35 protein-coding genes and 1 pseudogene (1 of these 36 running past the window's edge) are annotated in these 57,671 nt (G+C 40.7%); 19 read left to right on the forward strand and 17 right to left on the reverse strand.

Going from position 1 to position 57,671, the window contains the following annotated elements:
* Window positions 1-496: 496 nt before the first annotated feature.
* Window positions 497-1,594, forward strand: a complete 1,098-nt coding sequence (locus IM509_RS09705) for a patatin-like phospholipase family protein (RefSeq protein WP_072923420.1) — start codon at window positions 497-499, stop codon at window positions 1,592-1,594.
* A 173-nt stretch (window positions 1,595-1,767) separates the two neighbouring features.
* Here the strand turns inward: IM509_RS09705 and IM509_RS09710 are convergent, their stop codons facing one another.
* From IM509_RS09710 to IM509_RS09720, 3 genes are read right to left on the reverse strand one after another with little or no spacing between them, the layout of a single operon-like run.
* Window positions 1,768-2,286, reverse strand: a complete 519-nt coding sequence (locus tag IM509_RS09710) for a TolB family protein (RefSeq protein WP_052277710.1) — start codon at window positions 2,284-2,286, stop codon at window positions 1,768-1,770.
* Complete coding sequence (locus tag IM509_RS09715; RefSeq protein ID WP_052277709.1) at window positions 2,283-2,819, reverse strand: TolB family protein; 537 nt, start codon at window positions 2,817-2,819, stop codon at window positions 2,283-2,285. Before IM509_RS09715 ends, IM509_RS09710 begins: the two co-directional genes overlap by 4 nt.
* A gap of 12 nt (window positions 2,820-2,831) precedes the next feature.
* Window positions 2,832-3,647, reverse strand: a complete 816-nt coding sequence (locus tag IM509_RS09720; protein WP_052277708.1) for a Ycf66 family protein — start codon at window positions 3,645-3,647, stop codon at window positions 2,832-2,834.
* Between the two features lie 902 nt (window positions 3,648-4,549).
* Here IM509_RS09720 and IM509_RS09725 point away from each other — a divergent pair.
* The 8 genes and pseudogenes from IM509_RS09725 to IM509_RS09760 all read left to right on the forward strand — a co-directional run.
* Window positions 4,550-6,241, forward strand: coding sequence for an iron uptake porin (locus tag IM509_RS09725; protein WP_185237622.1), 1,692 nt, complete (start codon window positions 4,550-4,552; stop codon window positions 6,239-6,241).
* 156 nt (window positions 6,242-6,397) lie between these two features.
* Window positions 6,398-8,173 (forward strand): pyruvate kinase, encoded by a 1,776-nt coding sequence (gene pyk, locus IM509_RS09730; RefSeq protein ID WP_185237623.1) that lies wholly within the window; start codon window positions 6,398-6,400, stop codon window positions 8,171-8,173.
* A gap of 209 nt (window positions 8,174-8,382) precedes the next feature.
* Window positions 8,383-9,195, forward strand: coding sequence for a C-phycocyanin alpha-cysteine-84 phycocyanobilin lyase subunit CpcE (cpcE, locus tag IM509_RS09735; protein WP_185237621.1), 813 nt, complete (start codon window positions 8,383-8,385; stop codon window positions 9,193-9,195).
* Window positions 9,196-9,249: 54 nt separating this feature from the next.
* The gene (locus tag IM509_RS09740; protein WP_185237620.1) at window positions 9,250-9,681 is read left to right on the forward strand and encodes a DUF29 domain-containing protein; all 432 of its coding nucleotides are present in this window, start codon (window positions 9,250-9,252) and stop codon (window positions 9,679-9,681) included.
* A 141-nt stretch (window positions 9,682-9,822) separates the two neighbouring features.
* Window positions 9,823-10,446: a C-phycocyanin alpha-cysteine-84 phycocyanobilin lyase subunit CpcF gene (gene cpcF / locus IM509_RS09745; RefSeq protein WP_185237619.1), complete on the forward strand. Its 624-nt coding sequence runs from the start codon at window positions 9,823-9,825 to the stop codon at window positions 10,444-10,446.
* 63 nt (window positions 10,447-10,509) lie between these two features.
* Window positions 10,510-11,283: an ABC transporter permease gene (locus IM509_RS09750; protein ID WP_002774827.1), complete on the forward strand. Its 774-nt coding sequence runs from the start codon at window positions 10,510-10,512 to the stop codon at window positions 11,281-11,283.
* A gap of 145 nt (window positions 11,284-11,428) precedes the next feature.
* Window positions 11,429-12,322 (forward strand): ABC transporter ATP-binding protein, encoded by an 894-nt coding sequence (locus tag IM509_RS09755; protein WP_185237618.1) that lies wholly within the window; start codon window positions 11,429-11,431, stop codon window positions 12,320-12,322.
* Window positions 12,323-12,462: 140 nt separating this feature from the next.
* A pseudogene (locus IM509_RS09760) lies at window positions 12,463-12,643 on the forward strand (DUF4277 domain-containing protein); the annotation flags it as partial.
* Window positions 12,644-13,149: 506 nt separating this feature from the next.
* Here the strand turns inward: IM509_RS09760 and IM509_RS09765 are convergent.
* The 13 genes from IM509_RS09765 to IM509_RS09825 form a co-directional block, all read right to left on the reverse strand.
* On the reverse strand, window positions 13,150-13,899 hold the full coding sequence (locus IM509_RS09765) for a PEP-CTERM sorting domain-containing protein (protein WP_185237617.1): 750 nt from the start codon (window positions 13,897-13,899) through the stop codon (window positions 13,150-13,152).
* 200 nt (window positions 13,900-14,099) lie between these two features.
* Entirely contained in the window at window positions 14,100-15,377 is a 1,278-nt protein-coding gene (locus IM509_RS09770) for an NAD(P)/FAD-dependent oxidoreductase (protein ID WP_185237616.1), read from the reverse strand.
* Window positions 15,378-15,441: 64 nt separating this feature from the next.
* Complete coding sequence (locus tag IM509_RS09775; protein ID WP_185237615.1) at window positions 15,442-16,617, reverse strand: MFS transporter; 1,176 nt, start codon at window positions 16,615-16,617, stop codon at window positions 15,442-15,444.
* A gap of 35 nt (window positions 16,618-16,652) precedes the next feature.
* Window positions 16,653-18,227, reverse strand: coding sequence for a PfaD family polyunsaturated fatty acid/polyketide biosynthesis protein (locus IM509_RS09780; RefSeq protein ID WP_185237614.1), 1,575 nt, complete (start codon window positions 18,225-18,227; stop codon window positions 16,653-16,655).
* Between the two features lie 145 nt (window positions 18,228-18,372).
* A complete protein-coding gene (locus IM509_RS09785; protein WP_185237613.1) occupies window positions 18,373-23,376 on the reverse strand; it encodes a short-chain dehydrogenase in 5,004 nt (1,667 codons plus the stop codon).
* Between the two features lie 45 nt (window positions 23,377-23,421).
* Complete coding sequence (locus IM509_RS09790) at window positions 23,422-25,179, reverse strand: SDR family NAD(P)-dependent oxidoreductase (RefSeq protein WP_072923415.1); 1,758 nt, start codon at window positions 25,177-25,179, stop codon at window positions 23,422-23,424.
* Window positions 25,180-25,349: 170 nt separating this feature from the next.
* Entirely contained in the window at window positions 25,350-26,069 is a 720-nt protein-coding gene (locus IM509_RS09795; protein ID WP_052277693.1) for a Rossmann-fold NAD(P)-binding domain-containing protein, read from the reverse strand.
* A 56-nt stretch (window positions 26,070-26,125) separates the two neighbouring features.
* Window positions 26,126-29,947, reverse strand: a complete 3,822-nt coding sequence (locus IM509_RS09800; protein ID WP_185237612.1) for a type I polyketide synthase — start codon at window positions 29,945-29,947, stop codon at window positions 26,126-26,128.
* A 398-nt stretch (window positions 29,948-30,345) separates the two neighbouring features.
* Window positions 30,346-33,270, reverse strand: a complete 2,925-nt coding sequence (locus IM509_RS09805; protein WP_052277691.1) for an amino acid adenylation domain-containing protein — start codon at window positions 33,268-33,270, stop codon at window positions 30,346-30,348.
* 217 nt (window positions 33,271-33,487) lie between these two features.
* The gene (locus tag IM509_RS09810; RefSeq protein WP_185237611.1) at window positions 33,488-38,311 is read right to left on the reverse strand and encodes a type I polyketide synthase; all 4,824 of its coding nucleotides are present in this window, start codon (window positions 38,309-38,311) and stop codon (window positions 33,488-33,490) included.
* A 197-nt stretch (window positions 38,312-38,508) separates the two neighbouring features.
* Window positions 38,509-43,242 (reverse strand): type I polyketide synthase, encoded by a 4,734-nt coding sequence (locus tag IM509_RS09815; RefSeq protein WP_185237610.1) that lies wholly within the window; start codon window positions 43,240-43,242, stop codon window positions 38,509-38,511.
* A 113-nt stretch (window positions 43,243-43,355) separates the two neighbouring features.
* The gene (locus tag IM509_RS09820; protein WP_052277688.1) at window positions 43,356-45,152 is read right to left on the reverse strand and encodes an NAD(P)/FAD-dependent oxidoreductase; all 1,797 of its coding nucleotides are present in this window, start codon (window positions 45,150-45,152) and stop codon (window positions 43,356-43,358) included.
* A gap of 62 nt (window positions 45,153-45,214) precedes the next feature.
* Window positions 45,215-45,478: an acyl carrier protein gene (locus IM509_RS09825; RefSeq protein ID WP_008206984.1), complete on the reverse strand. Its 264-nt coding sequence runs from the start codon at window positions 45,476-45,478 to the stop codon at window positions 45,215-45,217.
* 284 nt (window positions 45,479-45,762) lie between these two features.
* Here IM509_RS09825 and IM509_RS09830 point away from each other — a divergent pair, with 284 nt between their 5' ends.
* A complete protein-coding gene (locus tag IM509_RS09830) occupies window positions 45,763-46,281 on the forward strand; it encodes a hypothetical protein (protein ID WP_052277687.1) in 519 nt (172 codons plus the stop codon).
* A gap of 100 nt (window positions 46,282-46,381) precedes the next feature.
* Here IM509_RS09830 and IM509_RS09835 read toward each other — a convergent pair whose 3' ends face one another.
* Window positions 46,382-47,284: a helix-turn-helix transcriptional regulator gene (locus IM509_RS09835; RefSeq protein ID WP_052278537.1), complete on the reverse strand. Its 903-nt coding sequence runs from the start codon at window positions 47,282-47,284 to the stop codon at window positions 46,382-46,384.
* Between the two features lie 1,130 nt (window positions 47,285-48,414).
* Here IM509_RS09835 and IM509_RS09840 point away from each other — a divergent pair.
* From IM509_RS09840 to IM509_RS09880, 9 genes are all read left to right on the forward strand, one after another.
* Window positions 48,415-48,699, forward strand: a complete 285-nt coding sequence (locus IM509_RS09840; RefSeq protein ID WP_185237609.1) for a transposase — start codon at window positions 48,415-48,417, stop codon at window positions 48,697-48,699.
* Window positions 48,700-48,987: 288 nt separating this feature from the next.
* Entirely contained in the window at window positions 48,988-49,962 is a 975-nt protein-coding gene (locus IM509_RS09845; RefSeq protein ID WP_185237608.1) for a PEP-CTERM sorting domain-containing protein, read from the forward strand.
* An 85-nt stretch (window positions 49,963-50,047) separates the two neighbouring features.
* Window positions 50,048-51,574: an efflux RND transporter periplasmic adaptor subunit gene (locus tag IM509_RS09850; RefSeq protein ID WP_249264929.1), complete on the forward strand. Its 1,527-nt coding sequence runs from the start codon at window positions 50,048-50,050 to the stop codon at window positions 51,572-51,574.
* Window positions 51,575-51,956: 382 nt separating this feature from the next.
* Entirely contained in the window at window positions 51,957-55,055 is a 3,099-nt protein-coding gene (locus IM509_RS09855; RefSeq protein ID WP_052277684.1) for an efflux RND transporter permease subunit, read from the forward strand.
* 826 nt (window positions 55,056-55,881) lie between these two features.
* Window positions 55,882-56,415: a hypothetical protein gene (locus IM509_RS09860; protein ID WP_012265816.1), complete on the forward strand. Its 534-nt coding sequence runs from the start codon at window positions 55,882-55,884 to the stop codon at window positions 56,413-56,415.
* Window positions 56,416-56,613: 198 nt separating this feature from the next.
* Window positions 56,614-56,829, forward strand: coding sequence for a precorrin-6A/cobalt-precorrin-6A reductase (locus IM509_RS09865; protein WP_052277683.1), 216 nt, complete (start codon window positions 56,614-56,616; stop codon window positions 56,827-56,829).
* Window positions 56,822-57,103, forward strand: coding sequence for a DUF2470 domain-containing protein (locus tag IM509_RS09870; RefSeq protein WP_052277682.1), 282 nt, complete (start codon window positions 56,822-56,824; stop codon window positions 57,101-57,103). The genes IM509_RS09865 and IM509_RS09870 overlap by 8 nt, the downstream gene beginning before the upstream one ends.
* A 54-nt stretch (window positions 57,104-57,157) precedes the next feature.
* Entirely contained in the window at window positions 57,158-57,370 is a 213-nt protein-coding gene (locus IM509_RS09875; RefSeq protein WP_052277681.1) for a hypothetical protein, read from the forward strand.
* Window positions 57,367-57,671, forward strand: the 5' portion of a protein-coding gene (locus IM509_RS09880) for an NINE protein (protein WP_045357333.1). 49 nt of this gene lie beyond the right edge of the window; 305 of the gene's 354 nt are visible here — the first part of the coding sequence; the start codon lies at window positions 57,367-57,369; its stop codon lies off the right edge, out of view. Before IM509_RS09875 ends, IM509_RS09880 begins: the two co-directional genes overlap by 4 nt.

A 57,671-nucleotide genomic window follows, 5' to 3' on the forward strand; every position in this document is an offset into this window, starting at 1 on the left:
ATCAGTTATCAGTTATCAGTTATCAGTTATCAGTTATCAGTTATCAGTTATCAGTTATCAGTTATCAGTTATCAGTTATCAGTTATCAGTTATCAGTTATCAGTTATCAGTTATCAGTTATCAGTTATCAGTTATCCGATTAATTAGCCATTGTTCTAGTTATTATCACCTTGTTCTGGCTGATGGCTTCAGCTAATTACCTAGAAAATTCCCTTGAAACCCTGTTCTTTTCTAGAAGTGATAGCAACATCTCCCGAGCCGCTCTATGAAAATCAGAAAATTTTCTATATTTTTGCATCCGATTCTAAGTTTTCAATTAACCTTAAATTAAAGCCCTAAGTAGGTGGGTGGAATTAAATATAAGATGAACGTAGGTTGGGTTGAAGCATGAAACCCAACGCCCGCATAGTTTACGCTACCGCTAACCCATCCTACAAATAATTGTGCCTCCCTACTTAGGACTTAGATAGAAGCCATTCAGGAGATAAGGATATTTATGAAAGCCAAAATCGCGATCGCTTGTCAGGGAGGCGGCAGTCAAACTGCTTTTACTGCCGGTGCATTAAAAGCATTATTTGACAATAAAGTGCAAGATTACTTTAATATTGTCAGTCTCAGTGGTACTTCTGGCGGTGCTATCTGTGCATTTTTCACCTGGTATGCTCTCAAAAAAGGTGATAGCGTCGTTTGGAAAAGAATGATTGATTTTTGGGAAGATAATAGCGCTCGAACTCCCCAAGAACAACTATTTAATGACTCAGCTATTAAAGCTCTAGAATTGGCCAGCAAAGGATTAATTCCCCAGTATAATCTCAGTCCTTCCTCTCCGATTACTAAAACCTTATTTTCTATAGCTACCTATGGTTTACGCAGTCGCTTTACCAACTTTGATCAGTTACTAAGAGCGCATATTGACTTCTCGGAATTAGCCACTTGGGGAGCTAAACCAGAACCACCAATTTTATTAATGGGGGCCTGTAATATCCTGACAGGAAAATTAAGTAAATTTAACTCGCGCCAGGAAGCAGTTAAAATTGAACATATCCTAGCTTCTGCTTGTGTTCCTAACATTTTTCCTGCTGTCACCATTGAAACTATGGCCTACTGGGATGGACTATTTTCTGATAATCCCCCCATCCGTTCTTTAATTCGCCGTGAATTTGTTGGAATCGAAAATATTCCCGATGAAATTTGGGTAATTAAAATTAATCCCACCTCCAGAGATAAGATCCCCGTGCAATCCGATGATATTGCTGATCGCCGTAATGAATTAGAAGGCAATGTTTCCCTATTTCAAGGTCTCGATCAGATTGACTTTCTCAATCAATTATTTCTCAAAGGAGCCTTTAAAGAGGAATTTTTGAGCGAGATCGGATTAACAGAACCATTAAAAATTCCTAAATCTTTCCCAGAAGATCTCGATCAGAATTATCATATTCCTATGATCGAAATGTCGGCGAAATTAGCCAATAGTCTCAACTATGAAAGTAAACTCGATCGCTCTCCTGCCAATATCCAGCGTCTGATTGCTGACGGGGAAAAACAGGGAAAACAATTTCTAGAACATCGACTAAAAGCTATGGGTTTAAGATAATTTTTGATGGCTCAAAAACGGCAAAAATAAGGATTAAATGGCATAAAATCTGTCAATAGACCATTTAATTGATTATTATGCATTCTTAATTCTCCTGACTACGGACTACTGGCTACTGGCTACTGACTCCTAACCCTAACAACAATTTTTTATTTTTATAAGAGGTCTAATGATCACTGATTTTCATTGACTAATACCCGTCCGGATAGATCGTAAATCATAATATCCCATTGCCCATTTTTTGCCGCTTCAAAAGCCACTTTAGAACCATCGGCACTGATGATCGGATTGCGTACTTCTGCGAGGAGATCGGGAGCAATTTCCCTTCTCTGTTCAGTTTGTCGATCGTACAGATAAATAGTCGTTTTTCCCTGACGACTAGCAGTAAAAACGATATAACGACCATCTTCACTAATGGAAGGACTAGAAGCGATCTGATCGAGAGAATTTAGGCCAGGTAAAGGCAGTAAACGGCGATCAATAGCATCAAAAAGATAGATAGCTTGGGAACCATTGCGATCGGAAGCAAAAACGAGATAGCGAGAGGCAAGATAGGGAGTTAATTCACTAGCAGCACTATTTAAACTTCTCCCCCCTCGATCGAAAGGAAAAGACAATAAACTGGGATAACCCGCACATCCAGTTAACAAACTAATTACAGCAACAAGACTAATAAAAAAATGACGTTTCACGGTTTGGGACTTTCAACGGGACTGCCATCGGCAATATCTAACTCGATATTCGGACCGCGATCGAGAACCTCCACATCCCATTGTCCCCGACGAGCGGACTCAAAGACAAGATAACGACCATCGGGACTAAGACGGGGATTTCGCAACCAACCGCGATAATTTTGACTCAATAACTCAGAGCGATCGGTAATGCGATCATATAAAGCGATGACGGGACGACCTTCAATAATCACCACATAAGCCAGATAACGCCCCGTTTGGCTTAAACTAGGGCTATCGGTAATTTCTTGACCCGTATATAGTCCCCCTAAGGCCTGGTATTGTTTTGTCTGCAAATCATACAGCAGTATCTGATTACTACCGCGACGATTAGACAGCAAAGCCAGCCAACGACCATCACCGCTCAGGGCAGGTTTTTCGTCATTATAGCGACTATTGAGGGTTCCTGTAGATAAACCGGGGTTATTGAGATTACAACCGCCTATAACCCCTAAAAACAAGCAGATAAACAGGAAAAAGGGAGCTTTGGTCATTGGACCTACTCCTTAATAATCAAACCTAGTCGGATGATCATTACTCGACTCCCGTTCACTATTATCCGGTCTCTGCCAATCTTCTCGATCGCTCGTATCGCTAGGATCGATCGGTTGATAATCGACGTATTCCCCTTTAAATGGCGGATCATCCTCAATTATTGGGCGAGTACGACGTTTTTGGCTAGTGCGGGGTGGTTTACTGCTCGTCTCTTCACTAGCGGGACGACGACGGGGACGGGAACTGGTTTCTTCCCAATCATCACCGCTACGGCGCTGATCATAAACATCTCGATCGCTAGTGGGGGAACTATTGCGGGGACGACGATTAGCGGTTTTGCGACTGCCGGTATCGGCCGGCCGACGGGTGCGGGTGCTGCGGGGTTCCTCCTCCTGATAACTAGAAGTGCGGGAAGATCGGGGATCATCGTAACCGCGTAAACGGGGATTATCTTCGTAACGTTCCTCCGGTTCGTAGGTGTCGAGGGGTTCCAATTCGGCCCGATATTCCCGACTCACAGGACGTTCATCCACAAAAGACGTGCCGCGGCGGGCCTGTTCCGTGGTTAAACCCCGCAATTTTACCGTCTCGAAGGCAAAAAACACCGCTGCCCCAGTCAGCAAAAATTGTCCGAATTGCAAAATCGGATCCAGTCGCCACCCTTGAAAAAGTAGAATTAAACCGCACAGTAAACCAACGGCGGCAAAAAATATATCATGATCCCTGGAAAGTTCTGGCCGCACCGAGCGCAGGAAGTATAACCCGGCTCCGGCCACTGCCAGAAAAATTCCCAAGATACTGGCCGAATTCAGCCCAAAATTGACCATCTTTATCTCCCTTCTCGGTGCTTAAATTCAAGAATCGAGTCTTTATCTATAGCGGTGAGCTATTAGCCGTCAGCTTTCAGCAGCAATCTTGCTGTTTTTAACTTCTAGAGTCGAGCTATATTCTAACCCCATCTATCATCCTCGATTCTAACTTACTCGATCGAGCCTAGTTTAAACAACTAAGTAGCTGGTTACAATTAAATTGAAGATAGATTTTGTCTTTGATCCCCCCTGCCCCCCTTGATAAGGGGGGTGCCGATAGGCGGGGGGATCTGACAGTTTTTAACACCTACCTACTTATTTTTAGGGAGGTGGGGAGATTTTATCAGTGATCAGTGAACAGTAATCAGCTACTGAAGGCAAGAGGCAACAGGCAAGAGGCAAAAGACAGAATCTGACAATTCTTCTACCCAAAAAGAAGGTTAGAAACTAAGCACATCAAAGCTTTTAGCTTAACTAATTAGGTCTTAGATTCGTCCCTCGTGAACTGAAAACTCACATCTGATCACTGATAACTGATCACTGATAACTGAAAAGGCTGAGATTTTAATAAAATCTTTAGGTTTTGCCTATTGACAGGATTGACTAAATGTGCTAGAAGGGTTTCGGGCATTTTAACCTGATTTCTTGATCACTTTTTAGCGATCGCTATCGTTGGGAAGTTAATCGCCAAAAGTCTGAAACGACCAATTTTTATCGATGCACATCATGGTTAATTTGTCAAGTGCGTAGGTTCTAATTTTAATAAGAGCAGACAGAAATTTTTCTGTCATATCATAAAATTAACTTAACCCAGCCAAGGGGGAATTAGCATAGAATATCAGTATAATTCAGGCTAAATATATAGTCTGTTTGTATTCATAGTCCATTCAATCCATAGAGTAAGGTGTGAGGATTGACCCATGTCAAAACTATTCAAGAATTTAGTCAAGGTAACTCCTTTAGTATTAGGGGCTTCCGTGGCGGCGGCTGGCAGCGCAGTGGCTCAAACTATGCCGGGGACACCTCAACTGAAAATTGATCCGGCTGCGCAACAACAACTCGATCGCATTCAACGCGCCCAAAGTAGTCAGCAGATTAATACGGGTGTCTATCAAGGTTCCATGTCCCAGGTGACTAGCGTTAACCAACTGCGGGACGTATCTCCCACCGCTTGGGCCTACGAGGCATTAAGAAGTCTTGTGGAACGTTACGGTTGTATCGTTGGTTATCCCGACCGTACCTTCCGCGGTGATCGCGCCACCACTCGTTGGGAATTTGCCGCAGGTTTAAACGCTTGTTTAAACGTCATGGAACGTTTAATTCAAGATGGCGTGGGTGTACTCAGAGAAGATATCGATAAATTAAAACGTCTTGTTCAAGAATTTGAAACCGAACTAGCGGCTTTAGGAGCTAGAGTGGATAACCTTGAACAGCGCGTTGCTTTCTTGGAAAACAATCAATTTTCCACCACCACCAAACTCAGAGGTGAGGTGATATTCAGTATCGCCGATAGCTGGGGTGGTCAAGCTTCCATTAGAAATACCGACGGTACGGTGACTGAGGGCAGCAATCAAGATGAAACTCAAACAGTATTTAATAATCGGGTTCGTCTCAACTTTGAAACCAGTTTCACCGGTAAAGATTTGTTAAGAACCCGTTTACAAGCAGGTAACTTTAACAATACCTTCAACCAAAACGGTCCGACGAGAACCAACATGACCCGTCTAGCATACGATGATGGTCGTGACAACGATGTCACCATCGATGACTTGTTCTACCGCGCTCCCATCGGTACTCCCTTCGGTAACATCACCGTTTGGGTTGGTGCTAACCAGTTAAACCTAGATGACGTTTTTATTACGGCTAACCCCTTCCTCGCCGATAGCGGTACAGGTGCTTTATCTCGCGGTCAACGCTACAATAACATCGTTTTCCGTGGTCCTTCCGGTGTTGGTGCGGCGGTCAGATTTAATATCGGGGATGTTTTCCAAGTCACAGGAACCTACCTAGCTGAGGGTGGGACTAATGGTGCCAGCAATCCTAACCCGGGTAGCGGTTTATTTAACGGTTCCTACAGTGCGGGTGCTCAGGTTGGTTTCTCCTTCATCAAATTTGCCGATATTAACTTCGTCTATGTTCGCAGTTATCAAACTGCGGCTAGTATGAGTTCTGGTTTATTCGGTAACGTCAGCAGCCCTCTGACTGAGCGTCCCTTCGGTAACGTTGCTACTGTAGCTGACCGTTTCGGTCTTCAAGCGAGCGCCCAGGTTATCCCGGGAGTCTTAAATCTAGGGGCATGGGGGGGTTATGCCAATGCCTCGGCCACTGGTGTTAATAATGCGATCGGAGACAATAACACTGGTATCTGGTCTTGGAACCTTAATCTTTCCGTCCTCGACCTCTTTGCCGAAGGTGCGGCCTTCTCTTTAGGTGGTGGTCAAGTACCCCGTTCCGATAAAGAAAGCAGCACCTCTTACATGGTAGAAGCTCAGTATAAGTTCCCAGTCACCAAAAACATCCTGATTACCCCCGGTGCCTATGCGGTCTTCAACGCTAACAACGATGGTAACTCCATTGTGGTCGGTGTCATCCGGACAACTTTCCGTTTCTAAGCTAAGTTGATTGATTAAACAATCTAAAACGGTGGGATTTGTAGATCTCACCGTTTTTTTACTTTTAACTTTTCACTGGATATAACCATTTATGAGAAGATGAGCGAAGCGTACCAAACGCTGCTATATTTACTTCGCCCATTTAGTTGCTTATCTATGCACTCTCTGTCTTTCCCCCGTCGCACTAAAATTGTGGCCACGATTGGCCCAGCCTCGCAAAATAAGGAAACATTACGTCAGATGATCAAGGCGGGGGCGACGACATTTAGATTAAACTTTTCCCATGGCGATCACGATTACCATCGTCACAGCATTAACTTGATCCGTCAGTTAGCCTTTGAACTCAATCAACCGATTGGCATCCTTCAGGATCTACAGGGACCAAAAATTCGTTTAGGTAAATTTGCCTGTGGGTCGATTACCCTGAAACCGGGGGAACATTTTATCCTTACTTCTAGGGATGTGGAATGTAATCAGGAAATCAGTTCCATTAGCTATCCCTCGCTGGCCCAAGAAGTCCCAGAAGGTTCGAGAATTCTCCTCGATGATGGTAAAGTCGAAATGCGGGTGGAATCGGTGGATCGTTTGAAAGGTGATCTTTCCTGTCGCGTAGTGGTTGGGGGTGTCTTATCCAGTAATAAAGGGGTAAATTTTCCCAACGTCTATCTGTCGGTGAAAGCTTTAACCGATAAGGACAAAAAAGATTTAATGTTCGGACTGCTGTGGGATGTGGATTGGATCGCCCTTAGTTTTGTGCGTAATCCCCAAGATATCCTCGAAATTAAAGAATTAATCGCCAGTGCGGGTAAATCTATCCCCGTAATCGCTAAAATTGAAAAACACGAAGCGATCGAGGAAATGGAGGCAATTTTATCCCTCTGTGATGGTGTTATGGTGGCTAGGGGAGATTTAGGAGTAGAATTACCCGCCGAAGACGTGCCAATCCTGCAAAAACGCCTGATTAACACCGCTAATCAGCTAGGTATCCCGATTATTACCGCCACTCAAATGCTTGACAGTATGGCCAGTAATCCTCGTCCCACCCGCGCCGAGGTTTCGGACGTGGCTAATGCGATTTTAGATGGCACTGATGCGGTCATGCTTTCCAATGAAACGGCTGTGGGTCATTATCCCATCGAAGCGGTGGCAACCATGGCCCGCATTGCCGAAAGGATCGAACGGGAACAGATCAATAGTGCCGCTCGCTCTAACAATAAACAATCGATTCCTAACGCTATTTCCTCGGCAGTTAGTCAAATTGCCGAACAATTGGGGGCAGCGGCAATTATTACCCTGACAAAAACCGGCTCTACTGCCCGTAATGTCTCCCGATTTCGCCCAAAAACCCCGATTTTAGCCGTTACTCCCCATCGAGAAGTGGCACAGCAGTTACAGCTAGTTTGGGGCGTAAAACCGATGTTATTGCTCGATTTGCCCTCCACTAGCCAAACTTTTCAAGTGGCGATGAATCTTGCCCAGGAAAATAACCTCCTAGCGGATGGTGATTTAGTGGTGATGACGGCGGGAACTCTGCAAGGGGTGGCCGGTTCCACGGATTTAATTAAAGTGGAAGTGGTAAAATCCCTTTTGGGCAAGGGTACGGGTATCGGCCAGGGTGTAGCCAGTGGCCGGGCGCGAGTGGCCCATAATGCCCGAGAAGTGGGTAGTTTTAGTAACGGGGAGATTTTAGTCGTTCCCATCACCAGCGCCGAATATGTGGATATGATGCGGAAAGCTGGCGGAATTATCACCGAAGATACCGCGATGAATAATCACGCCGCTACTATCGGTTTAAAATTGGGTATTCCTGTGATTGTCGGGGTTAAAGATGCCACGAAAATTATCCGCGAAGGGGTGATCATTAGTCTCGATGCTCAACGGGGTTTAATTTATTCTGGTATTGGCAAGGGTGCGGCAACTATGAAAAACTGAGTCAGGAGTCAGTATTTTCCGAGTTAGGAGTCAGGAGACAGGAGGCAGGAGACAGGAGACAGGAGGCAGCTTTTATTTATTACTGGACTTCCCCACACCCCACTTCCCCACTTCCCCACTTCCCCACTTCCCCACTTCCCCACTTCCCCACTTCCCCACTTCCCCACTTCCCCACTTCCCCAACACCCCACACCCATTTTCACTTGTCTATGAGCGATTCTTACTCTCCTCCCGTCGATAATCCGGCCTATACCGTTGAACAAGCGATCGCTAATATCCAGCAAAGAGAAGACCTAGGCGCGCGTTATTATGCTGCTTGGTGGTTGGGTAGATTTCGTGTTCGTCAACCGGAGGCGATTTCGGCCTTAATTGCCGCTTTAGAGGACGAAAGCGATCGCACTCCCGACGGCGGTTATCCCCTGCGACGCAATGCCGCCAGTGCTTTAGGGAAATTAGATGATCTCAGTTGTGTTCCCGCTTTGATTGCCTGTCTCGAATGCGAGGATTATTATGTGCGTGAATCGGCGGCCCAAGCATTGGAAATGCTTCAGGATCGAAGCGCGATCGCACCTTTAAAGAAACTATTAGAGGGTGGCATCGAAGTGGCTGTTTTAGTGGCGGGAAAACCCCATTTAGTCCAACCCTACGAAGCGATTATCGAAGCCTTGGGAACCCTGCAAGCGACGGAAGCGATTCCCCTCATCGAACCGTTTTTAACCCATTTCGTCGAAAAAGTGCGTTATGCGGCTGCCCGCGCCCTCTATCAACTCACGGCTAACCCCCACTATGGCGATATTCTGATTAATGCCTTGCAAGGGGAAGAATTACAGCTGCGTCGTTCTGCTTTAATGGATTTGGGCGCTACGGGTTATCTGCCGGCCGCCCCTGCGATCGCTAATACTCTGGCGGAAAATAGTCTGAAACTGGTTGCTCTCAAGGAACTTTTAGAAAACCATCTAAAAACTAATTCTAGGGGCGAAAATATCTCCGAAATTCTCACTTTAATGGATAGTTTATTGTAATTAATAATTGGTTATTTTTTATCTAAATTCAAACTCATAAAATCCAGAGGTTTTATGCTAATTCAAACCGATTATATCGGCTGGCTAAACGAGACAATCACTCTGTTAAAACAAAAAAACTTTGATAAAGTTGACTGGGAAAACTTGCTCGAGGAGATAGAAAGTTTGGGCAGACGTCAAAAACGTGAACTCCGCAACCGGTTAACCACCATCTTAGAACAATGCCTCAAACTTTGCTATACTGATTACGTTGAGGATTATCGAGGTTGGCAAGAAACTATTAGGCGCAGTCAACGGGAACTAGAAGAACTTTTGATCGATTCTCCTAGTTTAAAACCCTACTGGGATCAAGTATTTTTAGATTGCTATGCCACGGCTTTAAAAAGCTTGCGAGATAACCCCGATTATCAATCCTTTAACTTTCCGGATGATTGTCCTTTTCCCCAAGAAATTAGTCAGATTTTACAGAAAAAAGTTTGGCGATAAAATTATCTTTAAGAGTTTGTTGGTGGGGTTAGGAGATAAGAATTAGTCGTCAGGAGATTATTTTTATTTATTCTTCCCACTTCATAATTTATAATTCATAATTCATAATTCCCAACCCCTCATCCCCTCTACTAATAACCAATGCTTCCCACCGTTGAAACTTTAATTATTGCCGTCGAAAAAGCCGACTCAGCTAATGACTTACTAACCGCCGTGGAAAACCTAGCTGCCGCCAAAAGTGAGGCGGCAATACCTACCCTCACCGATGTCCTGAGATATAATAACCCCGGTGCCTCCGTCGCAGCCGTGGATGGTTTAATCGCCATCGGCAAAGCGGCGGTTCCCTATTTACTGGCCAATCTAGACGGTTATAATTATGGGGCAAGAGCTTGGGCAACCCGCGCCCTAGCGGGAATTGGCGATGTGCGAGGATTGGACTTATTACTTGAGGCGGCGGTGAGTGATTTTTCCTTTAGTGTGCGGCGAGGGGCGGCTAGAGGCTTAGGAAATATAATTTGGTCTGATTTGGAGGAAAGTCGGGTTTCTGAGGCTCAAAAAGCAGTTTTTGCGGCACTGGAGAAACTTTTGCAAGGGGATCCAGAGTGGGTGGTTAGATATGCGGCGATCGTCGGATTGGAGGGATTAGGAACTGCGGCGGCGGCATTTCGCAGGGCGATTCGGGAACTTTTAGCACAGATTGGGGAGACAGAAGCGGAAATAGTGGTAAGATTGCGTGCCGATCAAGCTCTGGAACACTTACAATAAGCCTAAGTCACAAAGTAGAAAAACTCATTTCTCTACAGGGAGAAACAATTACACTAACATTCTATGAAATATTGGCAGGAAATTTTAGCGATCGCTCAACGAATTTTAGTGGAATTAATCCGGCGCGGGCGTAGCTTAATTCTCTGGGGCATTTTCCCGATCCTTGTCCTGCTCTTAAATGGCTATATTATGGCAGAAAAAGGCAAAATTGAGCTTGCTGAGGCAATGGCTCTGGCTACTCCTCCCACCCTCGTCGGGGCGGCACTTTTCTTTAGTTGTTTGGGGGGAACCGTGGCGACGGTAGTAGCAGAAAGGGAACAACAAACGATTAAACGGTTATTTTTATCGCCTTTAAGCGGTGTTTCCTATTTTATCGGCATTTTTCTCGCCCATTGTGTGATTGCTGCCTGTCAGACAGTTTTAGTTTATTCTATTGCTAAACAGTATGGAGCCACTTTTAAAGGCTCAATTCCTCTAGAATTATTAATTATTTTTCTTAGTATCACCGCCTATGTGGGTTTAGGATTTATCCTCGGTACTCAACTGGCGAAAAGAACAGAAGATGTTAATGCTTTGGTGGGAACTTTTGGGGTTCCTTTATTAATTTTAGGCGGCGTTTTTCTTCCGACTGCTTTATTCCCCGACAATATTCTATCTCTGGCTAAATATAACCCGATCTACCACATGAATGAAGCTTTAATTGCTGTTTGGGCAAAGGGCGAAAATCTCCAAGATATTAGCTCTCATTTTCGCTTTCTCTGTCTTTTTGCTCTAGCTATGGTAGCAGGTGGTTGGCTTACCTATCGACAAATGTTAAACCTTGAACGCCGATTGTAAATCAGTGATCAGTTATCAGTTATCAGTTATCAGTGATCAGTTATCAGTTAGAAAAGGCAAGAGTATTTATTGATTTGTCTTCCCATATCTTACACTCCCTAATCCTGCTTCCTGACTTCTGACTATCCTTATTACTTTTTTAAAAATGCTGACTATTAGTAATGTCAAAAAAAATTACGGAAGACGCTTAGTATTAGATCAATTAAACTTTCATATTGAAGCGGGGGAAATTTACGGTTTACTTGGTCCAAATGGTGCGGGAAAAACCACCACTATTAACTTAATTTGTAATTTATTAAAACCCTCATCGGGAGAAATTACCTTTAATTATTTGCCAATTTCGAGAGTTACTAAAGAATTAATTGGGGTTGCCCCACAAGAAAATTTATTGTACAAATCCCTTACTTGTGAGGAAAATCTCAACTTTTTTGCTCAGATTTATGGACTCGATCGCCCCCAGCGTCGTCATCGGATTAAAAGCAGTTTATCCGCAGTAAATTTGCTCGATCGCGCCCGTAGTCCGGTGGAAACTTTAAGCGGTGGAATGCAGCGCCGGATGAATATTGCCGTGGCTATTGTTCATCAGCCAAAATTATTAATTCTCGATGAACCAACTACTGGTTTAGACATCGAATCTCGCTATGAAATTTGGGATTTAATCGGAGAATTACGGCGACAGGGAATGACAATTTTATTAACTACCCACCTCCTCGATGAAGCACAGCGTCTCTGTCAACGTATCGGCATTTTAAAACAAGGTCGTATTATTGCCGAAGGTAATTTAAATCAGCTGCGTCAGCACATTCCTGCTAAGGAAATTATTATCATGGATACCCAGGATCAAGAAGCGGCAATTAATCGAGGGAAACAATTAGGATTTACTCCCAAATTTTACGGTAAAGATTTAGCTTTTTGGTTAGATGAACATCTAGAATTAAGCGAGATTATTCAGGCATTCGATGGCATTAATATTGATTCTATCGCCCGTCAGACCGTACAGTTAGAACATATTTATATGGAAATTATGAATCAATTTTAAACCAGTTTTTGAGAATTCAGGTTGATGATCGGCATTTTTTCGGTAATTTACCTCAATTGAGTTAAATCGCCGTTTTTAACCGTCATATTCTTGGAAAACTGAGGCGAGTGGGCTGTTCGACCATGACTTAATCAACAGAAATTCAAGTTAAAAATCTAGACCATCTAGGATTAGTAGCTGGAATTATAGATGAAATAGGAATCGTTGAAATTATTAACGAACAAGTATCAATGAGTTCCAGGAGAAATTGTCACAGCTGGGCAAGTCGTGAAAGCGATTATCCTGAACGGATTGGGATTTGTCTCCCGAGCCTTGCATTTAGGGTCTGCTGAAAAAGTTTTTCGGTGGGAGTAGGGTGTGGGGTGTGGGGGATAGGGTGTAGGGTTTTACCGATTTTCAGGGGGTCAATTACCTAATTTTCAGGGAAAAAGTGCCTAAAGTTGGCTCTTCTGGTTTCTGTGTGGAAACGAGGTCTATAATGATAGTTTCTTCAGAAAAATAGTCCCAAAAGTCTTTCTCAGTAAACATTTCACGATTCCATAAGCAAAAATTATCACAGAAAGTCGAGAAGAGCCTAAATTTCCCCCCCGATCCCTCCAATGGCTGGCACTTTTTGATTTCAAAAAAGCCTAAAAATATTATCCAACAAGGTTTTTAGATTTATTCAGCCAACCCTATCTAGACATCATCTATATCTAGTTTAAAATGGTAAATTCCTCAGCAAAATGGAGAATCTTTGGCACAATTTGTAGATTCTTTGTTTGTTACTGAGGATTAGATTAAGCAAAAATTACCTCAACTGATTTTAAGTCAATAAAATTAACTACTTATTTTTTTTGATTTTGTCTAATTCCGCCAATAATACCGCCTCCTGGTAACAGAATTAGAGCTAAAATTGATGAGGGTTCAGGAGTTGAAGCAGAGACTAACATCAAAGAACGATCGGCTCTACCATCAATGAATTTTAATCCCGCTACTGACTGAGTAGCCCCTGCATTTACTAACAAGTCACTGAATTCTTGAGAAAAGAATAATTCAATTCCTTCAAGCACGAAAGTCAGAGTATTAAGATCAATATTAGGAATACCTGATGATGCAACATCAAAGACTTGCAAACCTGTATTGGCTGTATCAGTCACAAAAAAATTAAAATCTTCGTCAAAAGAATTGGAAAAATTGCCAATCGTGAATTGTGTTCCTAGTCCATTCAACTTGGTGGTATCTACCTCAAAGGTAAACGTTCCTAAAAACTCTTCTGTTCCGCCCAAGGGAACATAAAGAACAGGGTCATCATCATAGAGGAAAGTATAAGTCGTTCCTCGAACATTGGGGTCAGAATTGGGAGGCAATAAAATAGAACCAATGGAAAAGCCAGGGGCAGGCGTTGCGGTACTTTCAACATTGCTCAGTGTTAATCCAATATTTTCTAAAATAGCTAAAGTATTAGTATTTAGTTCTAGGCTTTCTTTTCCCTCAACTTCTAAATAAACTTGCGGTTCAGCTTGTACCGGAAGAACGGGATTAAGAGCGATTACAGAGGTTAATCCTAATAGAGTTACTAGATGTTTTGAGAGCATTGTCTAAGTCTCCTGTGTCAATTTTTTAGAGTTTGTAGTCAAGAATGTTTTCTCTAACCCAAAGGAGGTTTCAGAAAAGATCAGAATTTTTCAACTTCTTTTAAGGAACTAACAGTTAGCTGTAGTTAAATTTACTCAAAAGAGTCAAGAAAAATACTTGAGTATAGTTGCTGATTATTGATTCTGTATTTTGCAAAACATTATCCTTTTCTCAAAAGTTCAACTAATTCAACTGCACAACCGATGCCACTTTCATGAAAGCCATAGGAATCAATGCCTCGTTTTTTGATGTGAAAATAAGTCCCTGAGAAGTAAATAGGGCCGGTTTCATTGAGTTGATAAATTTGTTTTTGCGCTTCTAGAGTATTCATGTCATAAGCTGGATGTCGATACTTAAGAATGCGGATAATTTTATCTTCATCAACCGCAATGGGAGGGGTATCTAAGGAAACAAAATAATCTTTCTTGGCGGTAAAATTATGTACTTTATTGGCATAATAAGTGACATAAGTATAAAGCTTTCCTTCTTTAGTTACTTGCCCATAATTCCAGGATTGCCATTTACTGCGATCGGGGTTCATAATAACTGGATCAGTGTGAACAGTTACGGCGGTTTCATTATACTTAAAACAGCCTAGTATGTTTTGTTCTAATTCAGTTGGTTCAGCAAGTATTCCTAACGCTTGATCAGCGTGAGTAGCCATAACCACCTTATCATAAACTTCTTCATCTGTGGTCGTTTTTATCGTTACTTTTCCGTCTTCTCTTTTTTTAACGGAAATCACTTCTTGTTCAGTGCGAATGGGTTTCTTTAAAGCATCTTTGACCCTTTCAACATAACGACTGCTTCCCCCTTTAACGGTTTGCCATTCGACCGTTTTTCCCCCTAAACCGTCTTGGTCATGAGTCATAAAAAAGCTGATAAAAGTTGAAGCGGGAAACTCCATTAATAAATCAGTAGGAATTGACCAAACGGCTGATCCCATTAGCATGACAAAGTTATCTCGAAAGGCTTGGCTATAGTTATTTTTATCTAGATATTCTTGCATAGAAATTCTCGTTTTTCCTTCCCAAAAATCAGCCCGTGCTTCTGAGAAAAAACGTTTAGCTTCTTGATAACAAGCGACTAATTCTGAAGGTTGCTGACGAGCGAATTCTTCCATCGGCAGTTCTAGATCTAGGGAATTAAACTGCATTCCAGTATCCAAATTATAAAAATTAAATCCGCCTAAATGATCTTGAGTCTCTGCTCCTAAATCAGCAAAAAATTTCATCAAGTTGGGATAATTAGGTTTATTACAAACCACAAAAGCCGTATCAAAAGAAATCCGTTGACCATCCTCATCCAAATCTAAGGTGTGAGCATGACCGCCGACACGACTACTTTTTTCATAGACATCAACCTCATATTGATCTTGAAGATAATAGGCGATGGGAGAGCCAGAAATACCCGAACCAATGATTGCTAATTTTTCCATGATTTTGTCCTTGAATAAATTGTGAAGTGGCTTAATTAGTGGGGGGAAAATTGAAGAAACTTTCCTAACTATTCTCCGAAGAATGTTGATAGTCAGGAGGATGGGACTTTTGGGACTGACTTAAACTCAGCAAAAATAAGACAAAAATGACTAACATTAATGAGAAGATATACCGAGTTCCCATCATGGTCATGACAATAGCTGATAGAATGGGACCGGCGGTACAACCTGCACTATAAATTGAGGTAAAGACAGCACTCCCGGAGGATAATTCATTAAGGGTAACGGTAGAACCAATCAGGGCTAATGATAAGGGAAAAATGGGACTCATTCCTACCCCAGAGACAAAAGCTAAAAAGGGGGTAATCATGGGATTTTCGATTAAAGATAAGCCAAAAACTGAAACAATTACAATAATTACACTACCGACTAAAACCTTAACTTTACCCATCTTATCGGCTAAATGAGTAATAGGAACGGTTGAAATTAATCCGCCTAAAATAAACAAGCCAAAGATTAAACCCATGCGCTCAATACCATAGTTTTGTTCGAGTAAAAAAAGTGGATAAAGAGAAACTAAGGTGGCAACACTGAAGCCATAAGCAAAAGCTCCTTGTAGGGGAAGTTTGAGCTTTTGAATAATGCTAAAGTTGGGCTTTTGAAACTTAACCGTTTTCTCTGGTAATCCAAAAAAGACAACAACAATTCCACTTAAAATCAAGCCACTTCCTAATAAAAAAGTGATCTTAGGAGAAAGATTATAGGCGACTGCTCCCATAATCGGACCGATACCAAAACCTAAGCTAAAAGCTAAAGCATCTAAACCATTAACCATGGCTCGATTTTGATCATTACAAAAATAGTTAATAGCGGTTTGTCCAGAAATCAGATATAAACAACAGGCCAAACCCATAACACCACGAATGATAAACCAAAAAGATAATTGAGTAGTAAAGGCAAATAGAGGAGCAGTTATTCCCATTAAAAGGAATCCTAACATCATGGTTTTTCTTAATCCAATTTGGCGAAGAATACTAGCCACAATTGGTGTTCCGGCGGCAATGACAAAAAAGTAAAGAGTAGAATTTGCCCCAATAACAATATTGTCGTAACCCTTTTCTTTCATCAGGGTAGAAATAAAGGGGTTAAATAACCCTAGGGAAATTCCCGATAAAAAGGCCACTAAATAAAGGGCGGGAAGTCCAACAGAAAAGGGAGAATTGGCATTTTTAGTCATCATGGGAAAATTCCAGAACAAAGTTCATAAGGCGGTTTTTAAAGAGGCGTGGGACGATAAAAATGATAGGGAGACGGAAGATTAACCCCCTGTAACTTCAGACTTTGCAGACGATAGAGATAAGCTGCACCGCGCATGATGTGAGTTGCTACATCTACCACTTTGCGATTTTCGGAAAATTCTAAATAAGATCCTCGAACCCAATCATTAAATGAACCCATCGCCGGACCACACCAAATTTGATAATCCATAGTTCGTCGCGGTTCTCCACTGGTTGACCAACGAGAAGAAAGCCCTAAATACCAGCGAAAAATTAAAGCCATTTTCCGTTTAGGATTATTATTCGCTCGTTCAATTTGTTCGGGATCTCGCTCTTGAAAATAAGCAAGGGTTTCTTGCCAAACGGCCTCTAATGGTTTTTGGAAAATTTGCTTTTCTATGGTTTGACGAACCTCGGTCGGAATGGCATCAATTCCCTCATAAGTTTGATACAAATCATATAATTTTTGCGCGCGCATGGGGAATAAACTTCCCCGTTTTAAGAGTTGAACTTTCACCCCCATTTCAAACATATCAGCACAAGGGGCCATTACCACATCGGCCATTGCTGCTTGGGCTAATAATTGTTTGGTATGTTCAGATGTTCCCGCTTCAATACAAGCATGATTCACAGAACCTGTGATAATGTAACTTGCTCCCATCATAAAGGCCGCTAAGGCTGATTCTGGGGTACTAATCCCACCAGCCGCCCCCACTCTAATAGAACGCTCATACTGATATTGCTGTTGAATCTCATTGCGTAAGGCAATAATAGAAGGGAGAAGGCAAACCAAAGAACGATTATCTGTGTGACCACCAGAGTCAGCTTCAACGGTTATGTCATCGGCTAAAGGAACTTTTTCAGCTAAAGTTGCTTGTAAGGCTGTAATTTGTCCCTGTTCAACTAAAGCTTTCAGCAGTTTAGGGGGAGCAGGTTTTAAGAATTTCTGAGCAACTTCAGTCCGAGAAATTTTGGCAATGATCTTATTTTGGGTTTCAATATCGCCTTGAGAATTTAGATGTAATCCTGATGCTCGGTAACGGACAATATGGGGGGTTAAATCTAGGTAAGCAGAGGCTTCAACAGTTCTTACCCCATATTTGAGGTAAAGTTCCACTGAACCCCGTTCTAGGGCTTCCTCTGAGGGGCTATGGATTAAATTGAAGGCATATCGTCCATTGGGTAAAGCTTCTTGAATGGTGTGAATGGCTTTTTCAACCCGTTGGGGAACTAACCCGGCTGCCCCAAAACTGGCTAAAAATCCCGCTTTTCCCAGAGAAATCACCAAATCTTCGGAAGCGATACCCCCGGCCATTGCACCCGCCCCATAAGCATAGTCTAAACCATGAAAGTCACAAAAAGCGCGATCGCCTAATTGTTGGGGTGATAGGGCATTAATCATGCTACGGGGCAGTATATCAGCATTAGGTTCGTGAGAAAGTCCTATCTGGTTATTTTTGACATATACATAACAAGGCTGCTCTAAATTGGCTAATTTTTCTCGAATTCCTTCACTATCAAAGGAGATAGATGGTTTAGGGGAGCTAGTAAGAGGGTTATGGCTAGTTAACATGGGGTTTATTTCTCCATTGTTGTTGACTTTAAACTGACGGAAAAGAAAGATGGGTGTTTACTATTCACTGGTAACTGGGGTTATCCCAATTCGATGGTTAATGCACTAACCGAGTAGTCGAGATACACTGGTCTCTGTTAACTGTTCACTCTTCACTGTCTAATAGACACAGGGCGATGTCTTTAATTTCGTAAATTCTTAAGTCTTCTTTCCAAAGACTGGCATCTCCGATAATTGTGATTACATCATCTTCGACTCGAATATCGGAAATATGCACTTCTAAAGACATTAAACGATTTTCGGGTGTAATTTGTCCTCGATATTTCCAGGTGATTTGATGATTAATGGCTTGACCAAAGCGAGGATTTTTGAAAGATTTGCCTAAGTCTAATTGCAGCGCATAAGTTTGCATAGCTTGAAGAATAGACTCAACGCCTAAGGCACCAGGCATCACGGAATCTTGATAGAAATGGAAGGGAAAATACCAATCTTCGGGAGTAATTGATTGGCTGGCATAAATATATCCTTTTTGATACTTACCCCCATCTTGAATTAGGAAAACTTTTTCGATAAAATCAAGATAATTTTGAGAAAGACGATAATGGGGTTTTTCAGGATTTACTGAATAGAAGGTTTGGTGAGTTAAGGAATCTTGTAAATTAATTTCCTGTAGGGTTAAATCGGATAAATTATTCAGTTGATACCAAGGTTTAAGACGTTTTCCACCATCAAGTCCCACTTGATTCGCTAACACGGCTGTGCTAAAGTCTCCAAAGACCATATTTCCCCGATAAAAAGGCTCACCTTCACAAGATAACTCAAACTCAAACTTTTGAATAATTGCCCCTTGAATAGCGGTGGTAGAAAGGAGACGAACTTTATCCGTAATGGTTTTATTACGGAGGTCAATTTCTTTGAGAATTGTTCCCTGTCCATCCAAATTACGAAAATGAAGATCATCTTCTGGGAATAATAAAGTTGCTCCCATATAAACCCCTAAGAAAATACAAGGTTGACCGGCAATTTCAATATAAGTACAGTAGGGCAAAGTGGGATAGGCATTATGGTTATAAAACCAAGCATTTTCTTTGACATCAAATTCGGTAATAATTTCCGATGGTTTTTGCAATTCATGACGTTTACCTTCGATGTCTAATACCCGACTGACTAACTGAAACTCCCCGTTAGGTAAACGAACCGATTGACGATTTTCATAAATGTCAAATTCTGATCCCAAACAGGCAGCCACTGATCCTTTAGCAAAGGTTTTTAATTGGTTTTCATTAAATAAAACCGATGACTGTTTTGATAATTGGGAAATATGGGGTAATGTTCCTGACTCAATGGGTGGGAAAATACTGGGAATGGTGTGTGTTTTTTCTACCAGTTGAACACCAATATTTTTAATAGTAGCAATGGTTTTTCCGCCAAAAATAACATCCACATTAGCCAGAAGATAAGGTTGAGGAGAAAGTCCAATTTCTAACACCTCCATTTGATACATTAAAGTTCCATGTTGGGGAGTCACTTGTCCCCGAAAACGGGCTGCTTGGGTTTGATTAGGAATCACCTGAAAACGAGCATCTTTCCTGTGAGTTTGTAACCCTAACCATAAACAATAAAATTGCACCAGTTGGATACTTCCTTCAATCATTAAATTCCCCGGTAAAGTGGGGTCATTTTTAAAATGACAAGAATAATACCAGTCCTCAGGAGTGATCTGTTTTGCTCCCACTGCTAACCCTAGTCCAGCTATTCCTCCTTGAGGATTTACCATCATCACTTTCTCTAACATTAAGAGTTTTTCTGGGGGTAATCTGAGGGAAGAATTTAAGCCATTTTGTTGATAGTTTTTCCCTAAACAAGCCTCAATATTGCCTTGACTTAGATTAAGAAGTTCTTCTTTTTTAAAGAATGACTTAGAACAAGTTAAAAGAGGAGTAAACTGTTGTCTTTTAATCAAGTTTTTTTCTTTTTCTTCAGCCTCTTTTAGCACAATTCCCTGTCCTTTTTCTAATTCTTCATCAGAAAAGAGTCCAGCACAACCGTCATGAAGTTTCATCCAAACTTGATCCCCAATTAACACCTCTCCTTGGAAGAAAATTAATAAGCTATCATCAGTTTTAACCGAAGAGGTGATCTTAACTCGACACCGTAACAACTTAACATTTTCAGGTTGTTCAAATAAGAAGGTTGCAGATAAATCTAATAAACGGAAAGAGCGTTTTCCTTGATTTTCAAAATCTGTCCCGATATAACTTAATAGCATCAGGAGTCCGTGACCAGCTTCTTTACAAATTCCTACCGTTAATTGACCATCTACTGCATACCAAGCATCTTCTGGTACATCATATTCTGTTTCGATGAAACCTGATTTATAATCACCTAATTTTCCTTCTAATTGAGTCACCCGACTGACGAACAAAAAAGGAGGAGACGGCATTCTGACTCGTTGGGTATAATGATCAATGGGTTCATATTCTTGACCAAAAACCTTAGAGACTTTACCTTCAATAAATTCGAGAATTTCAGGTTGATCAAATAAACAAGGTCTAACGCTTTTAGGATGAGAAGAAATAACGCTTGTTCTTAAATGATCAACTGTAGAAATGGTTGGAACTTGGGAAAGGGTTTGAGTAGAAGAAGCGACTAAAGCAGCGACTTTTTGAGAAGCAGTATTTTCTCGAATAATTGAATTTTGTTGCTCGGTTTGGGGTTCGATATTGGGTTGGGATGCTGTGGTTAACACTGTCTTAAAAATCGCCTCTAAGGTTTCTGCTTCATCTGTTAAATAAAGAGGAGATAAGTCTAGTTCTACCCCATGACTGACTAATTGTGCTAACGTCTTAATAATGGTCGCTAAATCATCAGCACCTCGACGATTAATACACAATGCAAGATGCTCTTTTTGACCAAGAGTTTCCGATATCCAACGAGAACAACTTCCTCCTGATCCTAATTCTAGAAAAATTTTCACCCCGTCTTGATAAGTGCGTTCAATTAAGCGAGGAAAATCTAACATTTGACACATTCCTTGACTTAAATGCTCACCAATTTTCTCTTGTTCTAAGGCCAGAGAATCATAATGAGAAGAGGAATAAAAAATAGTATCAGGTGGTGTTCCTATTGTCACCGTATTTAGCTTAAGAAACTCATTGTATTCTGATTGCATAACTTCACAATGTAAAACCATATCAGAAGGCGAACGAAACCGATCACATTGTAATTTTTCAATCACCCGTAAACAACCTTGAGAATCTCCTGCGATCGCAACTTCTTGAGGGGTATTAATATGGGTTAAATAAACCTTACTTTCTGTTTTTAGACATTCCTGAACTGCTTCAGCTGTAGCCATTAAAACATAACTACTCCATGAATTTTCATCTATCGGTTGACCCCAAGATTCTGCAACGGCTTGTTTAGCTCCCATTAAACGGGTTTTAAATAGGGGAGAAGAATGAACAAATCGACTTCCTTGATCCGCATTTGGCCAGACTCCTAATGAATACATCATGGTACTTTCTCCCATGCTATAACCGAAGGCAGCATCAGGTTTAATTTTAAAATATTTCTGCATAATTTCGGTGAATAAAACCGCAAAACCCGTTCCCGTTTCTAAGAGAGATAAAGGGTTAGCAATGAATTGAGTTTCTAGGGTTTCTAAGTCTTGTTTAGAAAGGGGAGATTGACGGCGAGGATAAAGAGAGTTTGCTTGAAAAAAGGTAGCAGGATCACTAATTAAACTCTCTGCTCTCTCCCATAATTTAGGGAATAATTGAAAAAGATTTCTTCCCATTCCTAAATAGGAGTTAAACGCACCCGGATAAACAAAAGCGACTTGACCCACTTTTCCTAACCGTTTAGGGGTAAAATAACTTCCTTGGGGACTTTTCCACGGCTTTCCTGTGTGAAAGGCTTGATCAATTCCTTTTTTAGCCTGTTTAATTTCCTTTTGCAAAGCTTCTTTGTTATTCCCAACAATTGCTACAACATAAGGAGACTGAGAATTCTGTTGAAACTGAATAAAATTCTCTTTGGCAAGATGGGGTAAGGAGAAACTGTTTTCAATACTATGGGTTAAGTTATCAAGCTGACTTTGTAAAGATGAACTATCATTTCCAGCGAGGGGAAATAGATAAAATGGTGCATAGGGTAAATAGCCATTATTGGGTGTAATTTGAGGAGCTGCTTCCGATAAAATTAAATGACTATAAGTATTGTTTTGAGTGACTAAATTAAGCGCAGCATAGCGTTTTTCTTGTCCTTTTTCAAGAAACCAAGGAAGCGATACATCAGGTAGATAAAAAGGACTATTTTGCCATTCTTGAGTAAGATTAGAAGTTAACAGTTGAGCGGAAACAGGAAGATAACGATTTTTTAAGCAAAGTGCTGTTTTAATTAAGCTAATTAAATCTTCAGTTATCCCTAAGTTATTATTATTCTCTTGGACTATTCCAACTGCACAAGTTAGGTTATTATGATTAGCATAATAAGCTTCTAATAACCCTTGATCTATCTCTCTTGAGGAAACAGCTAAATAACCAATATTTGAGGGGTGAATCTTAGCATTTTTAAATGCTTGCTGACAACTTTGTTTAATCGCAACTGATGGAGAAGATAAGGGGTTAACTATTTTACTAAAGCTATCAATAACCCCGTAAAAAAGCGTATTATTATTGTTTGGGATTGTTTCATAATCTTTGAGTATTAAAGCTCCGCCAATAATAGACTCAGAATTCCTATTAAGCGCACTAATAATAACTGTATCAACTTCTTTGGCAGTTAAGAGAATTTGGGCTAATTCTAGAGACTTTAATAAAGAATCAGATACTTGTGTTAATTGAAAGGTAACCATGGAACAATTCCATAATCTTTCCAATTGATAACTAATATGTTTAAGCTCAGTTTCTTGATTGTTGCTAATATTATTAGCAGTAATTAATGCAACTTTTTTTCCTATCTTATAATTACAATCTTTTAACCCTTGATCAGACATCTTTGATAGGATAGACCAAGAATTATCACTAATCGGTTTGTTAGAATAATCAAGGGAGTTTCCTTGATAAATTAAAGCTGATAGTTGTTGACTGGTTAACAGTTGATTAAAGAAGCCACTTAGTCCAGCGATCGCTAATTTGGAAGGTTTCATAATATCTCCTGTGAAAATGTAAATAGGGTATCAATTGAGAAAAAATTACAAGCAAACAGTATTCGATGAATTCACCGTATTATTAAGAAACAAAACATTAAGACAAGAACTCAAAGTAACCTCCATATTAGTTGCTTCTAAATAAATTTTCCCTTGAGAATTATAAGCAAGTGCATTAGCAATTACCTTAGTATCACTATGTTCATTAATGGATAATTTGATCCAAAATTCTTGATTAAAAGGGAGGGAACTAAACTGCTCAAGCTCATTTAGTTTTAGGGGTAAACTACCGGAATTGTAGTGTTTTCTGACCCAAACTAAAAGACATTGAAACAAGAGATCAGCCGTATAAGAATTAAAGGATTGAACGCTAAACTGTCCTTGATCTTGTGCAGAAATTCGAGGTAAGTAACAGTTAAAAACAAGTTCGTTTTTATTAATTTCTAAGATTTTCTTAATTCCTTGAAATCTGGGCTGATGAAAAAGAACTCCTGCTTGATAGGGTTGTAAATTAAGGAAAGATTCCGTGACAGGCTGAATACTTTCCTCAAGTTTTCTCTCAGCTATTACTTGTTTAGTAATATTAATAATCCCCCGATAATGATAAAGGGGAATTCCTTTAGCGGTTTCACTCCAAATTAAGGCTTCAAATTTAATTTCATCTTCTGTTTTATCAACTTCAGTCAGATCCAAACAATACAAATTAGCTAAACTTTTATCAAAAACAACTCCTTTAAGCACCTGATAGTTATGACAACTTAAAAAATGATATCCTGTATAAAGTTGTTCGCAACTATTAGTGATCCATGCTAAGGCACACATTGCGGGTAAAACTGCATTTCCCCCGATGACATGATCATAAACGAAAGGGTTTCCTCGTAACGTCAACCGACGATATAAACGGTAACTATGCTTTTGCGGTGTAACCAGTTTAGGAGAAGGAGAAATAGGGTTACTCATCACAATAATTTGAGGGGTTTTAGCTTGAGTTTGGGTTAATTCTTCTGCTAACATTTCCGCCCCTGTTTGTTGAGGAATAACCTTAATATTTTGCTGCTCAAACAACTGTTTAAGCTGTGGTGTCACCATTCCCCCATCCCAAGGACCCCACCCAATAGAAACCACATGACATTTAGGATATTTTTGTTGAAGTAAATAAGCATACTTGTTCAAAATTTCGTTAGCTAAAGAATAGTCAGATTGACCGATATTGCCATAAAATGAAACAAAAGAAGAAAATAAGGCAATAAATTTTAATCGGTTAACTTCTAGGGAACCTAATAAACTATTTAACCCATCAATTTTGACACTATAAACCTTATCGAAATCCTGTTCAGTTTTGTTTTCAATTAATTTATCTGCTAACGTTCCCGCACCATGAATAATGCCCGTAATCTCTCCCCAACGTTGAATAATCGGTCTTAAAGTTGCTTTTACTTGCTGTGAATCGGTAACATTAACACTGCAATACTCGGCTTTTCCTCCTACTTTTTCAATCTCTGATAAGGTTTGCTTAATTTCCCGACTTTGACAGAGTTGTTGATACAGTGCTTGAACTTTTTTCGGAGTTGGTTTTTCATTTTGAGTTGCTAAATGTTGCATAATTTGCCTCTTTAACTCAGATTCATCTTGACAAGAAAGACTCCATTCAGGTTCAGGATCTAAAATTTGCGAACGACCTAATAAAATAAATTTACAATGATATTGTTGCGCCAAATAGATAACGCATTGAGCCGTAATTCCTCGGCCACCACCACTGACAATAACCACCGAAGATGAATTAAGTTGAGTATCATTAATCATGGGGAACATACCGTGTTAGTTGATAATTGATAGTTGATAGTTGATATTTAATAGTTAGTATATATTAGCTAAAAATCAGAATTTATACCGTAATTTATTTGAATAAATATAATTCTGTAGGGGCGCAATGCTCGCGCCCAGCTAATTTTATTCTAACTATTAACTTTTCCCTAATTACTGCTCAAAGAAGCTAATTCACAAGTCAAAGTCATTCGACCTTTTGGGGTATAACCCACCTCTTGAATTAAGCTATTAGGATCATGCAATTCAGCTAAAACAATTTGAGCCGTTGTCATTTCATCTAAGTCGGGACTAATATCTAGAGCGCGACAGAAGACCGATTCCCACTCTAGATTTAAGGTTTTCGTTAAGCCAAATAAACCGCCACTAATAGGGCTAAATTCTCGTTTTCCACTGAGACCAAATTCTCCATCTAAACGGGTTAAGCTGAGAAAACAACTGCGTCCTTGACTGGCCGCTTGCGTCAGAGAAGATTTAAGATGTTTGGCTAGTAAAAACACTTGTTTAACAATCGCTTGATCGGTGTTAATTGAAGTCTCTTGATCTTGATTAAACCCCTGAGAGAGAGGATGTAAATGAATAAATGTGCCGATCAGTCCACAAGTTTTAAATATATCTCCCAATTGTGCTTGTAAATGTTCTTCACTTAAATGATTGAGAACAAAATGTCGAACCCCCGCAGGAAGAGAAGAACGCACAGGAATAAGGAATTGAGGGAAACTGAGAACCACAACTTGCCAGCCTTGGTTTAGCAAACTTTGAGCAACTTGGGCAGTAGTAGATGAACCATCATCGGTCACCAAACAGGTTTGATCAGGGGTTGAGGGAAAATCCCAATAATCTGGTGCAGCAAGGGGCTTCAGTTTCATTTGATAACGTCCAATATCACCGTGTTTTCGATGGTTAGACTGGGTAGAGGTAACAACTAAGCTATTTTTTTTTCTGTCACCATCATTTTCTCCCTCAAGTACTGAACAATGTGGGCTAGGGTACGTTTTTCTGCTAACGCTTCAGGGCTAAGTTTGGGCAACCCAGAGAAAGCTTCTTGCAGACTTCCCATGATTTCTACCCGTTTGATCGAGTCAATGCCTAAATCTGCCTCTAAATCCATTTCTAATTCCAACATTTCCGTAGGATAGCCTGTTTTTTCACTGACAACCTCTAATAAGGCTTGACTTAGTGCATCATCTTGAATGGAGTCTAAAGAAGGTTCGCTCACTTCTGACACAGGTTCAGGTGTAGAGATGGCTGCAATGGGTTGACGAGGTTCTAAGTAGTTGACAATGGGGGAAATGTGAACAGGTTCAGGTTCGGGAGTCGGTAAGGGTTGAGGTGCAGTGTTTAAAGGTTGAGGTTCTGGAGTCCGTAAGGGCTGAGGTTCAGACTTAAAAGGGGTAGGATCAGGAAAGCTAACAGAGGAAACCTCTGAATTTTGCCGATCAAATTTTGAATTCTCCGAAGCAGCAGCAGGAGTAGAGAGTTCGTCAATTTGAGCAACTGCTGTCATCTCTTTTTGTTTTAATAACTGCAACACTGATTGAAAACTCTGGGATTGATGTTTAATGTACTCTTCGTGAACCTTGGCAAGACTCTGTTGATATTGGTAGAATGCCTGTAAAAGAGGGTTGATGTTGTTAGAAATAGCGTTGTTCATAGTCATGGTTACAGTTTGATCTCGAGAAACGATAGATAAATTGAGTGTTGGAATTTCCTCTGAAAGAGGCTGAGAATCAGAAGGATAAGGGTTGACGGAAGGAATAGAGGCTAAAATTTCCTCGTTTTCCGACCCTTTCACTTCCTCACACTTAGATTCAACCGTTTGGGAATCAACTGACGGTTCTATTTCCGCAGGTGAATCAGGTTGTAATGCAGCTCCGATCAAAGCTTTGGTTTTATCGCTGATGTAGTTGGTTGCATTCAGCTTCAGGATCATACCTTTGCGTTTGCTTGAGGAATTCTTCACCGTCAAAGCTGCATTTTCCGGATCGTTTAACGGTAAACCTAAAACTCGAAGCTGCATTACTCCTTGTGACAGTTGAACATCACTGTCCTTTTGCCGACTGGGGTTGAGCGCAATGGCCAGATGAGGGCGATCGCCTAAGATCTGTTTAACTAAGTTAGTCAGAATTTGGCGCGGTCCAATTTCCACAAAGCAATATCCGCCTTGAGCATAAATATTTTCAATTTGTTGGACAAACTGAACCGAATTCAACAACTGAGCTTCTAAAAGCTGACGCATCCCCGATAAATCTTTGGGATAAGGGGCTGCCGTCACATTAGCGTAAACCGGAAGTTGGGGCGCATGAAACGTCACTTGATCCAACGCTTTCCCAAAGGGTTGACTAGCATGACGTACTAGAGAAGTATGAAAAGCAGCAGACACGGGTAAAGGCGTAACCTGATAGCCTTGAGAGCTTAAAATCTTCTCAATAGTGGCAATTTCTGAGGCTAATCCCGATAATACCACCTGTTCAGGTGCATTATAGTTAGCAATCTGCACATTGGCCATTCCTTCAACCCATTGCGCTATCTGAGATACTTTCCCCGTCACCGCTAACATCGCCCCTTGAGGGGTGGCTCCTTTCGGTGCGGCCATGGCCTGGCCTCTAGCTTGGATCAAGTAATAATAATCGTCGTCGGTGAAAACGCCTGCGGCCCAGAGTGCGGTTAATTCCCCAAAACTGTGACCGGCCACAAAATTTGGCTTAAATCCCGTCTTTTGCAACGTTTTATACAGTCCTACACTGAAAGCCCCGATCGCAGGTTGAGCATTTTCCGTCCGTTGCAGTAAAGAGGTTTGCCGTTTTTCGTCCACCTCGTTAAAGGTAGGAATCGGAAATACCCCTGCTGAAAGGGGCGTTAAACCCGCTTTAGCTCTCAATGTATCCAATTTTTGATAAGCGGTTTCGATTTCTGGGCAATTTAGGGCAATTTCTCGACCCATATTCAGGTATTGAGAACCTTGGCCGGGGAACAGTGCTACGACTTTTCCCTCCAGTAATAACCCCGTCTTACGGTAATAAATACCTTGGGGATGTTCCCATGCCTCTGCTTGAGGCTGTTTTTGCAACTGTTTAACGGCTGCTTGCAGTAATTTAATAGCTTCAGCCAAGGAAGTCGCAACAAAGCCCACTCTAGCAACCTTTAAGGGAAGTTGAGCCGATTTGCTTTGATTTTGTAGTTCAATATAAACTTGTGAACCTTGAAGAGATTGCAACTGTTCTAGAGCTTTTTGACAAGTTTGTCTTAATTCTTCGGGATTTTGACCCCAGAGTAAAATTGATTGGGGACGATGATGAATTCGATTTTCTCCTTGGGGTAATTTGGGCGTATATTCTTCTAACACCACATGATAATCAGTTCCCCCAAAGCCAAAGGAACTAACCCCGGCTCGTCTCGGTGTCTCTCCTTTGGGCAACCAAGGACGGGTTTCAGTGTTGAGATAAAAAGGCGAGTCTTCAATCTTAAATTTAGGGTTGGGTTCGGTAATATTAATGGTAGCAGGAAGAATTTTATGATGTAAGGCCAAAGTCGTTTTAATTAAACTTGCAGCACCCGCCGCCGCCTTGGTATGACCAATTTGAGATTTGACACTACCCAGAGCAATCGTTTGCTTTTCTGGGTTATTTTCGCTAAAAACCTCATTCAGGGCTGTAAATTCACAAAAATCTCCTGCTGGTGTTCCAGTACCATGGGCTTCAACTAACCCCAAGGTAGCGGGAGAAAATCCCGCCTCTTGATAGGCACGCCGTAAGGCTCTAACTTGACCTTCAGGACGCGGTGCATAGATACTTTTAAAACGACCATCACTAGCAGTCCCGATGCCTTTAATCACTGCATAGATGCGATTGCCGTCTCGTTCTGCATCCTCAAGCCGTTTAATCACCAGCATTCCCAATCCTTCCCCTACCATCATGCCATCGGAGGTGGCATCAAAGGGATTGAGACAATCTTTCTTAGAAAAAGCTGGAGTTTTGCTAAAACACATATAGTTAAGGATGGAATTATCCGTGTCAAAGCCCCCTGTAAGCATCATGTCACAACGGCCTTCGATTAATTCACTGATCGCCATTTTTAAAGCACTTAAGGAACTCGCACAGGCTGCATCCACCACACAATTAGTTCCTCCTAAATCAAAGCGATTAGTAATACGACCCGCTACGACGTTTGGTAACATACCGGGGAAAGAATTTTCCTGCCAAGGCACATAGGCTGCCTTCATGTTTTCGATAATTTTGTCGGTTTGTTCTTGAGATAAACCACTTTTTTGGCAGATTTTCTTCCAGAGAGGATATTGCAGACGACTGGTTAAGGGAGTAATGCTTTTCCAGAGGCCGCTTCCTCCTAAAATAACCCCTGTTGTTTCTCGATTAAACTCTTTTCCTTGGTTATAACCCGCATCTTCTAAAGCTTGTTTAGCCATCACTAAACCAAGTAAATGAGCCGAATCTAAAGCTTCTAACGTATCAGGTGGCAGACCAAATTCTAAGGGGTCAAAATCAATTTTTGGCAAAAAGCCCCCCCATTTACCATAGGTCTTATCTGGTGCTTTCGGGTCTGGATCATAGTAATCTTCTAAATTCCAGGCGCTTTCTGGCACTTCAGTGATTCCATTCACTTTACCGAGAATATTTTCCCAATATTCCTGTAAATTTTTGGCTTTAGCAAATAAGGCCGACATTCCAATAATAGCGATCGGTGTTTTTTGTAAAGCAGTTAGGCTAGAGGTTGAGGATTGAGCAGACATTGTAGGTGTGTTCTCCAATCAATAATATAGCAGTCTGTAGAGACAACGAATAGTTCTTAAAGAATGAACAAAGAATTGTTTGATTCCCTTTAGCTTCAGTTTAGGCAGAGTTCCAAGTTTATACAATGGATGATCTACTCTCACAAATGGATGATTTTTAGTAAGCGTTCGGGGGGGGAAAAATCTGGTAACTAGAGCAGTCCATCACGCTCTTGGTGACGCCAATTCAAGTCTGAATTGCATCCCTGTCTGATCTACCTTTGGGGAATACCTCATTCGGGGTACGATAGTCAAGACATTTTCGAGGTAGCACTTTTGCCAAAGTATTCTCCTGACTTAATCAAACGGATTTAATATGAGTCAATGCCACGGACTGCTTGACACTCCCCCCTGAAAGGTTAGGAATCAGCAACACCAATAGGCACTAATTCCTCAAGAAGAATGAGGTAATCTTGTCCGATTTTTTCAATGGTCGTAGGAAGATGGAAATTACGAGAATATTCAATTCTTATCTCTAACTGACCATCTATGATTAGGAAAAAGAATTCAATCAATGTGGTACGTTTTTGATCCAGTGGCGATAAACGACAATCGCGCTCGCCATAAACAAACTCAAACAAGTCAGAGAGAGGAACCGAACGATTTCCCAGATAATTAGCCCTTACTGGGGTTAAATTACTATCAGGATAGAGATATTCAGGTAAAGACTCACCTATCCAATCATAAGTTACGCCATTCATTGGTAAGCTTTCAAACTGCTCATTGATGGTACTGATAGTTTTTTGCCAAGTCGTAGAAGTGGATAAATTAATGCCTATGGGAAAATTTACAGCATAATTGCCCATACTTTCCATAAAAGACTGACCTTCGCCTAAATCTCGCCCATGACTACGATGACTGATAACCACCTGTTTGCGTTGACTCCAATCACCTAATAAACGGTATAAAGGAGCAAGGAGAATAGGATAAAAGTTAGACTGATAATAAACCTTGCCTTGGCTTAATAACTGTTTAGTTTGCGCTTTACTTAGGACAAATCGCGCACTTTCGGCAGAAGCTTCAATATTTGGGCCTTTGACATGATCGACGGGGACTTCAAAGCGACTCTCTGCATCAGGAAATTGTTCCTTCCAATAATTCAAGTGTTCGTTCATTGTTCCTTTTTTCTCCTCATCCCTCAAGACTTGCACAAAATCTAAGTAAGACTGAGGATTAGGGTTAGGAAAAGTCGGCTCACTTCCTACCAATAATTGATGATAGGCACTCCAAAGTTCCTTAAACAAGAGGGTTGCACTTAACATATCAGCAATGATGTGGTGAGCGACCATCGTAATATCGTAGCAATAGGGACTAACTTTAACGACAAGAGTGGCAGTGAGTGGCCAACGGTCAATCTGGATTTTTTTAGCTAAATCTGACATTTGAGCTTGAATTTTAGCATTACGTTCTGCTTCTGTTAAGTGGCTTCCATCCCAATACTCTGCCAGGATAGGTTGAGGATCATTGATCAAGTATTGCTGCCATTTACCTTGATTTTGTAGGCAAACCGTCCGAAAAGCTTCATGACGTTGCACCAAAAGATTAGCAGCTTGATTGAAAATATCAAGATTCAAAGACTGATGATAGAGAAAACGAGTATAACCGAACCATTGATAGGGAGGTTCAAAATAGTTGACTAACCAACGTTGTGCCGGTCCAAGGGGGACAAGAGAAGGAGTAGGGGGAGCAGCGGGAGGAGCAAGTAATTCGGCGGCTAATGCTTTACGGTCTAACTTTCCGTTATGATTCTTAGCAAGTTGTGGAAACCAAGCGAATCGTTGAGGAATCATGTAATGGGGGAGTTTTTGTTCTAAATGTGCTTTGAGAACTCGGTTTTTGATTTTATCCCCCGATAAACAAGCAATTAATCGTTTTTGTCCTTCACCGTAATCAATAGCTAAAACGGCGGCCTCGCGGACATTGGGATGAGTGGTTAAGATGCTCTCAATTTCCCCTAATTCAATGCGAAAACCCCGAATTTTGACCATATTATCGATACGTCCATGATATTCCAGCGTACCATCGGGTAATTCCTTGACTAGATCACCTGTCCGATAAATATAGTCACCAGAGACATCAGAAAAAGGATTAGAACAGAACGCTTTAGCGGTTTTTTCAGGATCTTTGAGGTATCCTAACGCTAATTGTACGCCACCAAGCCAAAGTTCTCCCATTTCCCCTTGTTTAACAGGTTGCATCTGATCATCCAACACTTTGAGATAGACATTATCGATCGCTTTTCCGATGGGAATTTGGCTGCTGGTGCGTTCGTCAGGACGTTCTGTAATAATATGGTAAGTCACATCAATGGAGGCTTCTGTCGGTCCATAAAGATTGGCTAAACCTGTCTTTAATCCATAACAATCAAGCCATTTTTGGATAAAAGACATGGGTAAAGCTTCCCCACTAAAGATTAACCAGCGTAAATCAGGAAATGTCCAAGATTCGTTTTCAATCGCACTGATAAATTCCCCAAAGAGGGAGGGAACAAAGTGCATTACATTAATTTTAGTCTTTTTAATCCAGGCAGCAAATTCCCAAGGATTTAAGACTACTTCGCGTTTGACGGGACATATTGTTGCACCTTCCATTAACGTCCAGAAAATTTCCCATACGGAAATATCGAAACAAAAAGAGGTGCGTTGTGCGATGCGATCGCCTGGTTTCAGGGAAAATGTTTTTTGCATCCATTCTAGACGATTCATATAACCGCGATGGTTTAACATTACCCCTTTTGGCCGTCCTGTTGATCCAGACGTATAAAGAATTACCATTAAATCCTCAGGACGATTACAAAGATTTATGGATTCTTTACTGTGTTTTTGCCAGATAGAAGTGGTAATCTGAGTTAAATCATTAATTTTGTTTAATCTTTCTCCTTCATCTAAAAAGAGGACGGTTTGCAAGGGTAAAGGTTCTGTCACACAAGAAATTAACTGTTCACTTACTTGATGTTCGGTAAGTAAGATCTCGATAGTGGCATGATGAAGAATATAACGCAATCTTTCGACGGGATAATCGGGATCTAAGGGTACATAACAGCCACCGGCTTTCAGAATTCCCAAAATACCAACGATCATGCGTGGATTTCGTTCCGTCATAATTCCAACTCTGGTATTGGGGTTAACACCTTGAGTCTGTAAATAAGCAGCAACTTGATTAGAAAGATGGTCTAATTGTTGATAAGTTAGGGGACAAGCCTCATCTAAAACAGCGATCGCATCAGGGGTTAATTGTGCTTGTTTAATAATTTTATAGTAGGGAATTTCGGGGGAAAAAGCCATAAGAATAATCCTCTATTAGATGTTAGGTGGTAGGGGCGCAAAGCCTGCGCCCATTGGTTTTTTAGCAGGTAGCCATTAAGGACTAATTACGAACCTTCGCTGATTGAGGTATAGCTGGACAAAAAAAGTTCAGAATATCATAAATATTTGTGGATTCCTATCTAAGTAGAAATGACATATTTTTGTTTTTCCTAATATTAATTTGTCAGACTGTATTTTACCGATAGCTGTTGAGGATTGAAGGTTGAGATGGGGCTAAAATAGCAGCCATTTCTTGCAAGGTACGACAATTTAAAAGGTCTTGGCGATATTGTTTGCCATAAATCCCTTCTAGCTTGGTAACAAGGCGAATGCGTTCTAAAGAATCTAGTCCTAAATCTGCCTCCAAATCATCACTTATTTCGTCTTCTTCAATTGTCCAATGACAAATTTCGGAAGTTATTTGTCGTAGCATTTCTTCAATCTCTGTATTAAGAGAAATAGAGAAAGAATGAGAAATAATAACTTGATCTTGCACGGGTAAATTGGCTAGTTCTTCAATTTGGCTGACATAGGCTGTCATTAATTGATCTATTAGCAATAAGTCAAAGTGATGGTAATCGTAACTTGCAAATAGATGAAGACGATTATTAAAGATTTCTTGCAGAATATCAATTGTTCCAGTGGCGTTCATTCCTCCGGCTTGATAGTCAGTAATTGATAAAGCATCATACTGAGGTTGCAGGTGAGTTTGTCCCGTATAAGGAAGGTATAAATTAGACTTTAAAGCCTCCTGTATTAAAGAAAGACTATGAGGGGGAATTTTACCCTTTTCTAGGGTAATATTGTCTCGAAAAATTGTTCCCATTTGACGAGTTTGCGCCCGATCTAAACCTGTGCCAATATGTTGTTGTACAGTTTGCTGAATTTGGCTTAAAAAGGTCGGCCAATCTTGCTCAAATTGAGGTTTAGCAAAACTTAATGCCAGATTTTGAGCAAAACTACTAACCACACCTGTTGCATCTACTTCGGGGTAAATTCGTCCACTGGTGGGAATCGAAATTCCGATATTTTCAGCTTTTGAATCTATTTGTGACATAGTTTTTAGAAATGCACCTAATAATAGTGCATTCATCGGGACTCGCCATTGACGAGTTTTATCGATTAATTGAGAAGTAGTTTCTGCTGAAAGTAGATACTTTTGATTGTAAAAGAGAGGAGATTTTTGAGCATTTTTCTGCTGTTTAGGTTGCCAACGATAGGACATTCCAGACACAGCATTATTGTATTCGGCTAAGGCTCGATCTTCCTCAATATCTTGCCAATCGTTCATTAATTGAACCTGTTTTCGATAATCTTCTACAGTCAATGTAGGGGGAAGATTTGGCGTTTCTTTAGCAACTATGGCCCGGTAAATTTCCAAGAATTCCCGCATCATGACATGGTTACTTAACCCATCCGAAATTAAGTGTTCATTCCCTAAAAATAATTGATGAATTTGATCAGATAATTTAAGAACAGAAAATCCATGCAGCGGCCATTGCGTTAAAGACCAGTTATAGTTTAACCAATGATAGATTTCTTCTTCAATTTTCTCCCCTTGTTCCTCAGGAGTTAAAGTGGTGAAATCTTTAACAAGAATTTCAGGAGGAATGGGATTTTCTAGCACTTCTAATTGATAGTCTGCAAAGCAGGTGGCATCCTCTGGAATCTGAAATTGCGCCCGTAACATGGGATGTCGATTAATTAACAGTTTCCATGCTTGTTGAGCAATATTTAAGTCAAATTCTCCTGCAATTTTAACCTTAGTAAATAAACTATTAGAATTGAGACTCCAATAACTCATTAACAAGGGAATTTGACTATGGAGAATAGGAACCAGATTCGAGGGTTGTGTTTTGAGGTTTTTGGTTTGTAGTTTAGGGTTAGAGATTTGAGATTTGGGGGATGAAGTATGAGATTGAAGAATGGTTAATAATTCCTGAAGATTGGAGACTTGCATTAAATGGCGTAGGGAAAAGGTTTCACTAAATTGACTACGTTGCTCTTCAGGAATTAATGATAGTAACCCGTTCATTAATTGGGTCATCATAATAGAATCTAACCCTAAATCTGCTTCTAAGGAAACATTCAAACTCAATTGCTGAGGATTTAAACCCGTAATTTGACTTATTAAGGCAATTAATTGACTTTCTAAGCTTTCAGCCTTGGTTTCGTTTTGTTTTTGGGTTGGGCGCAAGCCTGGCACCCCTAAAGTTTCTCGTTCTTGACTTTGGTGTAAGTCTTGCCCTTCTACGGTTTCTGTCCCTTGGGTTGGGCGTAAACCAGGCGCCTCTACGGTTAACCAGTAGGGTTGTTTTTGGAAAGCATAAGTAGGTAAAGGAAGACGAAGACGAGCATAATCTTTATCAAAGCCATTCCAATCAATATTAACCCCAGAAACGGCTAATTTTGCCACACTTTGTAATAAAATTTGCCAATCATCCTGTCCTCGTTGTAGGGAAGATAACCACAGATAATCAGGGTTTGCTAAGGTTTTTTGACCCAATCTCGTTAAAATCGGATGAGAGCCGATTTCAATAAATAGATTGTAACCTTGGCTGGCTAAGGTTTCTATTGCTGGGGCAAATTGGACGCATTGACGCACTTGTTGACACCAATAGTCCTCTGTTACTGCTTGGCTGATTTCTTCACCTGTGACGGTGGAAATCCAATCTAATTGGGGTGTTTTATAGCTAATTTTAGCAGCGATCACTTTAAATTCTGCTAATATCGGTTGCATCATCCCGGAATGAAAAGCATGAGATACCTGAAGCAGACGCACTTCAATGCTTTGTGATTCTAAATCCGCTTTAATCTGATTAATCGCTTCCTTGTCACCCGAAATAACGATATTTTCCGAACTATTGATAGTGGCAATCTCAACTTGATCCCCATAAGGAGAAATAACAGATTTTACTGTTTCAATAGAGGCAAATATGGCCGCCATTGCGCCTTTTTGGGGTAAAGACTGCATTAAGCGTCCTCTTTCGGCAATTAACTTGATTCCCTCTTCGAGAGAATAAACCCCTGCAACACAAGCGGACACATATTCCCCCACACTATGACCTAAAACCCCATCAGGTTTAATGCCCCAAGACTGCCATAATTTATATAATGCGTATTCAATGGCGAATAGGGCGGGTTGAGTATAAGCAGTTTGGTCTAATAAGCTAGAATCACTGTATAAAACCTCTAATAAGGACTTTTCTAGGTAAGGTTGCAATAAGCGATCGCATTCCTCTAACGCGTGACGAAAGGTGGGTTGAGTTTCATACAGTTGTCGTCCCATGTCTGCATACTGAGAACCTTGTCCTGTAAACAAGAAAGCAATCTTATTTTGACGACTTTTTGCAACTGCTTGGCTGAAAACATTCAAACAAGCTTGTTTTTGCGTAAATGCTGTTAAAGAGTCCTTGGCTTCAAGGGTTGATTTTGCCAAAATTGCCAGACGATGGTTAAATTGTCCTCGTCCCGTGTTGGCACTAAAAGCTAAGTCTGCTAGGTTTAATTGAGGATTTTTCTCTAAATAGTTGACCCATTTTTGCGCTAAATCATCTAAAGCATCGTCGCTTTTCGCTGATAGAGTGAGTAAATGAGCAGGACGATCCACTTCAGAAGGATTAAAGCTTAATTGAGGCGGTTCTTCGATGATAATGTGGGCATTTGTGCCACTTAATCCAAATGCACTAATTCCGGCCCTTCTAGGTTCTTCTGTTCGCTGCCAAGGCAGAGAAGCGGTAGGAATTTTGAGAGCGGTTGCAGCAGCCGCTAAATCAGGATTAAGTTCTTTAAAATGAAGATGGGGGGGAATTTCTTGATTTTTTAGGGATAAAATGACTTTTAATAGGCTGGCCATCCCGGCTGCAATTTCTAGGTGGCCGATATTCGTTTTTACTGAACCCACCATTAAGGGGTTATCAGTGGAACGATCTTTGCATAGTACATTGTTAATCCCCCGTACTTCAATAGGGTCGCCTAACGCTGTTCCTGTCCCGTGTGCTTCTAAATAGCTAATTTGTTCGGGTTTTACTTTTGCATTCTCCAATGCTTGACGAATAACTGCCATTTGCGCCGCTCCATTGGGAACCGTTAAACCACTACTGGGGCCATCTTGATTGACCGCCGAGCCTCTAATTACGCCTAAAATGTTGTCTCCATCGCTTATAGCATCAGAAAAGCGTTTTAAGACCACCATTCCACAGCCTTCCCCTCTCACATAGCCATTTGCATCTTTATCAAAGGTTTTACAACGACCATCAGGGGACAAAGCGCGGGTTTTAGAAAGATATAACGTCACCTCCGGGGATAACATTAAACTAACTCCCCCTGCTAAAGCTAAATTTGACTCTCTATTGCGTAAGCTTTGACAAGCCAGATGTACCGTGACTAAAGAGGTAGAACAGGCGGTATCAATGGCTAAACTCGGTCCTTGTAGCCCTAAAAAATAGGATAAGCGACCTGAAGCGAAACAAAACGCATTTCCTGATCCCGTATAAGCATCAATGGGAATTTGTTGCTTAATTTGCCGTTTTGCGTAATCATCCAAGCCAATGCCCACAAATACGCCTGTTTGCGTCCCTGTCAGCTTTTGAGGTGCAATTCCGGCATTTTCTAACGCTTCCCAACTTACCTCTAATAATAATCGTTGTTGAGGGTCTAGTGCGATCGCCTCCCGGGGAGTCATCCCGAAAAATTGCGGATCAAATTGATCTACTGCGTCAATAAACCCGCCATAACGAGCATAAGTTTTGTTAGGAAGATCGGGATTTTCGTCATAATAAGCCTCCGCATCCCATCTTTGGCTAGGAACAGGGACAATTACTTCTTTTCCCCTTGATAATAGCTCCCAAAACGCCTCTGGACTATTTGCACCCCCCGGAAAACGACAGCCCATGCCAATAATAGCGATCGGTTCATTTTTTTGCCGTTCTAAGGCTTCAATCTTGTTACGAGCTTCTTTAAGCGCAATAACTGCTTTTTGTAACGGCGTTAATTCTGTTTTCTGATGATGAGAATCCATGATATTAAAATGCTCCTTAGATATTAGGTGTGAGGTGTTAGTTATTCGGATAACTGATAAGTAGGTAGGCACAATTATTTGTAGGATGGGTTAGCGGTAGCGTAACCCATGCGGGCGTTGGGTTTCATGCTTCAACCCAACCTACGTTCATTTTATATTTAATTCCACCCACCTACTTAACTGATAACTGTTCACTGTTAAAGTAATGCTTCTAATTCCGCCAATTCCTGTTCCATTAGGGCTTCTGTTTCTACTTCTGACAGCAACTCCAATTCAGCAAGGGCTTGGTGGAGTACTACAACATCCGTTGACTCGGTTTCCGAAGAAATCTGAGAATTTTCTGAATTATCTTCCCAAGCAAATACTTCTTGGACAAAATACTGCACCACATCACCAATAGTGGGATACTCAAAAGCAAAGGTGGAAGGTAAAGAGACAGAAAATAAGCCTTCTAGACGATGTTTCAGTTCTACGGACATTAAAGAATCCATTCCCATCTCAAAGAACCCTTGATCAGTATCTGGTAAAGTATCTCCGTGAATTCCTAAGACTTGCGCTACTTCTTGCTGTAAACGAGTGGTTAATAGGGTGACTCGTCGGTGAGGAGGGTTTTTTTGGATGGTTTGGGGGAAATTCTCGACCGTTTGCACAAAATTATCCTGATCTTGCTTGAATAACGCTTCTAAGAAAGCCACCCGTCCTTTTGCTGCAACAATCGTTTTAAACTTAGACCAATCAATCTCTGCTACCATTGTTTGAGTAACATTACCATGGATTAGAGCATCTAAAGTATCCAAGGCTAAATTAGGTTGTAATGGATTGATTCCCAGGCGTTTTAAGCCTTCTTCATAGCCTTGCGTGGCCATTCCCCCTTTAGCCCAAGGTCCCCAGTTAATGCTTAACCCTGTGAGTCCAGACTCTCGACGGTAGTGCATTAAACCATCTAAGAAATGGTTGGCCGCGGCATAGTGAATTTGACCTCGTGATCCGATTAAAGCAGATATGGAAGAGAAACAAACAAAGAAATCTAAGGATAAATCTTGAGAAAGTTGGTGTAAATTCCAGGCTCCTGCTGCTTTAGGATTAAATACGCTCTCAAAACAATGGAAATCCATCTTGTCAATGGTGCGATCGCTTAAAACCCCTGCCGCATGAATAATACCCTGTAAGGGAGGACAATTTTCTTGAATTTGGTGAAAAAGTTGACGGGTTTGTTGATAATCACTGACATCAGCGGCAATTACTTGAATAGTAGCCCCTTTATCCTCTAAAGCTTTGATTTTTACCTGTTTATCCGTTGAATGGTCAGCTAAGGCTCGCCGACTGGTTAAGATTAAATGATTTGCACCTTTTTCAATTAACCAATCTGCTAAACTTAATCCTAAAGAGCCTAAGCCACCAGTAATGAGATAACTGGCTTCTGTCTTTTTAAAATTGATGTTTGAGCTTTTTATTGCTTTATTAGGTACTAAACGGGCAACATATCGTTGATGATCCCGAAAAGCGATGCGATCTTCTCCTAGATTTTCTGTTATTTCAGCAATAATTGCTTGAGACGATGGTTGTTTTTCTTCTAAATCAATCAATCCTCCCCATAAATTAGGATATTCAAGGGCAATGACTTGACCCATTCCCCATAAGGACGTTTGCGCTATTTTAAGCGGTTTAACAGCATCATTCACCGGTTGTGCTTGTTGTGTTATGACCCAAAGTTTAGGGGGTTCTTTAGTTTTAAATTGAGCTAAAGCTTGTGTTAGATACAATAAACTGGCATAAGAACGAGTTTGAGAGGTTTGGGAGTTAATATCGCTGTCTAACCCCCATAAATAGACCACTTTGGTGATTGGTTCAGTTAGATCTTGTAACAACCGTTGAAAATCCTTAACATTATTAGGATTAATTTGATAATGACCTGACACCAACTTCTGATAAGTTTGACCAGAAGACACCAAAATATAAGCATCATTTAGCGTTGTTGCTAAGGCTTTACCAACTCCTTGATTATCATTAAAAATTAACCACCGTTCTCCTTGAGAAGGCTTATTTTTTAAGTTTAAAGGACTGAGTTGCCATTCCACTTTGTAACAGTTCTTACTAACATCCTGTAGGATAGGCATCTTGCCTGCTATTATTGCATCTTCTCCAACCAATAACTGTAATAATTGGGGTAAAAATTGCTTGACTTCAGGTGATAATTGATCACTTTGATTTAACTGTTCAGTTAGTTGTTCAGTTTTGCCTTCAACTAATAAATTAAGTAAACTAGAAGCAGACGAAACAGACTTAAATTGAGGTTTAGCATCACTTACCCAATAAGATTCATGTTGCCAAGGATAAAGCGGTAACTTAACAAACTGACAATTTTCGGGATATAATTTTTCCCAATTAATCGAATGTCCCCAAGTGTAGAGCTTTCCTAAAGAATTTAATAGCGTTCCCCGTTCAGAATGTTCTCGTCTTAGAGAGGGTAAAACAAATCCCTCAGTATCTTGTTCTCGCAAGGTACTTTTAATATATCCCAATAAAACAGGATGGGGGCTGATTTCAACAAAGATAGTATGACGAGATTTAATCATTGCTTCAATCGCAGGGTTAAAACGTACCGTCTGACGCATATTTTGTCCCCAATAAGCGGCATTAAATAATGTCCCCTCTTGTTGATCACCTGTTACGGTTGAGAAAATTGATATGGTGCTTTTTTGAGGCTGAAGCTCTCCTAATTTTTTAACTAAATTATCCGCAAAAGTAGTCATTTGTTGACTATGAAAAGCATAATTAACAGGGAGTTCTTTGTAAAAAATATGAGGATGGTTTTGGGACAATTCAGCAATTAATTGATCGATCGATTGAGACTCCCCAGATACAACCGTTGAATAGGGACTATTAATGGCAGCAATTTCTAATTTATTTTCCCAAGCAGCTATTAAATTTTCTACCTCATTAACAGGTAATTCAATCGCAAGCATTTTTCCATTTCCTGTTGCTTGCTGCATCAATTGTCCGCGCTGACAAATCAAATGAATAGCTTCCTCAAGAGTTAGAATTCCCGCAAAATGGGCGGCTGCAACTTCTCCCAAGCTGTGACCAACCACAGATTTAGGATTAATCCCCCAAGATTGCCATAATTTAGCTAATCCAACTTGTAAAGCGAATAAAGCAGGTTGAGAAACTTCTGTTTCTTGTAAACGAGATTGAGCTTCAGACGCATTAAATTCCGCTAATAATGACCAGTTAGCATACTTTTGAATCAAAGTATCACATTGTTTAATAACAGAGCGAAAAACCGGTTCTGTTGCTAATAATTCCCGTCCCATTGCCCACCATTGAGGTCCTTGGCCAGAAAAGACAAAAGCAATGTTTGTTTTACGTTTTGAAGGCTTAGATTGAGTCGATAAATCAACCGTTTCTAACTCTTTTAAACCCTTCAATAATTCTTCAGGAGAATGAACCACAACCGCCTGACGATGAGCATGATGAGTCCGTCTTAAACCAGCACTATAGCAAAGATTCTGGACAAATTCAGCGGTTAAAGCTTGATCTTTCAGGAAATCTTCATAATTTTGAGCTAAATCTCTAACCGCTTCGTGACTATGGGCAGATAAAGGAAGTAAATGAGGGAAAGTTAAGGAAATTGGTTCTTGGTGAGATAAATTAGCTTCTTCTAAGATAAGATGAGCGTTTGTTCCCGAAAATCCAAAAGAACTAATTCCCACCTTGGCGGTTGTTTCCTGTTGTGGCCAGGTAATTAAAGATGATTGAAGCTTAAGGGGTAACTTATCAAAGGGAATATAAGGATTCGGCTTGTTAAAATGCAGACTGGGCGGAATTTGCTTGTTTTTCAGGGAAAGTGCCATCTTAATCACACTGGCAATTCCTGCCGCTGCTTCGAGATGTCCTATATTACTCTTTACCGATCCCACCAAACAAGGATTATCCTTGTCTCGTCCTTCTTCTAACACAGATCCCAAGGCCATCGCTTCGATGGGATCGCCTAAAGATGTTCCCGTCCCGTGCAATTCCACATAATTAAGCTCTTTTGGTTCAATTTCAGCATTTTTCAAGGCTGATCGAATCAAGCTTTCTTGTGCCGGTCCATAAGGAACCGTTAACCCCTTGCTGCGTCCATCATGATTAATAGCAGTTCCTCTAATTAACGCATAAATGGAATCCTTATCTGCGATCGCTTGAGCCAACGGTTTGAGAATAATACAACCGACTCCCTCACTTCGCACATATCCATTGGCGCTTTCATCAAAGGTTTTGCAACGTCCATCAGGAGACAAGGCTTTCAATTTGCTTAACGCAATATGACCAATAGGGGATAAAATCAGGTTAACCCCTGCTGCGATCGCCATTGAAGACTCATCATTCCATAAACTTTGACAAGCGAGATGCACTGCGACCAAAGAGGAAGAACAAGCCGTATCTACCGCTAAACTAGGACCTTTTAAGTTAAAAAGATAGGAAAGACGACCGGCTGCGATATTTGTGCAGTTTCCTGTTAAATCATAGCCTTGAGGTTGGTGGCTATATCCTGCATGAATGCGACTATAATCGTTTGTGGCAATTCCCACAAATACACCTGTTTTCGATCCTGCTAATTGTTCCCGTGTTATTCCTGCATCTTCAATGGTTTCCCAAGCTACTTCTAAGAGTAAGCGTTGCTGAGGATCCATTAATAAGGCTTCTCTAGGAGAAATCCCGAAAAAATTAGGATCAAAACCATCAACTTGCGATAAAAATCCCCCATGACGAGAATTCATTTTCCCCTGTGTTTCAGGATTCTCATCATAATATTCATTAATATTCCAGCGCTCCTTAGGAATTTCGGTGATGCCGTCAATTCCCTTTGATAATAATTGCCAGAATTCCTGAGGATTATTGGCTTGAGGAAAACGACAGCCAATCCCAATAATTGCAATAGGTTTCATAGTTGAGAGATCCGTAAGTAATAGACAGCAATTGCGGAGGGTTAAAGGTAAAAGATGCTATCTTGTGATTTGTGATGTTATCTTTTACCTATGCCTAAGTGATTAACCCAAATTTAGACAATAATAGGTATTTTTTCGGGCGATCTTTTTACTTCTTTTTTTACCCAAGGATTTAGTTGAGGACGATAACGATAGTTGGTAAATTCTTGGCGAGTTTGTTCAATTTGGCTATTATCAGAAAGCTTACGAGTCAAATATTTATAGACCATTTCCGTAATGGCAGATTGAACTGCGCCATTAAGATGTCCAAACAGATAGGACAGATTTTTTGGATTGAGAAAAGCTGAAAAACCAAATCCTTTCCAGAGGAACTTTGCATACCAAACTGCTGTATAAAAACTGGTCGCTTTAATTCCAGCGAAAACATTGCACCGTCTTGGTTCAAATTTAGTGTTTTCGATAAAGTCATCGAAGTGTTTGAGGGTATGATAACCCCAGATTAATTGATCAGTACGATGAGCATCCATAAAACCAATATTTTTATTCTGCTCAACTAATTGGTTAAATTGTTCATAGAGATGATGCCAATATCCTTTTATATCCGCTTGAACTTTTGGCACATAACGGGAAATAAAGCCAGTATCTAAATGCCATTTGCCGACATAAAGGGGAATTTGAATCCCAAACCACCACATATATTCGGCATAAATACGCCAACTCATGATACTAGCATGACCTAATTGTTTATCATGGTGTTCAATGAGATGATTATTCAATCGAGTATAGGTAAGGTTAAAGTCATTGTAAGCAGCCCGTTTTTCTTCTGTATCCGCTTCTCCTGCAAGTTGAGAACGAATAATTTCCGTGATACTTTCAATCGCAAAAGCAATCATACTTGTTCCCAAAGAGTAAAAGGGATCAAAAATACAAGCAGCATCTCCAACTACATACCAATTATCTTGAGAAAACATCGTTTTGCTAGTATGGGAAACTCTAGGAAGATAATGAAAATCGACATTTTCGCCAGAGGTGACTAAGCGATAAAGTAGATTGTGATTGGCTTTTAGGAAAGCATAAAACTTCTCTTGAGTATTAATTTGGTCGTTGGCGATAACACTGCGATGTTGAGCAATTCCAATAGAGATTTCTTGGGAGTCTTTTTCTGTGGGAATCATCCATAACCAATGACCATGACCAAACCAATGATTGGTTGCATAGTAATGGCTACAAGTTGTACCATAAGGATCATAACCATCGTGAAAAATGGTGCGATCAATATTGTTAACTCTAACCCAAACAGAACCGGTATCAAGTCCAAAAAGATTATCTGCTCCAAATAGGAGATTATCGGTTTTTTGACCAATAATAAACTTCCGTCCTGCGGCATCAATAACGTGCTTTGCTTTGAGAGTTATCTGTTCATTTTCGACTTTAGCGATAACGGTTTTGAGTTCATCTTTTGAGGTTAAATCAACATCTACAACTCGACCTTGATAAAAAGTTGCTCCCATCGCTTTATTCATTTTTAGGAGATCCCGTTCAAATTTTGCCCGGTTCATTTGAAAGGAAGCCAAAGGCGGTTGACGATTATTCCAAATATGATAATAATCATCAGTGGTAGTCGTTTTGTCCTTCTTTTTCGGCCAATGGAAGTTTAGTCCAAATTTGGGAGGATGATTTTCGATCATATACTCATATAACCCCAATTCTTTGCAGACAAATAAGGTGGCAATTTCCACCATTGATTCGCCAATTTTGAGGTCTTTATTAGTTCTTTCTTCTGGACGAGGATCGATCAGTGCAATTTTAATGTTGGGAACATTTAGAAGTAAGTGTCTTGCTTGACAGACCCCGGCGAAACCTGCTCCCATAATCACAACATCATACTCATTAGTGTTAGTAGCAACCATTGGTGAAATTCTCCTAAAATGTGATGAGGAAGAGAGTGAATAAGAAAGAATACAAGAAAAAGTTAAAGATATAATTCCCCTAATCGGGTTGCTAATTCAGCAATGGTGGGATAGTTAAAAATGACCACAGGATTTAATTCCTTTCCGAGCCATTTTTCTAAGCGTCCTAATAAAACTAACGCTTTTCGTGAGTCGAGTTCATAATTATCAAAAGGTTCTTCAATATCAATGTCATCAAGGTCAACATCGAGTTGTTGAGCAAACTGATCAACGAGCCAGTTTTGAATGTCTTCAACGGTACAAGGGGATTGAACAGTTGTCATCATGGTTTAAGTTCCTTTAAGGTGAAAAAAGTGTTGTAGCAAACTAAGATTGCTTAACTGATATTCCTAGTTTATTCCTCTACCCATTGATCAGCCATGTTTTATTTTTCGCCAAAACTGGATTTTTTTTATTCCTATTTTTTATGGTCAAATTTAGCACATTTTTACTATATAAATATAATCGAAAAACCTAGCAGACAATACAAAATATTATCCATTAAATTTACCCTACTTTATCCTACAATAAAAGGTAACAAAATTAATTTGCTAGTTACTAGGTAAAAATTATGATAGAGACTCATGTTCTTAACCCATCTGTCAAACAGATTCCTCCTACTACTCAATCGATTGAAACCGCTCATAAATCTCCGCAAATGCTCCAAGAATTATTAACTTCAGCCGTTGTACAGCTTGAAACAGAACTGCAAGATAAGCTAGAAAAACTGTTATCTAAACAGGAGTATCAATTGTTACAAATTGGGGAGAATATTAATAGCTTGACGCAGGAATTAGAACAAGCAGTTTCTGAATTTCTCCAAATTGCCCAACAAGCAAATAAAACCTATAGTTCTCTACAGTTTTTGGGTCAATTTGTTGAACAAAAACCTAATAACTCACCCAATAAAGGAAGCCAAGATACCGTTAGAGTGGTTTATAGTCATGCCGCCAAATTACCGATTCCTGTGGTAGAAAAATATGGCTTAGGGTTTATCCTAAACTATAAAACGGTTGATTTATCCCAACTAGGTATTACCCTTTCACTCTCTCGTCAATCTCCGTCTCTTCCTGCCATCAAACAGGGATAATTTAAGCACTACTAAGGTGGGCATTGCCCACCTCAATCATGATTATGTAAGGTGTAAAGTTTAAATACTTAGAACCTAAAACCTAAAACTCAGCCATCATTTAAGCTACTTGAGTTTGATATTTTTCTCGCCAACGTTTAGGAGATACTTTATGTAACTGACTAAAGCGACGGGAAAAATAATAGGGGTCAGTAAACCCAACGGTGGCGGCAATTTTGGTAATTGACTCATGGGTTTTCAGTAACAAGGATCGGGCTTCTAGCATTCTTCGTTCCACAATCCAATGAATAATCGTTTTGTCGGTGCGACGCTTAACTAAATTGGTTAAATAAGCAGGAGAATAACCAGCCGCTCCAGCCACATCATTGAGGGTAATCGGTTGACTATAATTTGCCTCAATAAACTCAAAAACGGGTTTTAATTGAGAACTATTAGGGTAGAAAGAAGCCAAAGAATCAAAGAAATTCGGTTGCGGGGTAGAAGAAGGCTGTATCAACGATTGAGGAGCTTGTTTTGAGTTAACAGAAGGATGAATTCTGCAAGCGTAGCCATCTTTTTCAGATTCTAGAAAATTTAAGGAACGAGCTACTATGCTTATATAATCTTGATCTCCATATTTGAGAAGGTTAACCGTAATATCGAGGGATTGATGATCCCCATAATAAGGATGGTGTGTGATCAAACGTCCAAAACCTCGACGTTGAATTAATTTCCAGTATCTAGACCAATCTGAGTTTAAAAAATCTTGAGCAGCTTCTTCTATAGTCAAATTAGATAACTGTTCTCTGGAATATCCCAATAAAGCACAAGCCGCATCATTGTAATGCTTAATCCCTCCTTGGGAATCGATCCACAACACAGATTCAGGGATTTGATTGATTAAATATTGAATAACAGATATGGATTCAGCTATTTCTTGCTGAGGGACGGCATTAAGAAAGTTAGCCGTAGAATGAGAGAAGTTAAGGGAGTTAAGAGGGTTACAGTTTGGAGTTAAAAGCATGAGACTGTTCCTATAATTTTCAAAATAGATAATTTTTTGACCACAAAAGATAGTTTTCACTCCATCACAAACAAAACTGATTTCCTGATCTTCTTAATTCTTGATAAGGAAATTATAGCACTTGGCTGATCGCTCAAGTACAACTTCTAGGGTTGAAGTGCTTATACAGTAAGCCTTTCGGTGATTGCATGGGATGATCCGTCTCGGAAAGTGCTGTATTGAGCTTATCTTTGCTCTACAAGCGGAGATGCGTCTTTCCGCAAATTTTTAAAACCCACATTCCGCACTTCAAATTATAGTAAGTAGTCATGCAAAATTAATTACCTGCCCGATCGAGCTAAAACCCTTACGGGGCAATGATCGTCATGTGTAAATAATTTTGCCTAGGTACTTAAGTACTCATTGTGCGCTTAATTTTTTAAGGGAAGGGTTTTAAAATTGCTGTTACCTTTATCCTGTATGCTTTTTAGCGAATAAGGTAAGCAGAAAAGTGCCGATAATGCGATCGCCAATTGACTCGCTCAAACCCTGATCAATTCGTTAACTTCCCAATGGTCTTTTTGTGCTAATAAATATTCGAGTAGAACGCTCAATGCGTTTGCTAGACTGCATTTGAGGCAATCTATCAAATTTTCGGTTCGAGAAATGAGCGAACGGTGAGTAAGTAGTCATAGTCATGCAAGGCGTTGCTGATTTGAGATATGAATCTTCGGCTCTCTTAGGTTTGGTGGGTAAAATGTATTCTAAGATACAATCCTCCTGGCGAGTGAGTGGAACGAATCACAAAGGACACAAAGATTGATCGATCCTATATTCAGTTAAACTTATCACACAAATAAGAGGAGAGCCAATCTTCTTTGGCGGAATTTCTTAAAACCTAGACCCGAACTAACTTTTGCATCGGTGTCATCAACGCCCTATTTTACGTCCTCTGTAGGTAATGCGCGTGGCGGTGGCTGCCCCAGGACTACCCGACGAGACAGTATAAGCTGCCCGCGCATTTAAATTGCTTGTTGAGATGAGGCACTCTTGCACTCTTGCACTCTTGCAAGAGGCAAAAGTAAAGGGATTAGGGGAGATTTAGCTAATCTAAGGATAGGCGGTTAAGATGCGTCTTAGCTTACTACTACTTGAGAAAGTGGACTCAAGACGGAACATGGCTGAAAATCCATAACTGTCTCCGGGATTACGTCAGGACGATGGAAGGTCATCTAACGGCGGCGAGCGCGGGAGTTTTAGACAGCCAATCGGTCAAAACCGCCACGATGATTAATCAAGAGGTGGGTTATGATGCGGGGAAACGGATTAAAGGAAGAAAGAGATTCACATTAGTCGATACCTTCGGGCTGTTAATCGCAGTCAAAGTCGTCTTCTGCCAAAGATTCTCCATTTTGCTGAGGACTTTCCTATTTTAAACTAGATATAAGTGGGTGGGTGGAATTAAATATAAGATGAACGTAGGTTGGGTTGAAGCATGAAACCCAACGCCCGCACAGGTTACGGTACCGCTAACCCATCCTACAAATAATTGTGCCTCCCTACTTAGATGATGTCTAGATAGATTGAACTTAAAAAAACTTAATCATCAAATCTAAAATTAATCTATCTAAATCTCTAATCTTCAGCAATTTAGAAATATGCTGATCAGCAAAAACTACAAAAGGTTTTTCAGAATCTCTCTATTTTGAATTAGGAAAAAACTCATGTCTATGCGTCATTTTGCTTTATTGCTTGGGCTAACTACCGCTGGAACAGCCACTTTATTAGCTCCCCTTCCCACTCGTGCTGCTAGTTGTGAAACAGGTGATTTATTTGATTTTAGTTCCATCCAATTTATTGCAACTCGGCCTATTGCTTCTAATAACTGTTTGCGGTTATTTGGAAAACGAACAGACCCGACTCCTCAAGGATTTGTGGGCTATGGCGCCGGTCACACTGAAACCAGTTTAAATTCACCCGGAAATCCAGCCCCCTATTATGCTGCGGGGATTGATTTTAGTCCCGAAAATTTGGTTAATCCTTTAGGAGCAACCCGAGCCGCCACATTGTTAAATAATATTACAGGATTTTCTAACTTTGCGACTTTCCTCACCAATAACAGTATTAATGTCGGTCGTATTGGCTTTAGTTTTGGTCCTAAAAACGGGGATTTTACCAAGAGTTGGAATTTAGGAGATGATATCAATGGACAGAACTATTTTTCCTCTCCTACATCTTCTCTAGAAGAACGCATTTATGCCGCTAATCCTAAGGAAGTAGAAAGCTTTTTATTGTTGGACAACACTAAAATTCTTAGCTTTGGTTATAGCGATATTTATTCATTCTTAGAATATGGCGCAACCACCGCTCCTGATGATGACTCTGAAGCGATTATTAGTGATCCCTTTAGTGTTTCTAAGGTAGCTGGCCTGCTCGGAGAATTTGACGGATTAGCCAATGCTTTCTTAGTCGATGTGGGTTCTAATAAAGTACAATTAGTCAGTGAAGATGCCGCCGTTGTCCCAGATGACGTTTTTATCGATCCCTCAATTGGCCCATTAAATCCCGTGGTTTCTATTCAATTTCCCCTGCAACTGAGAATTGTTTCGACTCCTGAACCTTCTGTTACCCTTGGCTTAATGAGTTTAGGCATTATTGCCGTAGGGTGTCGTTTGAAAAATAAAATTCGGAAAGAATAGGACAGCAGTTGTAGATAAGCTGAGACCCATCCCCGTCTTCACGTTAAATTCTTTAATGAATAGACTTATGCCAGATAACCATCCTATGTCACCTCCTATGTCGGAATATCCCCTAAAAATCACTGCCACCTCTTCTGAACCTCAAAAACAATCAAAACGCCGTTTCCAAGGGGTTCGGCGATGGTATCTTGGGGGACTTTTATTGTTAGGAGTCGGTTATGGGATTGGGTCAATCAGTCAACCAACTCAACCAATCGCCCCTTCGGTTGCTGAAAATAAACATCTTCTCCCCGTTGAAATCGACCAGCTAGTACAGGTCAATGCTTATCAACAGTCTCGAACTTACACTGGGGAAATTGTCGCTCAAAATACCAGTGATTTAGGGTTTGAACGAGGAGGAACAATGACTCAACTGCTGGTGACAGAAGGACAATGGGTGAATCAAGGAACGCCCCTTGCTCGTTTAGATGACCGTCAATTAATCGCCCAAACACAAGACTTATTAGCCCAAAAACAACAGGCTTTAGCACAATTAAAAGAAATGGAGGCGGGTTCTCGTGCTGAAACCATTGCCGCAGCCCAAGCAAATTTGGCTCAAGAAAAAGCTCAACTACAAGAGATGGAAGTGGGACCTCGCACTGAAACCATTGCGGCAGCCCAAGCGCGTTTGAAAACCCTGCAAGCACAATTAGCTTTGGCTCGTAGTAAACAGGAGCGACGACAGAATCTTTATACGCAAGGGGCTATTTCTCGTGAACAGTTTGACGAAGTGGTCACAGATATGGATAGTCAACAGGCAAGGGTTAATGAAGCCCAGAGCCAATTAGATGAGCTATTAGCAGGAACACGCCCTGAAATCTTAACTCAACAGCGAGCAAGGATTAAACAGGCTCAAAGTCAACTGGATGAGTTGTTAGCAGGGACTCGCAGGGAAGTGATTGAAGCCCAAAAAGCAGCTATTAAACAGCTAGATAGTCGTTTAGCTAGTATTGAACTTGATTTAGAAAAGACCGTTCTTAAAGCCCCTTTTTCGGGCAAAATTCAAAAACGTTATCTCGATCAAGGAACGGCGGTACAAGCGGGTCAAGGGGTGGTGCGTTTGGTACAATTAGACGGCGTTAAAGCCCATATTGGTGTTCCTACGTCCCTGACTTCTGAGATTAAGATCGGACAATCACAAACCCTAAAAATTGACCAAAAATCTTATTCAGCGACCGTTAAGGCAATTTTACCTGAACTAGATGCTGCTAGTCGTACCGTGACGGTGGTTTTTCAAGTTAAAGGAGCAGGAAGTAGCGGCGAGGCTACCTCACCGCTGCTAACCACTGGACAAATTGTCACCTGGAAATGGCAACAAAACATTAATACTTCGGGTTATTGGCTACCTAGTACCGCTCTTGTTAAGGGAATTCGAGGATTATGGTCGATTTATGTCCTAGGAGATGGGAATGCAGCCCAAGGATTTGTCGTAGAACGTCGGGATGTGGAGGTTTTATACACCGATGGGGAGCGAGTTCTCGTGCGAGGAACATTAGACGGAACCGAAAAAGTGATTACTAATGGCACAAATCGCATTATTTCGGGGCAAAAGGTAACAATTAGTAAACAGTAAACAGTGAGCAGAACGTAGGTTGGGTTGAAGCATGAAACCCAACGCCCGATTATGTTACGCTACCGCTAACCCATCCGACAAATAATTGTGCCTCCCTACTTAGGGTTTGCTGAATAAATCTAAAAACCTTGTTGGGTAAGACTTTTAGACTTTTGGGAAATCAAAAAGTACCAGATCTGGGAGTGATCGCGGAGAAAATTCCGGGACTTTTTCCCTGAAAATTAGGTAATTGACCACCTGAAAATGGGTAAAACCCTACACCCCACACCCTACACCCCACACCCTGCCCCCAGGAAAAACTTTTTGCCGCAAACCCTACTTATTACTTATTACTTTCTCCCCCGAACTTCATAATTCTCAATTCTTAATTCATCATTCTCCTATGTCTTCCATCTTTTATAAAAACGTCCGATTATTAGTTTTAACTATTTTGGCGATCGCCGTTTGGGGCTTATCTTCCTTTTTCAGTTTACCTCGTATGGAAGATCCCGAATTAACCCCTCGTTTTGCGGTCATTAACACCCAATTTCCAGGCGCAACCCCTGAACGAGTAGAAACGCTAGTTACTGATAAATTAGAACAAGCTTTACTAGAAGTTGAAGAAATTCAAAATATTGATTCTACCTCTCAGCTTGGCTTCTCCAGCATTACCATTGAATTAAATGACCAAATTACCGATGTTGATCCCGTTTGGTCACAAATTCGTGATAAAGTCAATGATGCTGTTTCTCAATTACCATCGGGAACTTCTCTCCCTGAATTTGAAGAATCAAAACCCAAAGCCAACGCCTTAATTGTTGCTTTAACTTGGCAATTATCAAGCCCTCCGAATTATGGCATTTTGAGCCGTTGGGCGCAAGAATTAGAAGATGATTTACGGTTAATTGAAGGAACAGAAAAAGTTGAATTATTTGGCAATCCTACGGAGGAAATTCGAGTTGAAGTTGCTCCCCAACAATTAACCCATTTAGGATTAACCATACAGTCCCTATCTCAACAAATCTTAGAAAGTGATGCCAAAGTTGCTGCCGGCCAATTACGAAGCGAACAAAGTAACTTATTGCTGGAAATTGAAGGAGAATTAGATTCTTTAGACCGTTTAAATCGTTTATCAATTAAATCAGGTTCGTCTAGTCAAGTAGTGCGATTAGGTGATATTGCAAATATTAGTAAAGGAATTGAAGATCCCCCCAGAGAAGTCGCGATGATTAAGGGAAAACGGGCGATCGCAATTGCTGCTTTTGTGGAATCTGATAGACGCTTAGATTCTTGGATGACAGTCGCCAAGGCTAAGTTAGAAAGATTTGAAAAAAACCTTCCTCAAGGAATTGGCCTACACATTATCTTTAATCAAAGTCGTTATGTGCAGCAACAACTGGACTCGGTTTTATCAAACCTGATTATTGGTGCTATCTTGGTTTTTGGGATCACCTTTGTGGTCATGGGCTGGAAGTCATCTTTAATCGTGGGAACATCCCTTCCTTTATCAGTTTTGATGGTTTTTGGCAGTATGAAGGTGTTAGGCATTCCCCTACATCAAATTTCGGTGACAGGGTTAATTATCGCTTTGGGATTATTAATTGATAATGCGATTATTGTGGTTGATGAGGTGCAAATGGCTTTAAAAGAAGAAGAAGGTATATCACCGCTCAAAGCCGTTGCTACTACCGTACATCATATTTTTATTCCCTTACTCGCTTCTACCTTTACCAGTGTTATCGCTTTTTTGCCCATTGCTACCGCTTCAGGAGCAACTGGAGAATTTACGGGAACGATTGGAGTAACCGTAATTTTAGCCCTAATTAGCTCGTTTATTCTATCTGTCACCGTGATTCCTGCCTTAGCGGGAAGATTACATCATTGGCAACCAACCCCCACAAATGGATATTGGTGGCAAAGCGGATTTACCCATTCTCGTTTAACCTCCCTTTATAAGTGGAGTTTAGATCGCACTTTTCAACGTCCCTTATTAGCGATCTCCCTTATTCTTATTCTTCCCTTATGGGGTTTTATTAGCTTTCCTACCCTACAACAACAGTTTTTTCCCCCCACCGATCGCGAACAATTTCATTTAACCTTTGAATTACCCATCAGTGCGTCTTTACCCGAAACCCAGTCTCAAGTGATGCAAGCCCGAAAGTTAATCTTACAGCATCCTGAAATTCAAGACGTTCAATGGTTTATTGGGAAAAGTGCGCCCTCTTTTTACTACAATGTCTTACAAAATCGAGAACAATCTCCTAATTATGCTCAAGGAATTGTTCAACTTCAGAAAAACGTCAAGTCGGGTGGGTTAATTCGCACCTTACAGCAAGAATTAGATCAAGCCTTTCCCCAAGCGCAAATTATTGTCCGACAATTAGAACAGGGTCCTCCTTTTGATGCACCGATTGAATTACGCTTATATGGGTCAGATTTAGCCCAATTACAGGCTTTAGGCGATCAAGTTCGCGCCGAATTAGCTAAAACCCCTGATATTATCCATACTCGCGCCACTTTAAGCGAAAGTTTGCCCAAATTAGCTGTCAATCTTAATGAAGAAAAGCTACGTTTAGCAGGGTTAGATAAAAGAGCCGTTGCTCGTCAATTAGACACCAGTTTAGAGGGAACAGTCGGAGGCTCGATTTTAGAAGGAACAAAAGAACTACCTGTGAGAGTTCGGACTTCTAATCGTCAACGGAGCAATCTAGCTGAAATTAGCTCATTAAACCTCTTATCTTCAGGAAATTCTGCAACTTCATCGACAATTGTTCCCTTATCAGCGGTGGGAAATGTGGAAATTGTCCCCGATATTGTTGCTATTTCACGTCGTAATGGCCAACGGATGAATACCATACAGGGTTTTATTCCGGCTGGTGTATTACCAGAACAAGTACTCTCTGAGTTTGAAAAACGATTAGAAATGAGTAATTTTCAGTTACCCTATGGTTATTCATGGGATTTTGGCGGAGAACAAGGAGAACGTCAGGATGCTTTAAGTAATTTGATTGCAACTCTTGGGGTTTTAGCGATCGTTATGGTGGCCAGTTTAGTCCTCACTTTTAATTCTTTCCGTATGGCTAGTATTATTATCATAGTTGCCATTTTATCTTTAGGATTAGGTTTAGGATCATTGGCCTTGTTTAATTATCCTTTTGGGTTTACAGCGATTTTAGGGATCATTGGACTTTTAGGAATCTGTGTTAATGATTCAATCGTAATTCTTGACGCTTTGCGTCATGATGCTCAAGCCAGCCTTGGTTCACGTCGAGCAACTCGAAATGTGGTGATTCGTGCAACTCGTCATGTGGTAGCGACCACCTTAACCACGATAATGGGGTTTATCCCTTTATTATTTGATCCCAGTGGTTTTTGGCCACCTCTTGCGATTAGTATTGTCGGTGGGTTAGGTGGCGCCACTTTAATAGCGTTATATTTTGTTCCTTCCGTATATCTACTCTTAGGTCGTAAAAACCTTACACAGAGTGCTAAACCGCAGTAACGGTATGATTATCGCAGTCATTTTGTCCTGCCATCAAGAGTGAGGAAGAGTCTTAACTCATCGTCCGCTCATTTTTGGGAGCAAGATGGGGTCGAAGAGGTGGAAAGGCGTTGTCAAATTGAAAGATGATCCGAATCAGCTTGGAACTGAAATTACCTTGATAGCAAGGATTGCATTGCATCTTTCATATTCTGATCTGACAACGCCAACTACTGAGCGTTCGACAAAAGCTCACGCCGAAGTCTCACACCGAAGTCTCACGCCGAGGTCCGAACGGGTGTGGGGTTTTAAGCTAAGAGGCATTTTAATCGCCTATCCGATTAGCTGAATCTCTCCCCATCCCTTTACTGTTGCCTCTTGTTTCATCTAAACAAGCAATTTAACTGTGCGGGCAGCCCTGGATCTTACCTAAAATGTCGGATGAATGCCCCCGCTAGATTTTTCGACAAGATACTCACCTTTGCGGGGGATGAAATCCGACCAGAATATCAATGACCCTGAGCGAAGCCGAAGGGTCAACCCCAGAGCATCGGTTTAATTCCACCATCTGTGGGTAAACTCTGTTATCGAAAAAATCGGGTCTAAAACCTCGCCTTAAGGCGAAAAGTTTTGGGAGCGGGGCATAAATCCCCGTTACAAAAACGGCCGACCGCCCCCTGCCGACCGCCCCCTGCCTTCGTTAATGATGTCTGTCATCCCCAAGCTCAAATTATCTGGCAATTAGCGATTAATTAGGCTACTCTAACTAATATCCCCCCCATTGGCCTCGATTTAGAACTGGCTTTTATCCGTCCCCACCTTATCATCGATTTTTTTCCAGAATCTTATGTCTGAAACTATCACTCCCGCCATTAGCGATCGCATCTGTAAACACAGGAATAAAGATCACGGTGATGCCGTGCTTTTCTACTTAGGTCTATCGGCAGTATTATTAAGCTTACATCTACCGGCAGCGGCGCAAAATTGTCGGCCACTTTCTCTATTAGGCGGTGAAGGTAGTGAAGTTACGAAAACTGTCTCACAACCCACTGTTCCAGGGCCTTTCGGTGTCACGATAACTCGTAATAATTGGAATACCGATTGGGCAGTGCCGGGGGGGAGAAGTTTTCAGAGGTTTATCGTTACGGTTTCTGTTCCCCGGGCTGCTTCCTTTGATATCCGGCTGTTTCTCAAGTATAGCGATCAAACTAACGAGGAATTTTTTAATACTAATGGAGTACGAATCGAACCTGATAAACCCTTAACAATTACTGCTACAGTACGGGCAAATGATCAACCTTTCTTAGTCAATCTTTTTGTCAATGGTATTCAGCATATCGGTAATACCTACACCGCTTCTGTTGTCGGTTGTGAACGATAAAATACATAGGGTGTACTGAAAAAGTTTGTTAGTGGGGACTGGGTGTGAGATTTTAAGCTAAGAGGCATTTTAATCGCCTATCCTGAGATTAGCTGAATCTCACCCAATCCCTTTACTATTACCTCTTGTTTCATCTCAACAGGCAATTTAACTGCACGGGCAGCCCCAGACTTTACTCTCTGCCCCGATTGACCATAAGTGGGACAATTAGAGCAATGCACAATTAAGGATTTTTGTCAAGAAAATAATATTAAACTTATTATTGATACCTGCCATCCTCACGCCCAAATTATCTGGCAATTAGCGATTAATTACGCTACCCTAGCTAATATCCCCCCCATTGGCCTCGATTTAGAACTGGCTTTTATCTGTCCCCACCTTATCATCGATTTTTTTCCAGAACATTATGTCTGAAACTATCACTCCCGTCATTAGCGATCGCATCTGTAAACACATGAATAAAGATCACGGTGATGCCGTGCTTTTCTACGCTCAAGTTTACGGTAATATTACCGATGCAGAAACCGCTCAAATGCTCTCCATCGATCCCGAAGGCATGGATTTAGCCATAGAAAAATTAGGGGAGAGTCAAACAATTAGAATACCTTTTGAGCGCACCCTAGAATCAGCCAAGGATGCCCATAATATTCTGGTTGAGATGCTAAAAGTTAATCAAACCAACTTTTGACAAAGAGCGATTTTGCGACTATCACCGAAAAAGACCAACCTAGAGAATTAGCCCATGAATCAGGTTAATAGTACGGTAATAAAAATACCCAAGTCTGGCTGGCGTTTACTGCCTTTTTTAGTCTTGGGTGTGCTAGTTTTTGCCTTTAATTCCTCCCTAGAATTAAATTATCTAATCAAGGGTTATATTACTCTCTTGGAATTACAGGCAGGCATCGTGGTTTTATACTTTCTTTTGGCTAAATTAGGGAAATCTCAAAAATTATGAGAAATAGAACTATAGCGGCTTTACTAGCCTTTTTTCTTGGTTATCTTGGCATCCATAAGTTTTATCTAGGGGAGAATTTGGCAGGTATTTTTTATCTACTTTTCTTCTGGACTTTTATCCCCGGCATCATTGCTTTTTTTGAATTTATTGGTTTAATCATCATGTCAGATCAAGCTTTTGATGCTAAATATAATCCTAACTATCTCCCCAGCAGTAGAGAGCGAGGACTGCCAGAATCAGCCCAGCAAAAAACCGCTACTTTACTCCAGCTTAAAAAACTTTACGATCAGGGAATTATTAC

Origin of the sequence: Microcystis sp. M31BS1 (assembly GCF_020245285.1) — a bacterium.
Classification (GTDB): Bacteria; Cyanobacteriota; Cyanobacteriia; order Cyanobacteriales; family Microcystaceae; genus Microcystis; species Microcystis panniformis.

Excerpts from the sequence above, each read along its gene's own strand:
- IM509_RS09775 (WP_185237615.1), bottom strand. The coding sequence starts at position 16,617 with ATGATGACTAAAAATGCCAATTCTCCCTTTTCTGTTGGACTTCCCGCC.
- IM509_RS09795 (WP_052277693.1), bottom strand. The coding sequence starts at position 26,069 with ATGAAACTGAAGCCCCTTGCTGCACCAGATTATTGGGATTTTCCCTCA.
- IM509_RS09805 (WP_052277691.1), bottom strand. The coding sequence starts at position 33,270 with ATGGCTTTTTCCCCCGAAATTCCCTACTATAAAATTATTAAACAAGCA.
- cpcE (WP_185237621.1), top strand. The coding sequence starts at position 8,383 with ATGAGCGATTCTTACTCTCCTCCCGTCGATAATCCGGCCTATACCGTT.
- cpcF (WP_185237619.1), top strand. The coding sequence starts at position 9,823 with ATGCTTCCCACCGTTGAAACTTTAATTATTGCCGTCGAAAAAGCCGAC.
- IM509_RS09810 (WP_185237611.1), bottom strand. The coding sequence starts at position 38,311 with ATGGATTCTCATCATCAGAAAACAGAATTAACGCCGTTACAAAAAGCA.
- IM509_RS09765 (WP_185237617.1), bottom strand. The coding sequence starts at position 13,899 with ATGCTCTCAAAACATCTAGTAACTCTATTAGGATTAACCTCTGTAATC.
- IM509_RS09815 (WP_185237610.1), bottom strand. The coding sequence starts at position 43,242 with ATGAAACCTATTGCAATTATTGGGATTGGCTGTCGTTTTCCTCAAGCC.
- IM509_RS09850 (WP_249264929.1), top strand. The coding sequence starts at position 50,048 with ATGTCACCTCCTATGTCGGAATATCCCCTAAAAATCACTGCCACCTCT.
- IM509_RS09820 (WP_052277688.1), bottom strand. The coding sequence starts at position 45,152 with ATGGTTGCTACTAACACTAATGAGTATGATGTTGTGATTATGGGAGCA.
- IM509_RS09750 (WP_002774827.1), top strand. The coding sequence starts at position 10,510 with ATGAAATATTGGCAGGAAATTTTAGCGATCGCTCAACGAATTTTAGTG.
- IM509_RS09855 (WP_052277684.1), top strand. The coding sequence starts at position 51,957 with ATGTCTTCCATCTTTTATAAAAACGTCCGATTATTAGTTTTAACTATT.
- IM509_RS09785 (WP_185237613.1), bottom strand. The coding sequence starts at position 23,376 with ATGAAACCTTCCAAATTAGCGATCGCTGGACTAAGTGGCTTCTTTAAT.
- IM509_RS09825 (WP_008206984.1), bottom strand. The coding sequence starts at position 45,478 with ATGATGACAACTGTTCAATCCCCTTGTACCGTTGAAGACATTCAAAAC.
- IM509_RS09715 (WP_052277709.1), bottom strand. The coding sequence starts at position 2,819 with ATGACCAAAGCTCCCTTTTTCCTGTTTATCTGCTTGTTTTTAGGGGTT.
- IM509_RS09755 (WP_185237618.1), top strand. The coding sequence starts at position 11,429 with ATGCTGACTATTAGTAATGTCAAAAAAAATTACGGAAGACGCTTAGTA.
- IM509_RS09720 (WP_052277708.1), bottom strand. The coding sequence starts at position 3,647 with ATGGTCAATTTTGGGCTGAATTCGGCCAGTATCTTGGGAATTTTTCTG.
- IM509_RS09860 (WP_012265816.1), top strand. The coding sequence starts at position 55,882 with ATGTCTGAAACTATCACTCCCGCCATTAGCGATCGCATCTGTAAACAC.
- IM509_RS09835 (WP_052278537.1), bottom strand. The coding sequence starts at position 47,284 with ATGCTTTTAACTCCAAACTGTAACCCTCTTAACTCCCTTAACTTCTCT.
- IM509_RS09875 (WP_052277681.1), top strand. The coding sequence starts at position 57,158 with ATGAATCAGGTTAATAGTACGGTAATAAAAATACCCAAGTCTGGCTGG.
- IM509_RS09740 (WP_185237620.1), top strand. The coding sequence starts at position 9,250 with ATGCTAATTCAAACCGATTATATCGGCTGGCTAAACGAGACAATCACT.
- IM509_RS09830 (WP_052277687.1), top strand. The coding sequence starts at position 45,763 with ATGATAGAGACTCATGTTCTTAACCCATCTGTCAAACAGATTCCTCCT.
- pyk (WP_185237623.1), top strand. The coding sequence starts at position 6,398 with ATGCACTCTCTGTCTTTCCCCCGTCGCACTAAAATTGTGGCCACGATT.
- IM509_RS09790 (WP_072923415.1), bottom strand. The coding sequence starts at position 25,179 with ATGATTAATGATACTCAACTTAATTCATCTTCGGTGGTTATTGTCAGT.
- IM509_RS09770 (WP_185237616.1), bottom strand. The coding sequence starts at position 15,377 with ATGGAAAAATTAGCAATCATTGGTTCGGGTATTTCTGGCTCTCCCATC.
- IM509_RS09870 (WP_052277682.1), top strand. The coding sequence starts at position 56,822 with ATGTCTGAAACTATCACTCCCGTCATTAGCGATCGCATCTGTAAACAC.
- IM509_RS09705 (WP_072923420.1), top strand. The coding sequence starts at position 497 with ATGAAAGCCAAAATCGCGATCGCTTGTCAGGGAGGCGGCAGTCAAACT.
- IM509_RS09780 (WP_185237614.1), bottom strand. The coding sequence starts at position 18,227 with ATGTTAACTAGCCATAACCCTCTTACTAGCTCCCCTAAACCATCTATC.
- IM509_RS09800 (WP_185237612.1), bottom strand. The coding sequence starts at position 29,947 with ATGTCTGCTCAATCCTCAACCTCTAGCCTAACTGCTTTACAAAAAACA.
- IM509_RS09845 (WP_185237608.1), top strand. The coding sequence starts at position 48,988 with ATGTCTATGCGTCATTTTGCTTTATTGCTTGGGCTAACTACCGCTGGA.
- IM509_RS09725 (WP_185237622.1), top strand. The coding sequence starts at position 4,550 with ATGTCAAAACTATTCAAGAATTTAGTCAAGGTAACTCCTTTAGTATTA.